Annotated in this window: 53 protein-coding genes and 1 tRNA gene (2 of these 54 cut by a window edge); 28 read left to right on the top strand and 26 right to left on the bottom strand. The window is 54.6% G+C overall.

Annotation, left to right across the window (positions count from 1 at the left end):
* From TH468_RS17280 to TH468_RS17295, 4 genes are all read right to left on the bottom strand, one after another.
* A tRNA-Ile gene (locus TH468_RS17280) sits at positions 1–20 on the bottom strand (it extends 57 nt beyond the left edge of the window).
* Between the two features lie 96 nt (positions 21–116).
* A complete protein-coding gene (gene rpoD, locus TH468_RS17285) occupies positions 117–2,192 on the bottom strand; it encodes an RNA polymerase sigma factor RpoD (protein ID WP_085645826.1) in 2,076 nt (691 codons plus the stop codon).
* Between the two features lie 117 nt (positions 2,193–2,309).
* Complete coding sequence (gene dnaG / locus TH468_RS17290; RefSeq protein ID WP_085645827.1) at positions 2,310–4,202, bottom strand: DNA primase; 1,893 nt, start codon at positions 4,200–4,202, stop codon at positions 2,310–2,312.
* A gap of 144 nt (positions 4,203–4,346) precedes the next feature.
* Positions 4,347–4,802: a GatB/YqeY domain-containing protein gene (locus TH468_RS17295; RefSeq protein ID WP_085645928.1), complete on the bottom strand. Its 456-nt coding sequence runs from the start codon at positions 4,800–4,802 to the stop codon at positions 4,347–4,349.
* 365 nt (positions 4,803–5,167) lie between these two features.
* Between TH468_RS17295 and carA the strand changes: the two genes are divergently transcribed.
* The 4 genes from carA to TH468_RS17320 all read left to right on the top strand — a co-directional run bounded on the left by carA (position 5,168) and on the right by TH468_RS17320 (position 10,809).
* On the top strand, positions 5,168–6,334 hold the full coding sequence (gene carA / locus TH468_RS17305) for a glutamine-hydrolyzing carbamoyl-phosphate synthase small subunit (RefSeq protein WP_085645829.1): 1,167 nt from the start codon (positions 5,168–5,170) through the stop codon (positions 6,332–6,334).
* A 90-nt stretch (positions 6,335–6,424) separates the two neighbouring features.
* Positions 6,425–9,667 carry a carbamoyl-phosphate synthase large subunit gene (gene carB / locus TH468_RS17310; RefSeq protein ID WP_085645830.1) on the top strand — a complete coding sequence of 1,081 codons (3,243 nt, stop codon included), beginning with the start codon at positions 6,425–6,427 and terminating at the stop codon, positions 9,665–9,667.
* Between the two features lie 104 nt (positions 9,668–9,771).
* Complete coding sequence (gene greA / locus TH468_RS17315) at positions 9,772–10,245, top strand: transcription elongation factor GreA (protein WP_062947978.1); 474 nt, start codon at positions 9,772–9,774, stop codon at positions 10,243–10,245.
* A gap of 87 nt (positions 10,246–10,332) precedes the next feature.
* On the top strand, positions 10,333–10,809 hold the full coding sequence (locus TH468_RS17320; RefSeq protein ID WP_085645831.1) for a GNAT family N-acetyltransferase: 477 nt from the start codon (positions 10,333–10,335) through the stop codon (positions 10,807–10,809).
* Between the two features lie 260 nt (positions 10,810–11,069).
* Here the strand turns inward: TH468_RS17320 and TH468_RS17325 are convergent, their stop codons facing one another.
* Positions 11,070–11,555 carry an Lrp/AsnC family transcriptional regulator gene (locus TH468_RS17325; RefSeq protein WP_007089852.1) on the bottom strand — a complete coding sequence of 162 codons (486 nt, stop codon included), beginning with the start codon at positions 11,553–11,555 and terminating at the stop codon, positions 11,070–11,072.
* 309 nt (positions 11,556–11,864) lie between these two features.
* On the opposite strand from TH468_RS17325, the gene trxB reads away from it, so the two are divergent.
* The 5 genes from trxB (at position 11,865) to TH468_RS17355 (ending at position 19,977) form a co-directional block, all read left to right on the top strand.
* The gene (gene trxB, locus TH468_RS17335) at positions 11,865–12,815 is read left to right on the top strand and encodes a thioredoxin-disulfide reductase (RefSeq protein WP_085645832.1); all 951 of its coding nucleotides are present in this window, start codon (positions 11,865–11,867) and stop codon (positions 12,813–12,815) included.
* A 340-nt stretch (positions 12,816–13,155) separates the two neighbouring features.
* A complete protein-coding gene (locus TH468_RS17340; RefSeq protein ID WP_062947986.1) occupies positions 13,156–14,073 on the top strand; it encodes a LysR family transcriptional regulator in 918 nt (305 codons plus the stop codon).
* A gap of 997 nt (positions 14,074–15,070) precedes the next feature.
* On the top strand, positions 15,071–16,384 hold the full coding sequence (locus tag TH468_RS17345) for an adenylate/guanylate cyclase domain-containing protein (protein WP_085645929.1): 1,314 nt from the start codon (positions 15,071–15,073) through the stop codon (positions 16,382–16,384).
* A 912-nt stretch (positions 16,385–17,296) separates the two neighbouring features.
* Positions 17,297–19,384: an elongation factor G gene (locus tag TH468_RS17350; RefSeq protein ID WP_085645833.1), complete on the top strand. Its 2,088-nt coding sequence runs from the start codon at positions 17,297–17,299 to the stop codon at positions 19,382–19,384.
* Between the two features lie 122 nt (positions 19,385–19,506).
* On the top strand, positions 19,507–19,977 hold the full coding sequence (locus TH468_RS17355; protein WP_007089859.1) for a Dps family protein: 471 nt from the start codon (positions 19,507–19,509) through the stop codon (positions 19,975–19,977).
* 78 nt (positions 19,978–20,055) lie between these two features.
* Here TH468_RS17355 and TH468_RS17360 read toward each other — a convergent pair whose 3' ends face one another.
* From TH468_RS17360 to TH468_RS17390, 7 genes are all read right to left on the bottom strand, one after another.
* Positions 20,056–21,336 carry an amidase gene (locus tag TH468_RS17360; protein WP_085645834.1) on the bottom strand — a complete coding sequence of 427 codons (1,281 nt, stop codon included), beginning with the start codon at positions 21,334–21,336 and terminating at the stop codon, positions 20,056–20,058.
* Between the two features lie 52 nt (positions 21,337–21,388).
* Positions 21,389–22,072 (bottom strand): DUF2848 domain-containing protein, encoded by a 684-nt coding sequence (locus TH468_RS17365; protein WP_168177174.1) that lies wholly within the window; start codon positions 22,070–22,072, stop codon positions 21,389–21,391.
* A 134-nt stretch (positions 22,073–22,206) separates the two neighbouring features.
* Complete coding sequence (locus tag TH468_RS17370) at positions 22,207–23,487, bottom strand: TRAP transporter large permease (RefSeq protein WP_085645836.1); 1,281 nt, start codon at positions 23,485–23,487, stop codon at positions 22,207–22,209.
* Positions 23,484–24,032, bottom strand: coding sequence for a TRAP transporter small permease subunit (locus TH468_RS17375; protein ID WP_114109680.1), 549 nt, complete (start codon positions 24,030–24,032; stop codon positions 23,484–23,486). Before TH468_RS17375 ends, TH468_RS17370 begins: the two co-directional genes overlap by 4 nt.
* 30 nt (positions 24,033–24,062) lie before the next feature.
* Entirely contained in the window at positions 24,063–25,115 is a 1,053-nt protein-coding gene (locus TH468_RS17380) for a TRAP transporter substrate-binding protein (RefSeq protein WP_007090061.1), read from the bottom strand.
* A gap of 39 nt (positions 25,116–25,154) precedes the next feature.
* Positions 25,155–26,006: a putative hydro-lyase gene (locus tag TH468_RS17385; protein ID WP_085645837.1), complete on the bottom strand. Its 852-nt coding sequence runs from the start codon at positions 26,004–26,006 to the stop codon at positions 25,155–25,157.
* Positions 26,007–26,095: 89 nt separating this feature from the next.
* Positions 26,096–26,989: a LysR family transcriptional regulator gene (locus tag TH468_RS17390; protein WP_085645838.1), complete on the bottom strand. Its 894-nt coding sequence runs from the start codon at positions 26,987–26,989 to the stop codon at positions 26,096–26,098.
* Between the two features lie 250 nt (positions 26,990–27,239).
* Here TH468_RS17390 and msrP point away from each other — a divergent pair, with 250 nt between their 5' ends.
* Positions 27,240–28,208, top strand: a complete 969-nt coding sequence (gene msrP, locus TH468_RS17395; protein ID WP_085645839.1) for a protein-methionine-sulfoxide reductase catalytic subunit MsrP — start codon at positions 27,240–27,242, stop codon at positions 28,206–28,208.
* Positions 28,209–28,298: 90 nt separating this feature from the next.
* Here msrP and uvrB read toward each other — a convergent pair whose 3' ends face one another.
* Complete coding sequence (gene uvrB, locus TH468_RS17400) at positions 28,299–30,434, bottom strand: excinuclease ABC subunit UvrB (protein WP_085645930.1); 2,136 nt, start codon at positions 30,432–30,434, stop codon at positions 28,299–28,301.
* 318 nt (positions 30,435–30,752) lie between these two features.
* Between uvrB and TH468_RS17405 the strand changes: the two genes are divergently transcribed.
* Entirely contained in the window at positions 30,753–31,955 is a 1,203-nt protein-coding gene (locus tag TH468_RS17405) for an aspartate transaminase (protein ID WP_085645840.1), read from the top strand.
* 116 nt (positions 31,956–32,071) lie between these two features.
* Entirely contained in the window at positions 32,072–32,878 is an 807-nt protein-coding gene (locus TH468_RS17410) for an alpha/beta fold hydrolase (RefSeq protein ID WP_085645841.1), read from the top strand.
* A gap of 74 nt (positions 32,879–32,952) precedes the next feature.
* Here TH468_RS17410 and TH468_RS17415 read toward each other — a convergent pair whose 3' ends face one another.
* Both TH468_RS17415 and TH468_RS17420 read right to left on the bottom strand, forming a co-directional pair.
* Positions 32,953–33,489, bottom strand: coding sequence for a carboxymuconolactone decarboxylase family protein (locus TH468_RS17415; RefSeq protein ID WP_085645931.1), 537 nt, complete (start codon positions 33,487–33,489; stop codon positions 32,953–32,955).
* Positions 33,490–33,647: 158 nt separating this feature from the next.
* A complete protein-coding gene (locus tag TH468_RS17420; protein WP_007090070.1) occupies positions 33,648–34,175 on the bottom strand; it encodes a peroxiredoxin in 528 nt (175 codons plus the stop codon).
* A 166-nt stretch (positions 34,176–34,341) separates the two neighbouring features.
* Here TH468_RS17420 and TH468_RS17425 point away from each other — a divergent pair, with 166 nt between their 5' ends.
* From TH468_RS17425 to TH468_RS17470, 10 genes are all read left to right on the top strand, one after another.
* Positions 34,342–35,265, top strand: coding sequence for a LysR substrate-binding domain-containing protein (locus tag TH468_RS17425; RefSeq protein ID WP_007090071.1), 924 nt, complete (start codon positions 34,342–34,344; stop codon positions 35,263–35,265).
* 54 nt (positions 35,266–35,319) lie between these two features.
* Positions 35,320–36,282 carry a rhomboid family intramembrane serine protease gene (locus tag TH468_RS17430; protein WP_085645842.1) on the top strand — a complete coding sequence of 321 codons (963 nt, stop codon included), beginning with the start codon at positions 35,320–35,322 and terminating at the stop codon, positions 36,280–36,282.
* A gap of 33 nt (positions 36,283–36,315) precedes the next feature.
* On the top strand, positions 36,316–37,356 hold the full coding sequence (locus tag TH468_RS17435; RefSeq protein WP_085645843.1) for a zinc-dependent alcohol dehydrogenase family protein: 1,041 nt from the start codon (positions 36,316–36,318) through the stop codon (positions 37,354–37,356).
* Between the two features lie 222 nt (positions 37,357–37,578).
* A complete protein-coding gene (napE, locus tag TH468_RS17440) occupies positions 37,579–37,752 on the top strand; it encodes a periplasmic nitrate reductase, NapE protein (RefSeq protein WP_062948015.1) in 174 nt (57 codons plus the stop codon).
* A 17-nt stretch (positions 37,753–37,769) separates the two neighbouring features.
* A complete protein-coding gene (gene napF / locus TH468_RS17445) occupies positions 37,770–38,297 on the top strand; it encodes a ferredoxin-type protein NapF (protein WP_085645844.1) in 528 nt (175 codons plus the stop codon).
* The gene (locus TH468_RS17450) at positions 38,290–38,541 is read left to right on the top strand and encodes a chaperone NapD (RefSeq protein ID WP_085645845.1); all 252 of its coding nucleotides are present in this window, start codon (positions 38,290–38,292) and stop codon (positions 38,539–38,541) included. The genes napF and TH468_RS17450 overlap by 8 nt, the downstream gene beginning before the upstream one ends.
* A 42-nt stretch (positions 38,542–38,583) precedes the next feature.
* A complete protein-coding gene (gene napA / locus TH468_RS17455) occupies positions 38,584–41,088 on the top strand; it encodes a periplasmic nitrate reductase subunit alpha (protein WP_085645846.1) in 2,505 nt (834 codons plus the stop codon).
* Positions 41,089–41,099: 11 nt separating this feature from the next.
* Positions 41,100–41,564: a nitrate reductase cytochrome c-type subunit gene (locus TH468_RS17460; RefSeq protein ID WP_085645847.1), complete on the top strand. Its 465-nt coding sequence runs from the start codon at positions 41,100–41,102 to the stop codon at positions 41,562–41,564.
* Positions 41,565–41,575: 11 nt separating this feature from the next.
* Entirely contained in the window at positions 41,576–42,166 is a 591-nt protein-coding gene (locus TH468_RS17465) for a cytochrome c3 family protein (protein WP_085645848.1), read from the top strand.
* 125 nt (positions 42,167–42,291) lie between these two features.
* Positions 42,292–42,810 carry a DUF2478 domain-containing protein gene (locus TH468_RS17470; RefSeq protein ID WP_085645932.1) on the top strand — a complete coding sequence of 173 codons (519 nt, stop codon included), beginning with the start codon at positions 42,292–42,294 and terminating at the stop codon, positions 42,808–42,810.
* A 20-nt stretch (positions 42,811–42,830) separates the two neighbouring features.
* Here the strand turns inward: TH468_RS17470 and TH468_RS17475 are convergent, their stop codons facing one another.
* The 10 genes from TH468_RS17475 to rfaD all read right to left on the bottom strand — a co-directional run bounded on the left by TH468_RS17475 (position 42,831) and on the right by rfaD (position 52,694).
* Positions 42,831–43,577, bottom strand: a complete 747-nt coding sequence (locus TH468_RS17475; RefSeq protein WP_085645849.1) for a GMP synthase — start codon at positions 43,575–43,577, stop codon at positions 42,831–42,833.
* Positions 43,578–43,735: 158 nt separating this feature from the next.
* Positions 43,736–44,839, bottom strand: a complete 1,104-nt coding sequence (gene ychF / locus TH468_RS17480) for a redox-regulated ATPase YchF (protein WP_085645850.1) — start codon at positions 44,837–44,839, stop codon at positions 43,736–43,738.
* 64 nt (positions 44,840–44,903) lie between these two features.
* A complete protein-coding gene (pth, locus tag TH468_RS17485; RefSeq protein WP_085645851.1) occupies positions 44,904–45,677 on the bottom strand; it encodes an aminoacyl-tRNA hydrolase in 774 nt (257 codons plus the stop codon).
* Between the two features lie 14 nt (positions 45,678–45,691).
* On the bottom strand, positions 45,692–46,312 hold the full coding sequence (locus tag TH468_RS17490; protein WP_007090084.1) for a 50S ribosomal protein L25/general stress protein Ctc: 621 nt from the start codon (positions 46,310–46,312) through the stop codon (positions 45,692–45,694).
* A 122-nt stretch (positions 46,313–46,434) separates the two neighbouring features.
* The gene (locus TH468_RS17495; protein WP_007090085.1) at positions 46,435–47,367 is read right to left on the bottom strand and encodes a ribose-phosphate pyrophosphokinase; all 933 of its coding nucleotides are present in this window, start codon (positions 47,365–47,367) and stop codon (positions 46,435–46,437) included.
* Positions 47,368–47,684: 317 nt separating this feature from the next.
* Positions 47,685–48,698, bottom strand: coding sequence for a hypothetical protein (locus TH468_RS17500; protein WP_085645852.1), 1,014 nt, complete (start codon positions 48,696–48,698; stop codon positions 47,685–47,687).
* Between the two features lie 112 nt (positions 48,699–48,810).
* A complete protein-coding gene (pgeF, locus tag TH468_RS17505; RefSeq protein ID WP_246832375.1) occupies positions 48,811–49,632 on the bottom strand; it encodes a peptidoglycan editing factor PgeF in 822 nt (273 codons plus the stop codon).
* Between the two features lie 11 nt (positions 49,633–49,643).
* Complete coding sequence (locus tag TH468_RS17510; RefSeq protein ID WP_085645854.1) at positions 49,644–50,771, bottom strand: class I SAM-dependent methyltransferase; 1,128 nt, start codon at positions 50,769–50,771, stop codon at positions 49,644–49,646.
* On the bottom strand, positions 50,768–51,619 hold the full coding sequence (gene lgt / locus TH468_RS17515; protein WP_210402265.1) for a prolipoprotein diacylglyceryl transferase: 852 nt from the start codon (positions 51,617–51,619) through the stop codon (positions 50,768–50,770). The genes TH468_RS17510 and lgt overlap by 4 nt, the downstream gene beginning before the upstream one ends.
* A gap of 91 nt (positions 51,620–51,710) precedes the next feature.
* Positions 51,711–52,694 carry an ADP-glyceromanno-heptose 6-epimerase gene (rfaD, locus tag TH468_RS17520; RefSeq protein ID WP_085645856.1) on the bottom strand — a complete coding sequence of 328 codons (984 nt, stop codon included), beginning with the start codon at positions 52,692–52,694 and terminating at the stop codon, positions 51,711–51,713.
* A gap of 255 nt (positions 52,695–52,949) precedes the next feature.
* Here rfaD and TH468_RS17525 point away from each other — a divergent pair, with 255 nt between their 5' ends.
* The 6 genes from TH468_RS17525 (at position 52,950) to TH468_RS17550 (ending at position 57,012) form a co-directional block, all read left to right on the top strand.
* The gene (locus TH468_RS17525; RefSeq protein WP_007090091.1) at positions 52,950–53,255 is read left to right on the top strand and encodes an accessory factor UbiK family protein; all 306 of its coding nucleotides are present in this window, start codon (positions 52,950–52,952) and stop codon (positions 53,253–53,255) included.
* Positions 53,256–53,445: 190 nt separating this feature from the next.
* Complete coding sequence (locus TH468_RS17530; RefSeq protein WP_007090092.1) at positions 53,446–53,952, top strand: YbjN domain-containing protein; 507 nt, start codon at positions 53,446–53,448, stop codon at positions 53,950–53,952.
* Positions 53,953–54,304: 352 nt separating this feature from the next.
* The gene (gene proC / locus TH468_RS17535; protein WP_085645857.1) at positions 54,305–55,120 is read left to right on the top strand and encodes a pyrroline-5-carboxylate reductase; all 816 of its coding nucleotides are present in this window, start codon (positions 54,305–54,307) and stop codon (positions 55,118–55,120) included.
* Between the two features lie 25 nt (positions 55,121–55,145).
* Positions 55,146–55,850, top strand: coding sequence for a TetR/AcrR family transcriptional regulator (locus tag TH468_RS17540; protein ID WP_085645858.1), 705 nt, complete (start codon positions 55,146–55,148; stop codon positions 55,848–55,850).
* A 199-nt stretch (positions 55,851–56,049) separates the two neighbouring features.
* On the top strand, positions 56,050–56,502 hold the full coding sequence (locus tag TH468_RS17545) for a phasin family protein (RefSeq protein ID WP_085645859.1): 453 nt from the start codon (positions 56,050–56,052) through the stop codon (positions 56,500–56,502).
* Between the two features lie 165 nt (positions 56,503–56,667).
* Entirely contained in the window at positions 56,668–57,012 is a 345-nt protein-coding gene (locus TH468_RS17550; RefSeq protein ID WP_085645860.1) for a tRNA-binding protein, read from the top strand.
* 91 nt (positions 57,013–57,103) lie between these two features.
* Here the strand turns inward: TH468_RS17550 and TH468_RS17555 are convergent, their stop codons facing one another.
* Positions 57,104–57,671: the 3' portion of a PAS domain-containing methyl-accepting chemotaxis protein gene (locus TH468_RS17555; protein WP_085645861.1), read on the bottom strand. 914 nt of this gene lie beyond the right edge of the window; the window shows 568 of its 1,482 coding nt (coding positions 915–1,482); its start codon lies beyond the right edge, outside the window; the stop codon is at positions 57,104–57,106.

Consider the following 57,671-nt stretch of genomic DNA (forward strand, 5'->3'; position numbering starts at 1 on the left):
ACCAATTGAGCTACGGGCCCCCAAAGGGGAATAGAAAAGACCGCGCCAATTGTCTGGCGCGGTCCGAAAACTAGCGATTTTCGGGCCAAGGTCAAGCCCGAACGTCGCAAGATTTTTTAATAATCGAGGAACGAACGCAATTTGCGCGAGCGCGACGGATGCTTGAGCTTGCGCAGCGCCTTTGCCTCGATCTGACGGATACGTTCGCGGGTCACGGAGAACTGCTGACCAACCTCTTCGAGGGTATGGTCGGTGTTCATCCCGATCCCGAAACGCATACGCAGAACACGTTCTTCACGCGGTGTAAGCGATGCCAGAACGCGCGTGGTGGTTTCACGCAGGTTGGCCTGGATCGCCGCATCAAGCGGCTGAACGGCGTTCTTGTCTTCGATGAAATCGCCAAGATGGCTGTCTTCCTCGTCCCCGATCGGGGTTTCGAGCGAGATCGGCTCCTTGGCGATTTTCAGAACCTTGCGAACCTTTTCAAGCGGCATCTGCAGCTTTTCTGCCAGCTCTTCCGGGGTCGGCTCGCGACCAATTTCATGCAACATCTGGCGCGAGGTACGGACCAGTTTGTTGATGGTTTCGATCATGTGAACCGGAATACGGATCGTACGGGCCTGATCGGCGATGGAACGCGTGATCGCCTGACGGATCCACCAGGTCGCATAGGTCGAGAATTTGTAACCACGGCGGTATTCAAACTTGTCCACCGCCTTCATCAGGCCGATATTGCCTTCCTGAATAAGGTCGAGGAACTGAAGACCGCGGTTGGTATATTTTTTGGCAATCGAAATCACGAGACGCAGGTTGGCCTCGATCATTTCCTTTTTCGCACGTGCCGCTTCGCGTTCGCCCTTGTTGACGACGCCGTAAACACGGCGGAATTCACCGATCGGCAAACCGACTTCGGCCGAAACACCGCCAACCTGTTCACGCAACTGCGCGATTTCATCCGGGTAACGTTCGATGAAAGCCTTCCAGCCCTTGCCCGGCAATTCGCTGACGCGTTCCATCCAGTTCGGGTCGAGTTCATGGCCCTGATACTGTTTGACGAAATCGGGACGCTTGATCTTGCAACGGTCTGCAAAACGCAGAAGCTTGCCTTCAAGGCCGAGCAAACGGTTGTTCAGGCCGGTCAGGTGATCAAGCAGCTCCTCGATCCGGAAGTTGTTCAGATGAACATCTTCCATCAGATCAACCATCTCGCCCTTCAGCTTGGCATACCGCTTTTCGGTCGCAGCCGGAACGGTTTCACCCTTGTTCATCGCGACAAGGCGCTGTTCCTGTGCCTTGTGCAATTTCTCATAGGTTTTGGCGATCAGTTCGAACTTCTCAAGAACCTGCTCGGTCAGTTCCTCTTCCATTTTGGAAAGTGAAACGTTGACCTGTTCGTTCTCGTCATCGTCCTCATCGTCACCATCACCTTCGCCTTCAGAACCCTCGGAATCTTCGTCCGACTCTTCTTCGTCGTCGTCCTCTTCTTCCTCGTCGCTGGCGGGCGCACCGGTCGGTTCTGGCGTTTCGGTTTCGGCTTCTTCGTCTTCGTCGGCATCGGTTTCGACGGCGGCTGCCTCGAAATCATCGCCTTCGGTTTCTTCGGCTTCGTCACCTTCTGCGGCTGCAATTTCCGCATCCGGACCACCACCATAGGTGGTTTCCAGATCGATCACATCGCGAAGCAGAAGATTGCCAGCCTGAAGCTGATCATGCCAATTGACGATCGCGCGAATGGTCAGCGGGGATTCGCAAATCCCGCCAATCATCATGTCACGGCCAGCCTCGATACGTTTGGCAATGGCAATTTCGCCCTCGCGCGACAGCAGCTCGACGCTGCCCATTTCACGCAGATACATACGGACCGGATCATCGGTACGGCCAACATCATCTTCAGAGATATTGCCGCTCGGATCCGAGTCTTTCTCGTCATCGTCGTCCGAGTCGTCCCCATCTTCACCATCGATAACGTTGATGCCCATCTCGTTGAGATTGCTCATCACGTCTTCGATCTGTTCGGAGGAAAAATGCTCCGACGGCAAGGCGGCGTTCAATTCATCGACCGAGATGTGGCCTTTCTCTTTGCCCTTGGCAATGAGCTTCTTGATGGCCGCTTTATATGTATCGAGAAGAGGTCCGTCTGCGGTTTCAGAAGAGTTCTTTTTCTCTTCAGCGTTCGAAGTCTTAGACGACATCTATTCCCCGTTTCCCGCTGGGTACAGTTCGTACCGTTGTTGTCCCAAGCACTGTTTTGCTCAGCGCAAATCACAAATAGCCCGAACGCCGATCCCGCACACAAACGCATGCATCGATCAGTCGTCGAGCTTAAACACTTTTTCCCGGCGCCGGGCCAGATCGTCGCGTCTATGCGAAAATCTTTCCCATTCTTCCTCGCTGATATCTGCTGCCAACTGTCGGACGGCGTATTTTGCCTCTTCGTCCTCCAGGGAGCTTACAGCCATAGAAAAAACCTGTTCCCAACCCGCGCGAGCCCGTTCGAGCGGCGTTTCGGGCCTAGCGAAAGCGGCGTGCGCCAAAATATCCGCACCTACCACCCGCAAAACTGTCTCTGACAGCCCGTCGCGCTCCAAATGGGCCTTGATTGCGTCGGAATCAAGTCCGGGATCACCGTCAAGGAGCTTTAAGACGGCACGACGAAGATTGTCAAGTTCGGAGTCAGCACAAGAGTAGATTCCGAGCCGTTCGCCAACATCATCATGCAAATGCGGATGATTGATCAGCGTCACCAGCAAAATGCAATCCTGTACGCTCCGTCGCTTATGCATGGGCGGACGCAACATCCCCGGAACAGCTTTGCCCGCAGGTTCCCAGAAATAGTCTTTTTTTCCGCCTTTGCCACCCCTTGCAAATTTTTTGTTCTGGTATGTCCCACTACTGCGCGCGGTGCGCCCTGCTCCGCCTGTGGTACGATCCCCCTTAAACAACTGCCAGATACGATCACGAAACATCGACTGGTATTGCGATCTGACGGCATCATCACCGATTGCCGAAATGCGTTTCTGAATATCGGCCTCAAGGGCGGCACGACGTTCCGGTGTATCGGTTACCCGCCCGGCAACCTCCATACGCCAGACCAGTTCGGCCAGCGGCACCGCCATATCGAGGATCTTGCGGAAATTGGCAAAACCGTTTGCCCCGGCCATCAGACTATCGGGATCCTCGCCCTCTGGCAGGATGGAAAACAACAATGATTTGCCCGGACGCAGGATCGGAAGCGCACGTTCCGCGGCACGCACCGCCGCGCGCTTACCCGCGGCATCACCATCAAGGCACAGGATCGGCTCGTTGGTCATTTTCCAAAGCTCGCCGATCTGCTCCTCTGTGACCGCTGTTCCCAACGGAGCCACTGCCCCGCGGAACCCGGCCCGATGCAGTGCGATCACATCCATGTAACCCTCGGTCACAATGATCGGCGCATCCTGCTGGCTGGCTTCACGTGCCTGTGGCAAACCATAAAGCAGCTGCCCCTTATGAAACAAAGGTGTATCAGGGCTATTCAGATACTTTGGTTTGGTGTCCCCCATGACACGCCCGCCAAAAGCGACGACCCTGCCACGCCGATCAAGGATCGGAAACATCACGCGCCCACGGAATCGGTCATAGGTCTGGCGTCCCTGGTCTTCGGGCTCGATCAGAAGCCCCGCCTCGATCATCAGGGACTCGTCAAACTCTTCGCGCTTGAGGGCAGCCTTGAGCGCGCCGCGATTATCGGGGGCAAAGCCCAGTCGAAAATCGGCAATCGTTTTGTCATCAAGCCCGCGACGGCGAAAATATTCAAGTCCTTCGCGGCCTTCGGGCATATGAAGCACGCGTTCGTAAAACACACAAGCTGCTTCCATCACTTCGTAAAGTGTCTTCGCCTTTTTTTCACGTTCCTGGGCTTCACGGGATGGTTTGGGAACATCCATGCCGACCTGATTGGCCAGCACTTCGACTGCCTCGACAAAGGTCAGGCCACGCGTATTCATTACGAAACTGATCACGTCGCCATGCGCGCCACAGCCAAAGCAGTGATAAAAACCCTTTTGTTCGTTGACCGTGAAAGACGGGGATTTTTCGGAATGGAACGGACACAGACCAGAATATTCCCGGCCGCGTTTGATCAGCTTCACCGACGTCCCGACAATATCCGCCAGTCCGACGCGCGCCCGCAGATCGTCAAGAAACGACTGGGGAAAGCTCATGATTGTCCCGATCCCGTGATCATGTTGATACCAAATCCCATCCTACCCTTTTATTGTTCCAATGTCTGGAATCCGGGCTTAGGGACGACGAAAGCCGGACGATTTTACACGCCCGGCTTCCATAAAAAATAGCTATTCTCGAAATCAACCGAGAAGTTTTTTCGCAACACCACCGGCTTTGCCGAAATCCATGCAACTGGCATATTTTTCGCGAAGCGCCGCCATCGTCCGGCCCATATCCTTCAGGCAGGTTGCGCCAAGGTCAGTCACAACCCCCTTAACAGCTGCCTCGATTTCTTCATCGGACATCTGTTTGGGCAGGAACCGTTCAATCACGCCGATCTCGGCGGCTTCCTGTGCCGCAAGTTCGGGACGATTGCCCTTGGTGTACATTTCAATACTTTCGCGACGCTGTTTAACCATCGCCTGCAGCAGGGTCAGGATTTCCTCGTCGGAAATGCCATCGGTGTTCCCCTCGCCGCGTGCCGCAATATCGCGTTCCTTGAGTGCAGCCAGGATCAGGCGCACGGTAGTTACGGATACGGCATCCTTCGCAAGGACGGCCTTTTTCAAAGCGTCTGTAAGCTGCGATCGCAGCATGGCTTGTCTCTGATTCTGTGGAAGAAAGGAGCGAACATACCCCAAAAGCGCCATCTAGGCAAAGAAAACCTCATCAAATAAGTTATTGATTTTAAAAGATAAATAAAAGTTTGGATGTATCCTTGACAGGGCGTTACGACTCCCGTAGACATCCGCCAATTTGCCTGCCGGGATGAGGTTTTTACCCGCTTTCAGCATATTGTACCGACGTCTTTTGGCGTTCTGGTAGATGCGACTGGGGATACCTTGCCATGTCCGCATGCCCGATATGCAGGGGAATTGGGCCGTTTTTCTCGGCCTGCTCGTAATTATTATATATAAAGACTCCGTGTCTCACCGTGGAAAGATCGAAAGGACATTCGCCAATGTCAGCGCCCACGCACACCCCGCCTCCTGGTGCTTCTGCCGTTCTGGTACTTGCCGATGGTTCTGTTTTCTGGGGACGAGGCGTCGGCGCCCGAGGAGAGGTGGTTGGTGAAGTCTGCTTCAACACCTCGATCACGGGCTATCAGGAAATCATGACCGACCCGTCCTATGCCGGGCAGATGATCACTTTTACTTTCCCCCATATCGGCAATGTCGGCACCAATGACGAGGATATCGAAAACACCACCCCCGTCGCCCTTGGCTGCATCCTGCGCCAGGACATTACCGAGCCGTCAAACTATCGCGCACAGGGTCATTTCAATGACTGGCTGGCAAAGCATGGCCGGATCGGCATTGCCGGTATTGATACCCGCCGCCTGACCAAACGCATCCGTAGCGAAGGCGCTCCGAACGGCGTGATCTGCCACAACCCGGATGGCAAGTTCGATATCGATGCCCTGATCGCCAAGGCCAATGAATGGCCGGGCCTGGAGGGCATGGACCTTGCCAAGGACAATAGCTGCACCGAGGGTTATGACTGGGATCAGACCCTTTGGACCCGCGAAGGCGGTTATGGCGAACTTGGCAATGCCAAACACCATGTTGTTGCCATCGATTACGGTGTGAAACGCAACATTCTGCGTAATCTTGCCGCGCTTGAATGCAAAGTATCGGTTGTTCCGGCAACGACGTCCGCCGAAGAAATCCTTGCGATGAACCCGGATGGGGTCTTCCTTTCGAACGGCCCTGGCGATCCGGCTGCGACCGGCGAATATGCGGTTCCGACCATTAAAAAACTGATCGCCAGCGGCAAACCGGTTTTCGGTATCTGCCTTGGTCATCAGATGATGGCGCTCGCCCTTGGTGCGAAAACCAAAAAGATGGATGTCGGTCATCGCGGTGCGAACCACCCGGTAAAGGACACCACAACCGGTGTCGTGGAAATCACCAGCCAGAACCACGGCTTTGTCGTCGACAAGGACAGCCTGCCCGACAATGTCGAAGCAACGCACTTCTCGCTGTTTGACGGATCCCTTGCCGGGCTTCGCCTGAAAGACAAACCGGTCTTTGCGGTTCAGTACCATCCCGAAGCATCCCCGGGGCCGCACGATAGCCATTACCTGTTCAAACGTTTCGTTGGCCTGATCGAAGACGCGAAAGCCTGATAGCGCGACGACATCAGCGACAAGCGATTAACGGACTTAATTTCGGGCGGTGCAGCAATCGCGCCCGCCACGCCAAAAGCGGAAAAAGACATGCCGAAACGTACAGATATCAAATCCATCCTTATCATCGGTGCCGGCCCGATTGTCATTGGTCAGGCCTGCGAGTTCGACTATTCCGGTGCACAGGCCTGCAAGGCCCTGAAGGAAGAAGGCTATCGCGTCATTCTGGTCAACTCGAACCCGGCGACGATCATGACCGATCCGAACCTGGCCGATGCGACCTATATCGAGCCGATCACACCTGAAATGGTCGCCAAGATCATCGAAAAGGAACGCCCGGATGCCCTGCTGCCGACCATGGGTGGTCAGACAGCACTGAATACCGCACTGGCACTTTATGACGATGGCACGCTGGATAAATATGGCGTTGAAATGATCGGTGCGAAAAAGCACGTAATCGAAAAAGCCGAAGACCGTCAGCTTTTCCGCGAAGCGATGGACAAGATCGGTCTTGAAAGCGCGCGTTCCGCAATGGTCCGTACCTTTGAAGAAGCCGTTGTCGCGCTTGAAACAACCGGCCTTCCGGCCATCATCCGGCCAAGCTTCACCCTTGGCGGTGAAGGCGGCGGCATTGCCTATAACCGCGAAGAATTCGAACAGATCGTTCGTAATGGTCTGGCGATTTCGCCGACCCATACGGTTCTGGTCGAAGAATCCATTCTTGGCTGGAAAGAATACGAGATGGAAGTCGTCCGTGATCACGCGGATAACTGCATCATCATCTGCTCAATCGAAAACGTCGACCCGATGGGCATTCATACCGGGGATTCGATCACCGTTGCCCCGGCCCTGACCCTGACGGACAAGGAATACCAGATCATGCGCGACGCCTCCCTGGCGGTCCTGCGCGAGATCGGTGTGGATACCGGCGGCTCGAACGTTCAGTTCGCGGTCAATCCTGATGATGGTCGCCTGATCGTTATTGAAATGAACCCGCGCGTGTCGCGTTCGTCTGCGCTGGCATCCAAGGCGACCGGCTTCCCGATTGCCAAAATCGCGGCCAAGCTGGCGGTTGGTTACACACTTGACGAACTTGATAACGACATTACCGGCGTGACCCCGGCTTCGTTCGAGCCGACCATCGATTATGTCGTCACCAAAATCCCACGCTTCACCTTTGAAAAGTTCCCGGGTGCCCAGGCACTTCTGGGAACTGCAATGAAATCGGTTGGCGAAGCCATGTCGATTGGTGGCTCGTTTGCCGAAAGCCTTCAGAAAGGCCTGCGGTCGATGGAAACCGGCCTGACGGGCCTGAACGAAGTCAAAATCGAAGGCGCGCCGGACAAGGCCGCGATCCGTGCGAAACTGACGCAGCCGATGCCGTTCCGCATTCTTTACGCGGCACAGGCATTCCGTCACGGCCTGACCCTGTCGGAAATCCAGCAAGCCACCAAATTTGACCCCTGGTATCTGCGCCAGATCGAAATGCTGGTAGCCGAAGAAGAGCAGGTCCGCGCAAACGGCATCCCGAAAGACAAGCAGGAATTGCTGCGCCTCAAGAAACTCGGTTTCTCGGATGCGCGTCTGGCGGAACTGGCCGGTATCGAAGAAGACGCCGTGCGCGAAACCCGCCAGGCTATGAACCTTCGCCCGGTTTACAAACGTATTGATACCTGTGCGGCCGAATTCCCGTCGCGCACGTCCTACATGTATTCGCTTTACGAAGGCGACGGTTTCTTTGAACCGGAAAACGAAGCCGAAGTCACCGATCGCAAGAAAGTCATTATTCTTGGCGGCGGACCGAACCGGATCGGTCAGGGTATCGAATTTGATTACTGCTGTGTGCACGCGGCTTACGCGCTTCGCGAAGTCGGCATCGAAGCCATCATGGTCAACTGCAACCCGGAAACGGTTTCAACGGACTATGACACTTCGGACCGCCTGTATTTCGAACCACTGACCGCCGAAGACGTCATCGAACTTTGCCAGCTTGAACAAAGCAAGGGCGAACTTCTTGGCGTGATCGTTCAGTATGGCGGCCAGACCCCGCTTAAACTGTCCGCTGCCCTTGAAAAAGCAGGCATTCCGATCCTTGGCACCAGCCCGGACAGTATCGACCTTGCCGAAGACCGCGACCGGTTCCAGGAACTGATCCACAAGCTGGGCCTGAAACAGCCGGCCAACGGTATTGCGCGTTCGGTCGACGAAGCCGTTAAAATCGCCGAAAGCATCGGTTACCCGATCGTAATCCGCCCAAGCTACGTACTGGGCGGCCGTGCAATGGAAATCGTTCACACCACCGAAGACCTGCTGCGCTACATGACCGAAGCCGTTCAGGTTTCGGGCAAAAGCCCGGTTCTGATCGACAGCTTCCTGCAGGATGCGATCGAAATTGATGCCGACGCGGTTTCGGACGGCGAAAATGTCTTTGTCGCGGGCATCATGCAGCATATCGAGGAAGCCGGTATCCATTCCGGGGATAGTGCATGCTCGCTACCGCCCTACTCGCTCGGTCAGGACATGATTGATCGCCTGAAGGCTCAGACCGTGCAACTGGCCAAGGCACTTGATGTTGTTGGCCTGATGAACGTGCAGTTCGCGATCAAGGGGGATGTGATCTATCTGATCGAAGTCAACCCGCGTGCCTCGCGTACTGTTCCGTTTGTTGCCAAGGCCACCGGCAACCCGATTGCAAAAATCGGCGCGCGCATCATGGCAGGCGAAAAGCTTTCGGACTTTAAAATCAACGAAGGTCCGTTCAAGCATATTGCGGTCAAGGAAGCGGTACTTCCGTTCAACCGCTTCCCGGGTGTCGACACCCTGCTTGGCCCGGAAATGCGCTCAACCGGCGAAGTCATGGGCCTTGATACCGATTTCGGTCGCGCCTTTGCCAAGGCTCAGATGGCGGCGGGTCACGATCTGCCGCAATCTGGCAAGATCTTCATGTCAGTCAAAAACTATGACAAACCGGCTGCTGTTCAACTCGCACGCGACGCGATCGAGCTTGGCTTTGTGATTGTTGCGACGCATGGCACTGCCGAAGCTCTTGAAAAAGAAGGGCTGGACGTTACCCCGGTCAATAAGGTACAGGAAGGACGTCCCCATATCGTGGACATGATGAAGAACGGCGATATCAACCTGGTATTCAATACCACCGAGAGCAAACAGGCCGTGGTCGACAGTTTCTCGATCCGGCGGACGGCACTCAGCAACGATATTCCGTACTACACCACGATTGCCGGTGCCCGCGCCACACTGCGTGCCATCGACAACCTGAAACGCGGAGCACTTGCAGTGCGGCCCGTTCAGGAATATCTTGGGGATGAATACTGAGGTTCCTTTTCGAACCCGTTCAACGAGTTTAGACCGCCCGGCGGTATCTGCCGGGCGGTTGATTTTGTAGTATCGATCGCTAATAAGAATAGGCTGTGAGCGCGATGGAAAAAGTACCTATGACCCCGCAAGGGCATCAGCGCCTCGAAGAAGAGCTGAAGCACCGCAAATCCGTCGAACGCCTTGAAATTATCAAGGCGATCTCGGAAGCGCGCGAGCATGGCGATCTCTCGGAAAACGCCGAATACCATGCTGCGCGTGAACGACAGAGCTTCTGCGAAGGTCGAATTGCCGAACTGGAAGATGTTCTTAGCCGCTCCGAAGTCATCGATGTCAAATCGCTGGCCGGATCGGTCGTCAAATTCGGTGCGACCGTGCATCTTGTTGACGAAGACACCGACGAGGAAACCACCTATCAGGTTGTCGGTCCGATCGAGGCTGATATCAATTCCGGCCGCATTTCGACCACGTCTCCGATTGGCCGGGCGCTGATCGGCAAGGCTGTTGGTGAATCCGTAGAAGTCACCGTTCCCGGTGGTACAAAGAGCTACGAGATCCTTACGGTCAAGTTCGCCTGATACTCGATACACTATCTTGCGAAAGTACGGCCCGATAAATATCGGGCCGTTTTTTTTTGATCCAAATACTCTGCACAAATATCTGCCATGACATCTGATATCATCATTTCAAAGGCCCGTCCGGAAGACAGCATCCATGTCGCCGACATGTCGAATGCCCTGCATGTCGAACTTGATTACGACAATCCGCCCCACACGACCGAAAGCATCCATAAAATGATGTTCGGGCCAAAAGCACTGATCAAAAGCCTGATCGCATGGAACGGAGATCGCGCTGTCGGACAGACGATCTTTCAACCGTTCTATAACCCGGATTACTCGAAGATCGGGTTATGGATGACCGAACTTTACGTTGCACCCGATATGCGTTCGGAAAAGATCGGAAACAAACTGATGAAGGCACTTGGCAAACTCGCCATCGATGAGGGCTATATTTCGATGTGGTGGTCCGTCCTGCATCGCAACGAGGCCGCCTGCCGGTTTTACGAACGGCTGGGTGCGCGCAATTCCGGCGCCCTGCAGTACGAAATTGATGGTGATGAGCTAAAGGACCTTGCCCGATAGGGAAATAAATCATCAGGCAGATGACAAAGCATTGAATTCAGAATACTTTCCGGCATAATTCTGAAATGATCGTTCCGGAAGTATCGGGAACATCAACAGGGTGCGACGCCCGGCCGGGGGGATAACGGGCGTCTCGAAGCGGGACCGGTTGAATTGACCGGTCCCGCTTCGATTATCGGATCAGCAATTGGTACATTCAAAAAACAAAAAACCGGCGACCAAAGGGTGCCGGTTTTCAAAGTTTGGCGTGGCAACGCACGTCAGTCTTCAGCTTCAATATCGATGGGAACGCCGGGCTGATTTTTAGCGGTACGAATCGAAAGTGCCGATTTCACATGATTGACGTTTTCCGCAACGGTCAGCTCGGTCGTCAGAAACTTCTGATATTCGTCCCAGCTATGCGAAACGATTTTCAAAAGGAAATCCATTTCACCGGCAACCATATGACATTCACGCACTTCCGGCCATGCCGCAGCACGGCCCTCGAAGGCGCGCAGATCATGTTCGGCCTGACTTGCAAGACCGACCAGCGCAAACACGGTTACATTGTAACCCAGCGCCTGGGCATCAACGTCGGCATGATAGCCCTGAATGAAACCGGCTTCTTCAAGCGCACGGACACGACGCAGACAGGGTGGCGCAGAAATACCTGCACGGCGTGCAAGTTCCACATTGGTCATGCGGCCATCTTCCTGGAGATCGCGCAGAATTCTGCGGTCGATCTTGTCGAGTTTGACCCGTTGCATTTATCCCTCGATTCTGTGCGCTGAACTTACCCCGGACGAAACAATATTACAGGGGGCCAGTACGCTGGCAATAATATATTCGGCGGCAGAATGCAATCTGCCCTTTTGTAATGCGCACAAATGCATTGCACAATTTTGTATCAAAACGTTGCAAACCGCCATTTTCCGCCAGTCGCGATGGCGGAGTAAAATACCCGATCAGGAACTGTTCCGAAAACCTTGCAAAACATCGTGCGAGGCGGTTGCGCAATGCCATATCACCCCATATGTTCGGAACCTGTTTTTCACTGACCACAATATGCAAAGCACATGGCCCAGGAACATAACACCAAAGTCCTCATCATCGGATCCGGCCCGGCCGGTTACACAGCGGCGATTTATGCTGCACGCGCCAATCTGGAACCCATGATGGTTATGGGCCTGCAGCCGGGTGGGCAGTTGACGATCACGACAGATGTCGAAAACTATCCCGGCTTTGCCAACGTCATCCAGGGCCCGTGGCTGATGGATCAGATGAAGGCACAGGCCGAGCATGTCGGAACCAGAATGGTTCATGACCTGATCACCGAAGTCGACTTTTCCAAACGCCCCTTTGTCTGCAAAGGCGATTCGGGTGATATCTATGTCGCAGAAAGCGTGATCATTTCAACCGGTGCACAGGCCCGGTGGCTTGGCCTTCCGGGCGAAGAAAAATTCAACGGTCGTGGTGTCTCTGCATGTGCCACCTGCGACGGTTTCTTCTATCGCAACAAACCGGTCGTGGTTGTTGGTGGCGGCAATACCGCTGTTGAAGAAGCCCTTTATCTTGCCGGGATCTGCTCGAAGGTGACACTCGTGCATCGTCGCGACGAACTGCGCGCGGAAAAAATGCTGCAGGATCGCCTGCTGAAGCACGAAAAGATCGACGTCGTCTGGGACAGCGTCATTGACGATATCCTTGGCGGTAACGGCCCGATGGATGGTGTTGAAGCCGTTCGCGTGCGCAATGTCAAAACCGGCGATCTTTCCGACATCACCGCCGATGGCTTCTTTGTCGCGATCGGTCATGATCCGGCAACCGCCGTGTTCAAGGGGCAAATCGACATGGATGATGAAAATTACATCCTCGTCAAACCGGGAAGCACCACAACCAACGTTCACGGTGTCTTTGCCGCTGGTGATGTGACCGACAAGATTTACCGTCAGGCAGTTACTGCGGCGGGCATGGGCTGCATGGCGGCACTCGAAGCTGAAAAGTTCATTGCCGAGCACAACGAATAAGCACGGTTGTTCTTACCGGATATGACAAAGGGGCGCCAATGGTGCCCCTTTTTTGTGCCTACGGCCTGGAAATATGACTGCATTCAGAAACGGCGAACGTGCCAATTTTCGGCAATCCCCTGAGTTCATTTATGAATCCGGCGTGAACGAAATCACCACTTTCGTAATTGGTTGCTTGCAGATCGCGCCAAAGGCCTCATATTGATTTAATGATATCAGTTTGGAAGCAATTTCACATGCGGCTTAATAGTGTGGAAACCAAATGCTTCTAAGAAGAAGATAAAGAAGTATCAGGGGACTGGCGCGGCAATGGCGCGACAGTGACATTAGGAGCAGGTCTATGGACTGGGACAAGCTGCGTGTTTTTCACGCTGTTGCGGAAGCTGGAAGCTTCACACACGCGGGGGAAAATCTCAATCTGAGCCAGTCGGCGGTCAGCCGACAGATCAGCGCACTTGAAGAAAGCGTCAAGGTGCCGCTATTCCACCGCCATGCACGCGGCCTGATCCTGACCGAGCAAGGCGAACTTCTGTATCGCACGGCCCATGATGTGTTTGCCAAACTTTCCATGGCCGAAGCCCGCATTCGCGAATCCAAGGAACGCCCCAGCGGTCCGTTAAAAGTCACCACCACGGTTGCCTTCGGATCAACCTGGCTGACACCGCGTATCAACGAATTCCTTGAACGCTATCCGGAAATTGAACTGTCGCTGGTACTCAATGACGAGGAACTCGATCTTGCCATGCGCGAGGCCGATGTTGCTATCCGCATGCAGCCCCCGCGTCAGGCCGATCTCGTTCAGCGCCAATTGATGACATTGCGCTATCATGTCTTTGCGTCGCCCGAGTATATCAAGCAGTTCGGCATTCCGAAAAAGCCTGAAGACCTCAAAGATCATCGTCTGATCATTTACGGTGCGGATGCGCGCCCACCGGTCTCGAACGTCAACTGGATGATGGCCGTCGCCCAACAGTTCAAACCGGATATGCGGCCGATCCTGAAACTGAACAATATCTATGGCATCTTCCGTGCGACCGAGTCCGGGCTTGGTATTTCAGCCCTGCCCGATTACCTGCTGCCGACTGACAGCAATCTGGTCCGCATTCTGCCGGAACTCGAAGGGCCAAGCTTCGATGCCTATTTCGTTTATCCTGAAGAACTGCGTCATTCCAAACGCATTGCCGTCTTCCGCGATTTCCTGATCGAAGAAATCAGTAAGGTCAAAGCCAAGATGAATGCCGCCGCCGCGACCGATTAACGCAAACGACAAGCGATAGAATCCGAAAGCCCCGCACCGAAATCGGCTGCGGGGCTTTTTTTGGTGTACCAGCACGCAAAAAGACAACCCCTAGTTCATACGAGAAACTGCAATAGCAGGTCTTCAACACAAAACCCTGACGCGAACTGTCACCGATAATGACCTTTTGAACCAGTTCATCAGCACGCAAAATCAGCTTCTCCAGGAAAACGCAGTCATAATAGCTTCAAATTACTGACATTTTTTCGCCATGCACTCAGCGCATACTTGGATTGTTGTTATTCTATTTTTAAGCGTAAGATCATATGCGTATATTCACATCAGAAGTTGTTAGCGACCGCGAAAGCGAAGAGCGCTTTCATCTTTCCCTGATCTCCGCATGATCCGTCTGCCGAAACGTTATTCGGCATGGAATCTTCCCTGGATTCCACGTCTCCCAGACGTTAAAGCCTCCCTGTTGATCTTGCCGGTAGCTCCCCCTAGCTACCGGCATTTTTTTTTCGCATTCGCACAATTAAGTAGCAGCGAATTGATCAAAAGATTGGGAACAGGCGCATTAGAACCCATAAATATTGTAGTTATTTCAGATATTTAATGTCTGAATTTTCGCAGCCCAAGATTTATGCAATTTACGCATGGCTGAATGAGCAATTTGACAGTGGTGTTTCCCGTCAAAAACGCTATCTTCCTCTTCGAACCGCAGCGGTGAATAACTGCATCGCGGTACAGAGTTTTCTCCCTGACCGAATTTTCGGTCTTTGTCGGGCGCCCTGCCCGGCATACCCAGGGCCCTGAGAAGGGTCCTACGTCTCCCAGACGTGAAGCCTCCCTGATAAACTTGCCGGGCACATTTGTTGCCCGGCTTTTTTTTGCCTTGGCGCCCTCCCCTCCTCTAGCAGGCACAACTGTGATCGGTCGCTCCCGGCTTGGCAGTCACAGATAAACCGCGCAGTATGGCATCTGCGTGCAATGGCGTCTGACGATCAGGGTTGAAATCATGAAAAGCAATATTGGCCAATTCCTGTTTGGCAAACCGGCACAGGATCGTCTGCCGGACCGTGTTCACGATGCGATTGCCCGTCAGCAGCAGGACAGCGAAAAACTGATCGGCTGGGTGCAGCTGCTGCTGGTGACGATCTTTGCGACCCTTTACACCGTGTCGCCCAAAACATTCATGAATACCGGAATTCATCCGGTGCCTTGGGCTTTGGGGCTGTATTTCCTGTTTACCTTTATCCGGCTGGCGCTGTCCTACCGCGGCAGCCTGTCGAACTGGTTCCTGACGCTGTCAGTCATTGCCGATATTGGTTTGCTGATGGTCCTGATCTGGAGCTTCCATATCCAGTATATGCAACCGGCAAGCTTCTATCTCAAAGCGCCGACCATGATCTATGTGTTCATCTTCATCTCGTTGCGCACCCTGCGGTTTGATCCGCGTTATATTTTGCTGGCCGGGGCAACGGCGGCGATTGGCTGGCTGATACTGGTCTTTTATGTGATCTGGAGCGAACGGGGCGAAAGCATGGTCACACGGGATTATGTGACCTATCTGACATCCAATTCGATCCTGATCGGTGCCGAGATCGACAAGATCATTGCCATTGTTCTGGTATCAGCCGTGCTGGCGATTGCGGTTTCACGCGCACAACGTTCCTTTACCCGCGCCGTCACCGATGAAATCGCGGCAAGCGAGCTGTCGCGCTTTATCTCGCCCGAGGTCGCGGCCCGCATTACCCACGCAAACCAGCAAATCAAACCCGGCGACGGCGAAGCCGCCAAAGCCACCATCATGTTCACCGATATCGAAGGTTTTTCCGGCATTTCCGAAAAGCTGAGCCCGCAGGAACTTGCCGCAATGCTCAATGAATATTTCGCAGCAACCAGCAATGTGATCAAAAAACACGGCGGCGTCATCACCCAGTTTCAGGGGGATGCCATGCTGATTACCTTCAACGCCGTCAAACCTGATCCCGATCACGCGTTAAACGCCGTCCGCACGGCAATTGATATCACACGGCTCTGTGCCGACACCACGTTCTGTCATGGTGGAAAGCTTAAAACCCGATGCGGCATCAATACCGGGGATATCGTGATTGGTGCGATTGGCTCGGAAAGCCGGCTGACCTTCACCGTCCATGGCGACAACGTCAATATCGCCGCCCGACTTGAACAGCTTAACAAACAATATGGAAGCTACATCCTTGCAACCGAGGATACGGTGAAGTCCTGCCAGGAAGAGTTCGCATGGCAGGCGCGCGGCGAGGTCACCGTGCGCGGGCGTGAAACGCCAACGCCGATCTTCAGCCTCTAGGCAGATGCGCTTATCGCCTTTTCCATCCCCACAAAGAAAAAGCGCGCGGCGGGCGATTTGCCCGCCCCACGCTTTTTGGGGACAGATGGTCTTGGGGAGACCGGTCAGATACGGTGCCTTGACCTTGGGGTGCAGATCACTGCGGGGGACAGTGATTTTAAAGGTCCCGGTGATTAGCGAGGGAGGGGCGCTTCACCGGCGTTTCCGCATCTGACAATTGTGAATATGCCTTTGAATTGGGGCGTAAAAACCGGCCGGTAATGACCATTCAGGGGCAAATTGGGGCGAAATAAAGTTTGGAACTGTAACCGCGAAAAGCCGTTCCCGATTTGGGAAAAAAGAAGGGGCGGGATTTACCCGCCCCATTTTCGGGGTCTTCATGGTCTTGGGGAGACCGATCAGCCGGGGCCTAGAATTGTTCTTTCTTCGGGGGAAGATGAAAGAACGGGCCAGAAGACGTTTGAGGGGGGGACAGAAGGTTCTGGCCGTTGCCTCGACTGACCGTGACTAATCTGCCTTGTGAATAGGGCAGGAAAACAGGCCTCATAGGGCCATTTGAGGGCGAATTATGGTCAAAAAGAGGCGCGCGATACTCCAAACCCGTGATAGCGAAATGAACAATAATGATCTATCCTGAAGATTGTCCGGTTTCAAATTGGCCCGAATGTGCCAATCAGAAATACCGCATGAACCTGCATTAACTCCCGGCACCGGCTCCCTTGCCCCGCATGCCAACGCAGACCGGACATCACGCACTAAACAGACCCGGCACAAACCGGGCCCGCGAAACGTCCTGACCGGTCGCCACCTTGGCAGCAGCACATGGAACCGCCAAACATTACTGGGCGATAACAGAACCAACCTCCGCGCGGACCGGTCCCATGCGTCCCATGATGCGTCAAGGAGATGTCCATGCCCCCGTCCAAAAACACAAAAGACAAAGATGACGCCACAAATTCCCCCTCAGGCCCCCGACACGTTCCGCGATGCGCAGCATTGATCGGCCACTATTCCAGCGGCAAGACCAGCCTGTTTGAAAGCCTCCTTGCCGCAACCGGCCGCGTCCACCGCAAGGGAAACGTTCGCGAAGGCACAACAATCGGTGATGCAACCGCCGAAGCACGCGAACGGCACATGAGCACCGAAATGACAGTTGCCCAAACCCGTTATCTTGACGAGGAATGGCACTTCATCGACTGCCCCGGCTCTGTCGACTTTGCACAGGATGCCCGCGAAGCCGCGATGATATGCGATGTTGCAATCGTCGTGGTCGAACCCGATCCGACACGCGCCATGATCGCCGCACCGACCCTGAAATTTCTTGATCGCAACCGCATTCCGCACCTGATTTTCATCAACAAAACCGACCATGGCGGCATCCGCCTGCGCGACAGTCTTTATGCGTTGCAATCAATTTCGGAACGCCCACTTGTTCTTCGTGAAATTCCAATCCGCGATGGCAAGGGGCCTGACGATACGATAACCGGTTTCGTCGATGTCGTTTCCGAACGGGCCTATCAATATCTGGAAGGGCAACCGTCGAAACTGATCACGCTGCCCGCCAATGCCAAGGATCGCGAAACAGAAGTCCGCGACGGGTTGCTCGAAGCTTTGGCAGATTTTGACGACAACCTGCTTGAACAGATTCTAGAAGATCAAAAACCGGCAACAGAAACGATCTATGACAATCTTGAACGAGATCTGGCCCAGGATTTGATTGTTCCAGTCTTTTTCGGGTCTGCCGAACACAATCACGGGATCATCCGGTTGTTAAAGGCGTTGCGCCACGAGGCCCCGAATGCAGATGTCTGCGCCCATCGCCTGGGCATTGAGCCGGAAGATAACGTCGCCACCGTCCAGATTTTCAAAACTGTTCATCTGCCCCATGCGGGGCGGTTTTGTTATGGGCGGGTTCTGTCGGGGCAGGTAAAGAACGGCGATACACTTGGTCGCGACAAGATCGCAGGCATGTGTCAGGTATTTGGCGACAAGCACGAAAAGCTCGATATCGGTACATTTGGCAGCATCGTCGGCCTGCCGCGAATTGATCATCTGCGCACCGGTTCGCTGTGCACCACCGATGGCGAGATGGATAGTCTTTGGCCCGATCCTCTGCCCCCGCTTTATGAAACCGGACTGGAAGTTACCAAGCCTGGTGATGACGTCAAACTGACCGAAGCATTGCGCCATCTGTGCGAACAGGACAGATCGCTGTCGTTCGTTCATAGTGACGATACCGGGCAACTTGTATTGCGGGGCCATGGCGATATTCACCTTCAGGTCGCACTGGCCCAGCTTCGCACCCACTATCACCTTGAAATCGAAACCAGACCGGTTGAAACCGCCTATCAGGAAACCGTGCGCAAGCCGGCACAGGCGCGGGGTCGCTATAAAAAGCAGACTGGCGGACATGGGCAATTTGGCGATGCCCAGATCGAACTGAAACCTCTTGGACGCGGCGAAGGTTTTTCATTCAATGAACGGATCGTCGGCGGTGCCATTCCCCGGCAATATATCCCCGCTGTCGAAAAGGGGGTGCGCGATGCCATGCGTTCCGGACCGCTTGGTTTTCCAGTGGTTGATATCGCGGTCGAACTGGTTGACGGATCCTATCACGCGGTCGACAGTTCCGATCAGGCATTTCAGATGGCCGGGCGCATTGCCATCGCCGAAGCGCTTAAAGAAGGGCAGTCTGTCCTGCTCGAACCCATCGAAAGATATGCGATTTCAATTCCGTCCGAATTCACGTCAAAAGCCCAACGACTGGTCAGCACCCGGCGCGGACAAATCCTTGGTTTCAGCGCCAAGGATGACTGGCAGGGATGGGACGAGATCGACGTGCAGATGCCTGCATCCGAAACCGGCGACATGGTGATGGAATTACGATCACTCACACAGGGCACTGGCTTTTTCACGCGACGTTTCTCGCACATGCAGGAACTTGCAGGCAAGCAGGCCGACATGATCGTAACTGCGCGACAAAAACCGCATAGAAAGTAATAGAATTGATCTATCGCTAATCATTAAACTATTGATTGGCGTAAAGTTTTCCAATGATTGATACTCTTTGCAGACAAAGAGAAAACCTTCGGGCATGTGCCCCATTTAACCGGAGTGACAACATGCAGATCGATATCGGAATCAATGAAACCAACCGCACTGCAATCGCCGACGGCCTTGGCCGCGTTCTGGCAGATTCTTATGCGCTGTATCTCAAAACCCATAACTTCCATTGGAACGTGACCGGCCCGATGTTCCAGACCCTGCACACCATGTTCGAAGAACAATATACTGAACTGGCCATGGCGATTGACGAAGTTGCCGAACGTATTCGTTCGCTGGGCGCATTTGCCCCGGGCAGTTTTTCGGCTTATGCCAAACTCTCGTCGATCCCGGAAGAAACCGGTGTGCCTGCCGCCAAGGACATGATCACACAACTGGTCGAAGGCCATGAAACCGTGATCAAGACCGCGCGTTCGCTTTATCCGATCTGTGACTCGTCAGACGATGATGCCACCGCCGACCTCCTGACCGCACGCATTCAGGTCCACGAAAAAACCGCATGGATGTTGCGCTCCCTGCTGGAAAGCTAAGACGAGAACGTCGTGTTCAAAACAAAGGCCCGGAAATCCATCCGGGCCTTTTTCATATCCGGTGAAGCCAACCGAACACTATCCACGCAGCAAAGGATCAATCCGGCGCGCCGCATGCAGGACGGCAAAGTCGTGCCCGTGCGTTGCCGCAATCATCAATGCCCCCGGCGCAACGCCGTCACCAGCCGGAACCGGGATTGAAATGGCGCAGGCATCCGAAAGGTTCAGATAGGAAGTATTGCGCAACATCATCGCATTCAAACGGTCAAAGTCGGCCTCAACTTCAGCAATCTTGGGTGCCATCATTGGCAATGTCGGTGAAATCATCACATCGACATCCGCCATGGCCGAACTGAACATCGCAATCACGTCGGTTCGCTTGGCATAGGCATCAATTAGGTCTGCCGCACTTAGCGTATCGGCAAAACGCATCCGGTTCAAAACACGCGGATCGCCACAAGTTTCAAGCGCCTTGAAATCCCGCGAATAGATTTTGTGCGCCTCGGCCGCGACAAGAATTTTGTTGATCACCGCATTCTCGGCCAAAAAGCCCAGATCAATTTCGGTCAACTGATGGCCAGCGTCATTCAGCTTTTTGCAAACCGCATCAAAATCCGCCCGCACCCGGTCATCAAGGTCATTCACAAAGGCATGAGCCGGAACACCGATTTTGATCGGGGCGGGTTTGCCATCCTGTGCGGGCAAGGTTTTGCCCGCCATGACTTCAAACGCGGTAATCGCGGTTTGCAGATCACCGGCAAGCGGTCCTGCCGTGTCAAAACTTTTGGCCAACGGATGAATGCCTTCCCCCGACATCCACAGACGGCTGGGCTTATAGCCATAAAGCCCGTTGATCGCCGACGGAATGCGAACCGATCCGCCGGTATCGGTGCCAAGTGCGATATCGGCCAGACCAAGCGCAACCGTCAATGCACCGCCCGATGTCGACCCGCCCGGAATGCCTTCAGGGTCAAACACATTGCCCGGCGTTCCGTAATGCGGGTTAAGCCCGACACCGGAATAGGCAAATTCGCTAAGTGCTGTACGACCAAACGGCACCGCACCGGCGGCCTTGATGCGCGCGATGACTTCGCAATCCCGCGTTGCTGCCGGACGCCCCTGCAACAATTTTGATGCGGCCGTGGTGGTAACACCGGCCTCGTCATAAAGGTCCTTTACCGAAACCAGCATACCGGCCAACGGCAGGGCCGTTGCCGATTGCGCCACGCGTTCCTCGGCCGCGTCGGCATCACGCAAAATGCGGTCGCGGTCAAACTCGGTGAAAATCTTGGCTGCCAAATCACCCAGTTGATCTACCTTATCAATCGCTGCCTTAGCCTTGTCGATGATCGCGCCCATCGGGCTGCCTCCGTCACGTTCTGATTTTTATGGAAATTTTCTGAAACCGAGCCTAGGCGATTTCAGGCAGTTCAACAATGTCATAGCTGTGTGTAATGCTCAGCCCCCGCACCGGATCATGGATTGTCATTTTAAACGAACGTGCCGGGCGCACCCCGCCCTTCGCACCAAAAGTTCCGCACAGCATCGCAGCCGCCTTACCATTGGCACCTGCCGCCGTTAGCCCCGCCCCTTCGATCAGATCGGAAAGCGGACGGATTGATGCAATCGTGCCTTCCTGATAGGGAACCCATTCATCACTGTCGCCTTCACGGATCCAGGATTTCAGTTCGATCTGTTCCAGATGGTCCGCAACATCGTCAAATTTCCAAATCGCATCAGCAACCGGCTTGGCACAAATCTGCTTTGACAGTGCAACCGAATGGGCTTCAAGTTCCCGGTCGGTATGATCCGATGCCAGTCCAAGATACAAAACACCATCCTTTGCAATCACCAGCGGCTCTACCTCGCCCGATGTGCCTTTGCCAACCACCTCGATCACCGGTGCCTGGGTCAGCATGCCAAACGATGTGCGGTAATAAAGCGGCACGGTCGAAGGCGGTTTGACCCCGATGGCGGCCAGTTCGTCAATGTGATGCTGGATCGCCTTGGCATCGCGGCCGGTCCATCCGGCAACCGTGCAATGATCGATTTCAAAGCTGACTTCATTGCCATCAAGGGTAAAATTCATCTGCATTTGCTCTATCCCAATTCTGATTTTTACGAATTTTGCGCGCATTGGGCGGTTGCGGACCGGTTTCCCGGTCCGCCCCGAAGGCACAAAAGATCAAGACATGATGCGTGTTGTCGCGCGTGTTTATCCCGACCGGATCAAAGGATGTCGGGCAGGAACAGGGCGACGGATGGCATCGCGACAAGCAGGGCGATCATGGCAAGCATCACCAGAACAAACGGGATGGTGCCCAGCATCACTTCGGACAATCGGCCCGATTTGCGTGCGCCCTGCACGACGTAAAGGTTAAGTCCGACAGGCGGAGTGATCAGGGCCATCTCGATAAGAACAATCAAAAGAATGCCAAACCATACCTTGTCAAACCCCATGCCGGTCATGATCGGCACAATGATCGGAATGGTTGCCACCATCAGCGACAGGGTTTCAATGAAGAAACCAAGCACGATGTAAAGCAGGATCACGACCATCAATGTGCCCATCGGTGACAGGTTCAAACCGGTCAGAAGGTCTTTAAGTTCCCGTCCCATGCCTGCGGCGGTCAGGGTAAAGTTCAGGAAATAGGCACCGATAATCACCAGCATGATCATCGCGGTGATCCGAACCGTGCCATACAGGCATCTTTCCATCATTTCGCGCGAAACACCGCGATTGAATGCCGCAATCAGCATCGCAATTGCCACCCCGACAGCAGCCGATTCTGTCGGGGTCGCCCAACCGGCATAGATCGCCCCGATCACTACCAGGAACAGAACCAAAATCGGCAAAAGATGCTGCAAACTTCCGATGCGTTCCGACCATGTGAACGAACGGCTCGTCCCGCCAAGGGTTGGCTTGATCTTGCACAGGATCGCCGTGACCATCATAAAGGCCACCGCCATCAGAAGCCCCGGGATCAATCCGGCAAGGAAAAGACGCGGGATCGATGTTTCGGTCAGGAAGCCATAGACGATCAGGTTGATCGATGGCGGGATCATAATGCCAAGCGTCCCGCCCGCGGCAATCGCGCCGGAAAACAGTTTCGGATCATAGCCAAGCTTTTCGGCCTGCGGCATGGCAACGGTTGCAACCGTTGCCGCCGTCGCAACAGACGACCCCGACGTTGCCGAAAACATCGTTGCCGTGCCGATATTGGCGTGGATCAAGCCACCGGGAAGCCACGAAAACCATTTATCAAGGGCTTCATAGGTGCGTTCGGCAATGCCACCGCGCACCAGAATTTCCCCCAGCAGCACAAAGAACGGAATGGCGATCAGGGTCGATGAATTCGACGATGACCAGACCACCTGCCCCAGCCCGCGCAACAGCGGGAACGGCGAAAACAGCTGATCAACCCCGAACCCCAAAAGGAACAGAACAATCCCGACCGGAATGGACAGGGCGAGAAGCCCCAGAAGCGATGCGGTAACGGTAAAGATCATGCTTCCAACTCCAGTTCGGAGCGGGCACCCACCAGCGCATCGGCCTGCTCAAGGTTACGCTTGACCAGAAGCGACAATGTCAGGATGACCAGAACACTTGAGCACACGGCAAACCATATCCAGCCGGAAAGCCAGATCGATTGCGGTATCCATAATGGTGTTTCAAGTGGAGTATTGGCGCGTGATCCGCGTTCAATCGTCTTTTGCAGAACCGGCCAGCTTTGGACGGCAATAACAATCGACGTTCCGGCAAGGGCAATGATCGCAAGAAGATCAAGCATTGCCTTGCCACGCTGGCGCAGACGCAAACGGATAAGGTCAATACGGACATGCGCCAGTTCCGTCAGGGCATAGGACATGCCCCAACTGGCAACGCCGGCCATCACATAACCCGATATTTCGTCCGCCCCCCCAAAGGAAATGCCGACTTCACGTAAAAGAATATCTGCGATGATCAGGATCACGCAGCCTGTCAGAACAAGTCCGACAAGCAGCGCGATCATGCGGTTAATGCGGCGGATGGCCGCAATCAATGAGGTAGTCACGGTTGCGGCCTCCTCCGGCTGGTTTTCTGCTTAGCTCAGAGGTACGGCAACACCGACGGTTTTGCCAACTGTATCGTTCCAGCGTTTAACCCAGTCCGCACCGGCGCGTTCAGCCCATTCCGGCAAGACAACGGTCGTCAGAATTTCCTTGGCCTTGGCTAGATCGGCATCGGATGCCTCAACCAGGGTCATACTGGCCGGATCACCCGCTGGGCAGGTTCCATTACCGGTCAGACACGCGATGTCGGCTTCAAGCGCACCTGCGGCCGCGGCCCATGCCGGAGCTTCGAACTTGGAATTGACTTCATCAGTGATCAGTTTCTGCATTTCCGGCGACAGGCTGTTCCACTTGTCGAAATTCATCGCTGTTACGACCGGGTCCCAGCCGCCAAGCGGAATGGTCATCAGGTGGTCGGAAACTTCCCACCAACCGGCACTGTATCCCGAACCGGCACCGGTAACGGCACAGTCAATTACACCACGTTCAAGCGCGCCCGGCACTTCGGAAAACGCAACATTGACGCCGTTGGCACCCAGCGCCTCAAGGAACTTGGTGGTCATGCGACCCGAACCACGAACCTTTTTGCCTTTAAGGTCTTCAAGCGAGGTCACATCACCTTTGCAGAAAACGACCTGCGGCGGGTATGGCGCAATTGCAAGAACCTTGGAATTGAAGCGTTCCTTGAAGATATCCTCGACCATCGGACGGGCGGCCTCAACCATTGCCTGCGCTTCTTCGGCGGTATTGGCAACCAGCGGCACATCTAGGCCTTCAAGTTCAGGGGCATCGCCAACCGCATAATCGGCAACCGTCATGCCAACATCGAAAACACCGTCATTCAGAATACGGAAAACGTCACCGCCGCCGATGCCCATCTGATCATGGGTGGTCATCTGAACATTGATTTCGCCGTTCGATGCTGCTGGCAGTTCTTCGGTCCAGAATGGTGTTTCAAACTGCTTGTTCAGTGGCAGGCTGCTCCAGCTGCCGACAACGGCAAGGTCCTCGGCAAAGGCCGGGGTTGCGATCATGCCTGCACCAAGGGCCGATACGGCAAGTAACGATGATACTGTCTTTTTCATGAGATGGTCCTCTCTGATAGCTAGGTTTTATTTGTGATTTCAGGCGGTCTTTGTCTGCAGTGAAAATTCCGCGGCTTCTGCCAGGACATCCGTCACCAGCATCAGACCGGGTTCATGCGTGATGGCAAGGTCCGGCAAAACATTGCGGATCGCCATTTGCGGCGTAACACCACAGGCCCAGAAAACCGGGATATCCCCCTCGTCCACGACAGGTTCGTCGCCGAAGTCCGGCTTCATGAGATCGGAAATGCCAATGCTGGCCGGATCGCCAATATGAACCGGCGCACCATGCGCCAGGCGATAACGATCGGAATAAAGGATGGCACGGATGGCATCGGATGGTTTGAAGGACCGCATCGAAACCACCAGCGGGCCATGGAAACGCCCGGCCGGGGTGGTGGCAATATTGGTCACATACATCGGAACGTTCCGATTGGCGTCCATATGACGCAGTGGCACACCACTGCGCGTAATCGCCGCCTCGAACGAAAATGAACAACCGAGAACAAAGGTCACCAGATCATCGCGCCAGACTGCACTCAGATCGGAAACACTGTCAAAATCAGTCGTGCCACGAAACACACGATAGCCCGGCAGATCGGTGCGGATGTCAAGATCGGCGCCAAGTTCCGGAATATACGGTGAACCCGGTTCGGACATGCCGATCAACGGACATGATTTCGGATTTTTGGCACAAAATTTAAGGAACTCGTCGGCATAGCTTGCCGGCAGGATCGCAAGATTGCCCTGCAGATACCCGGATGCATAGCCGGTGGTGGTGCCCCGATGTTTTCCGGAACGGATTGCGCGGCGCAAAGCCAGCGGCGATATCGTCGATGCAGATTCCGAAACGGTCGTCGGGGAACAAGATGCGCTTTTTGTCGCGTTCATTTATTCGGTCCTGTTCTCAGCCTCGCAACAAGCTTGAGAAACTCAACCGATCTTGTCAAGAAATCATTTTAGTCAATTTGCGATCTAATTTAACGATCAGTTTGATCGAACAATCTGGCCGCCTCGATCACGGCCTCGCCAATTTCACGATTGCGTTCCGGGTAATAACTGATCACAAAATGAAGGTCGGTCAGCCGGGCTTCGTCCTGCACCGGGATTGCCTTAATATGTTCATCCCAAACGGAATTTGTGACCATCAGGGACGGCAGAACCCCGATCCCGAAACCTCCACCAACAAGATGTTTTACGGTCGAAAGTGATGCCGATCCATGTAATGCCGGCGGCGAAATATCGGGCGCGGAAAAGATGCTTTCGACCTCGCGAAACGGGGGTGTTCCCTTCGGGAAGGTGACAATAGCATGCTCGGCAAGCTCCGCCAGCGACATCGGATGGTCGGGTAATTCCATCGATCCGGTGCAATACCAGCCCAGTTGAACCGGCTTCAGGGCCGCGGCAACCGCCCCCTGTGGCACCGATTCCCGCAGCATGATTGCGACGTCAAGTGCATCGTCGGCCATGGTCATTGCCAACTGGCCGGATGTATCAACCGATAGTTCGAAACGGACTTTCGGGTAATCGTCTTTCAGCTTGTTCAACATGTCGGTCAGGATCGTATGAACGATGGTTTCGGCAACACCGATACGAACCGTGCCGCTCAGTTCCCCCGGATGGGTCAATTCCTGCCAGATACGATCGCGTGCGCGCGATAAACGCTGCGCTTCTTCAAGAAACCGAAGACCAGCCGCCGTCAAACGCACCTGCCGGTTGGACCGGTCAAACAGCATGATACCCAGCTTCTTCTCAAGCGCGGAAACCCGCGACGAAATCGCCGACTGGGACAGATCGTATTTCTGGGCTGCGGCCCGAAAGCCGCCTGCCTTTACGATGTCCTGCAGAATCTCGATATCCTTGAATTCAAACACGCTTTCGTTCCCCAAATAGCAACTGCATCGTCGATCCTGTCAGCCGGATCGTTTGATTTATGATCACAATACCCTGCAACCGATCATCTGGCACGATCAATCCGTTGCGATTTTTCTATCGTATGCACAACAAAGCGCACCAATGGCCGTTTCGAACACATTTCCGGCTTCACCGCCCCCTCACCGAGGCGTTACTTGCCCGAAGCACCTTTTCCTTCGACAGTAAGGATATGCCAGATTGGAGGGTTAGATGCTGATACGCCGCAAGAAGGGTTGGGAAATCGCCGAACGCGATGCAACCCCGCAATCCATTTACAAGAACCGTCGCCAGTTCCTGAAAGGCATTGTCGCAGGATCCATCGGCGCGGCGGCAACCAGCCTGCCGATCGGTCGCGCCCTTGCACAAGGATCCGATCCAACCGCCGATCTTTATCCGGCGATGCGCAATCCGGCCTATGTCGTTGATCGCGCCATTACCGATAAATCCAAGGCGCTGACCTATAACAACTTCTATGAATTCGGATCGCACAAATTCATTTCCGATGCTGCCCAGGCGATGAAAATCCGCCCATGGACGGTCAAGATTGACGGAATGGTTGAAAAACCGATTGAAATCGATTTTGAGGATCTGGTGCGCAAAATGCCGCTGGAAGAACGCGTTTATCGCTTCCGCTGCGTCGAAGCCTGGGCGATGACCGTGCCCTGGACCGGTTTCCCGATGAAGGCACTGGTCGATTATGCCAAACCGCTTTCAGGCGCAAAATACATTGAAATGCAAACTGCGGAACAAAAGGACACCATGCCGGGCCTGCGGCAGTTCTGGTATCCGTGGCCCTATATCGAAGGCCTGACAATCAGCGAAGCCACCAACGAACTTGCAATGATCGCGACCGGCATTTACGGCGAACCGCTTCCAAAACAGAACGGCGCACCGTTGCGTTTGGTTACCCCTTGGAAATACGGCTTCAAGAACGTCAAATCGATTGTCCGCTTTACCTTTACCGACAAACGCCCGGTCAGTTTCTGGGAACAGCTTAACGACGGCGAATATGGCTTCTGGGCCAACGTGAACCCAAAGGTTCCCCACCCGCGCTGGAGCCAGGCACAGGAACGCCTACTTACGACCGGGGATGAAGTCCCGACACAGATTTACAATGGCTACGAGGAATATGTCGCAGATCTTTACAAGGGCATGGAAGACGAAAAACTGTTCATGTAATTGTCCTTCCCACCCACTCGGAAAAACCAACAAGGCCCGAAATCTGCGAGTGTTCCGAGCCTTGTTTTCGTTAATCAATATTACAGCAAATCAGGGGCCGCTACGCCGACGCCCCTTGTATTTCGACTTATTGGCCGATTTTGACCCCGGTCCGACGGTTCCGATACTGCGTGCCATCGGCCCGGCATCGGCAAGACCAAGTTCCTGATCCTCAAGGCGCTTAATCTCGTCACGCAGGCGGGCTGCTTCCTCGAATTCAAGGTTTCCAGCGGCTTCACGCATGCGTTTTTCAAGGTCTTCGATATGCGCACGCAGATTGTGCCCGATCAGGACATCACCCGAAACGCCGGTATCGACCGTGACGTAATCATGCTCGGCAACGCTTTCCAGAACATCGCGGATTTTGCTGCGTACCGATTCCGGTGTGATGCCATTGGCCTCGTTATAGGCAATCTGTTTTTCGCGGCGGCGGTTGGTTTCGCCAATCGCATATTCCAGACTGTCGGTCATCTTGTCGGCATAAAGCAAGACGCGGCCATCAATGTTACGCGCTGCGCGCCCGATGGTCTGCACCAGCGATGTTTTCGACCGAAGGAAACCTTCCTTGTCCGCATCCAGAATGGCAACAAGCGCACATTCCGGAATATCCAGACCTTCGCGCAAAAGGTTGATGCCGACCAGAACATCAAACACGCCAAGCCGCAGATCACGAATGATTTCGATCCGCTCCAGCGTGTCGATATCCGAATGCAGGTAACGGACCCGCACCCCATGCTCATGCAGATACTCGGTCAAATCCTCGGCCATGCGCTTGGTCAGCGTCGTGACCAGAACACGCTGCCCCTTCGCCGCACATTCCTTTGCCTCCGCCAACAGGTCATCGACCTGCGTTTCAACCGGGCGGATAATACAAACCGGGTCAATCAGGCCGGTCGGGCGGATGACCTGTTCGGCAAACACACCGCCGGTGCGTTCCATTTCCCAGTTGCCCGGCGTTGCCGAGACAAACACGCTTTGCGGGCGCATGGCTTCCCATTCCTCGAATTTCAGTGGACGGTTATCCACGCAACTCGGCAGGCGGAAGCCATGTTCGGCCAAGGTGAATTTGCGATTATAGTCGCCTCTGAACATGCCACCGATCTGCGGCACGGCAACGTGACTTTCATCGACAAACAGCAACGCATTTTCCGGCAGATATTCAAACAATGTCGGTGGCGGTTCGCCCGGATTACGGCCCGAAAGCCAACGGGAATAGTTTTCAATCCCCTTGCAGTGGCCCACGGTTTCCATCATTTCCAGATCGAACATCGTGCGCTGTTCGATCCGCTCGGCTGCCAGAAGTTTGCCTTCCTGCTGGAACTGCGCAAGCCGGTCTTTCAGTTCCTGTTTGATGCCAGCCATCGCCTGTACCAGTGTCGGACGTGGCGTGACGTGGTGCGAATTGGCATAGACGGTGACCGAGTCCATGGTGGCAAACTTATGCCCGGTCAGCGGATCAAATTCCGCCAGTTCCTCGACCTCGTCACCAAACATTGAAACACGCCATGCGCGATCCTCGGCGTGGGCCGGGAAGATTTCCAGAACATCCCCGCGCACCCTGAATGTCCCGCGCGAGAATGCGGCGTCGTTGCGGGTATATTGCAACTCGACCAGCCGCTTCATGATCAGGTTGCGATCAACCTCATCGCCAACTGCAATCCGCTGCGTCATTTCAAGGTAGGTTTCAACCGCACCGATACCGTAAATGCAGGAGACCGAGGCTACGATGATACAGTCGTTGCGTTCAAGGATCGCACGCGTCGCCGCATGGCGCATCCGGTCGATCTGTTCGTTGATCGAACTGTCTTTTTCGATATAGGTGTCCGAGCGTGGGATATAGGCTTCGGGCTGGTAATAGTCGTAATAGGATACGAAATACTCGACCGCGTTTTCCGGGAAGAACGCCTTCATCTCCGAATAAAGCTGTGCTGCCAGCGTCTTGTTCGGCGCAAGAACAAGGGCGGGTCGCTGCGTTTTTGCGATGATGTTGGCCATGGTAAAGGTCTTACCCGACCCGGTCACGCCCAGCAGAACCTGATCGCGTTCTTCGCTATTGATCCCATCCATCAGTTCGGCAATCGCCTTTGGCTGATCGCCTGCGGGCTGATAATCGGTCACCAGTTTGAATTCGTGCGATCCCGCAACCGGCGGACGACGTTTCAGCAAGAATTCAGGTAAGCCATACATCGGCGCATTCATCGGACTGATTCCTTTTTGGACATGACCATAGTTATAGGCCACCGCAACAACATCGCAACCCCCGGCCCTGACAAATGCTGTCAGTAGTTGTCAGGAGACGTCAGGACAAAAAACGCCGGAACAGACATCGAACCATCGCGTTAAAACGTCATGACTTTCGGATCGGATGCCATGACGGGCCGTTTTCATCCCAAAGAACCCGCAAAAGGCGCGAAACTGCCTTGAATTGCTTTAAACACGGGCGTAGGGTCCGAACCGAAAGAAAGCGATTCTTTCTATTTCATTTCATTCCAGGGAAACAGACCAATGGCGTTTATTGCCGACCGTTTGAGCCGTATCAAACCCTCTCCTACCATTGCTGTCACCACCAAGGCTGCAGAACTCAAGGCTGCTGGCGTTGATGTGATCGGCCTTGGCGCAGGCGAGCCGGATTTCGATACCCCCGACAACATCAAAGACGCCGCCAAAGCAGCCCTTGATGCTGGCAAGACCAAATATACTCCGGTCGCTGGTACTCCGGAACTGCGCAAGGCGATTGTCGCGAAGTTCAAACGTGAAAATGACCTGGAATACACTATCGACGAAATCACCGTCGGTTGCGGTGGCAAACAGACGCTTTTCAACGCGCTGTTCGCAACGCTGAACCCGGGTGACGAAGTTATCATTCCGGCACCGTACTGGGTGTCCTATCCGGATATGACCCTGATGGCCGAAGGCGTTCCGGTTGTTGTTGAATGCCAGGAAGAAAACGACTTCAAAATCACCGCTGCCGAACTCGAAGCCGCGATTACGCCGAAAACCAAATGGGTTGTTCTGAACTCGCCGTCCAACCCGACCGGTGCGGCTTACTCGCGCGCCGAACTGCGCGCAATTGCCGATGTTCTGCTCAAACATGAAAATGTCTGGGTCATGTCCGACGACATGTACGAACATCTCGTCTATGACGGTTTCGAATTCACCACCATCGCACAGGTCGAACCGAAACTGAAATCGCGTACGCTCACCTGTAACGGCGTGTCAAAATCCTATGCCATGACCGGCTGGCGTCTTGGTTATGCCGCAGGCCCGGTTGAACTGATCAAGGCGATCAACAAGGTTCAGTCGCAGTCCAGCACGCATACTTCCTCGATCAGTCAGGCCGCATCGGTCGAAGCCCTTAACGGCCCGCAGGACTTCCTGAAAGAACGCGCCGAAGTGTTCAAGGAACGCCGCGATCTGGTCGTCAAGGCCATGAATGAATGCGAAGGTCTAACCTGCAAAAAGCCGGAAGGCGCGTTTTACGTCTATCCGTCCTGTGCCGGTACGATTGGCAAGAAAACCCCGGATGGCAAAGTCATCGAAACCGATACCGATTTCGTGACCTACCTTCTTGAGTCCGAAGGCGTTGCCGCGGTTCAGGGCTCGGCATTCGGTCTTGCGCCGTATTTCCGCATTTCCTATGCCACCTCGACCGAGGCACTGACCGAAGCCTGCGCACGCATCAAACGTGCCTGTGCTGCGCTGAAATAAGCCGGTTTTTCGATCATGGAAAATTCGTTGGGGTCCGGCACTTGCCGGGCCCTGTTTTTTTGTCCATTATCTAATTCAACATTTGCGCACTGAATTACCGATAAATCGGACATATCATGCAAAACGAGAATTTCTACGTTACCGTGGACGGCATCAGCCTGTCCTGTCAGCGGATCATCCCGACAAATGTCAGGCCGGATGCGCCAACGATCCTGTTTCTGCACGAGGCACTCGGGACCATCCGCATGTGGCGCGATTTCCCGGCAAAGCTCGCCACCGCAACCGGCCATCCGGTGATTGTTTACGAACGGCGCGGTCACGGAAAATCCGATCCGCACGGTCCGGACGATATCCCGCGGCCCATCGATTTCCACAACACAGAAACCGATATCTATCTTCGTGGCCTGATCAGGGAACTTGGCCTTGATCGCCCGATCCTGTTTGGCCACAGTGACGGAGCCACCATCGCGCTTAAATATGCCGCCCGCTTCCCGAACAATGTTCGTGCCGTCATTAGCGAAGCCGCACATGTTTTTGTCGAGGACGTCACGATTGCCGGGATCAATGAAGCGGCATCGATCTATGCCAGTACAGATTGGAAATCAAAACTCGAACGCCATCATTTCTTCCAGACCGATGACGTATTCCGTGCCTGGGTCGATACGTGGCGCCAACCGGCATTTCGCGACTGGCAGATGATTGACGAACTGCCCAACATCATCTGCCCTATACTGGTCATTCAGGGAAATGATGACCAGTTCGGCAGCGACGAGCAGGTCCACATTATTTGCGACAAAGTCAGCGGCACTGCAACGAAGATGATTCTTGCCGATTGCGGCCATATCCCGCATTTCGATCAGCCCGATCAGATCATTGATGCCAGCCAAAAGCTGCTTCGCCAGATCGAACCGGTTACGGCCTGATCAGACAAAAAAGCCCCGCACTGCATGATGCAGTGGGGCTTTTCGGATGATAGACTGAGTCAGGTGCGCCCGGCTTATTCAGCCAACGCATCCTCGGCATCCAGCACGACCGCAACCGCATGAATCACCGATGCAATGCGCACAGCATTCTGAACGGTTTCTTTTTTTATACCCGCGTTTTTCAGAACTTTCTCGTGGCTGTCGATGCACATCCCGCAACCATTGATCGCCGAAACCGCAAGCGAAAACAGTTCGAAATCGGCTTTGTCGATACCCGGCTTGCCGATGATGTTCATGCGCAGGCGCGCGGGCATGGTGGCGTATTCCGGTTCGGACACAAGGTGTGTGAACCGATAATAGATATTGTTCATCCCCATAATCGCCGCCGCACCCTTGGCAGCCTGAAACGCTTCTTCGCTCAGTTTGGTTTTGGCTTCGGCGGCAACGGCTTTCAAAAGCTTTGCGTTCCGAGACGCATAGGCGCACGCAAGCGCGGTGCCATAGACCTGCTGACCGGTCATGCCAGGATTGTTCGCAAAACTGCTGAGGTTCAGCTTCAGATCCTTGGCATAGTCCGGCATGACGTCTTTGATTTCGGAAATGGAAGACATTGAAGCATCCCCTTTTGACTGAAGAATAAAATTCAAAACTGAAAAAGGCCCGCAGCCATCGCGCACACCGCAAGTTTTGCGGGTACATGGATTAATTTCACCGATGGACTGAAAGCGGATCCGGGCCAAAGCCCGGATCCAAATCGGTCTGGAAAACCTTAAAGGGTTGCTTCACCCTGGTTCCAGTTGCACGGGCAGAGCTCGTCGGTCTGCAGCGCGTCAAGAATACGCAGGGCTTCCTGCGGGTTACGCCCAACCGAAAGGTCGTTAACCTGAACGTGACGGATGATGTTGTCCGGATCGATGATGAAGGTCGCGCGCAAAGCAACGCCTTCGCCTTTGGCCAGAACACCAAGCGCGTTTGAAAGTTCTTTTTTCTCGTCAGCCAGCCATACGAACGGGCTGTCGCCCAGATCTTCATGGTGGGTACGCCATGCAGCGTGGACGAAATCGGTGTCGGTCGAGCAACCAAGCAGAACCGCATCGCGGTCTTCGAAGTCACCGTTCAGTTCACCGTAACCAACGATTTCGGTCGGGCAAACAAAGGTGAAGTCTTTCGGCCAGAAGAACAGGATCTTCCATTTGCCTTCATAGGACTTGTCGGTAACCGGTGCGAAGCTGTCCGGACCTTTGCCCGAAACGCCGGTAAGATTGAATTCTGGAAGCGTATCGCCAACTGTAAGCATATTGGTTACTCCTAACCTTGGTTTGAATTTATCCCAACGACGGCCCCCGACAGGCCGTACAAATTTTGTTCGCAAGTGCAATAATGCACTCCTTGCTGGCGATTTGTAGTTAAATGAACTAACTAAGACCAATAGAATTAATTTCGATGTTCGATAGGAAAAATTTATGGCTGCCCAACCAAGCATAAAGCAGCTCAAATATCTGGTCGCATTGTCGGAAACCGGCCATTTTGGCCGGGCTGCCGAAGCGTGCTTTATCACGCAACCAAGCCTGTCGGCTGCCATCAGCGAGCTTGAAAACCTGCTTGGCGCCCAGTTGGTGGAACGCAACAAGCGTCAGGTCCTGATCACGCCGCTTGGACGTGAAGTTGTCTCGCGGGCGCGAAATATTCTTCAGGAAGTTGATGAACTGACCATGATGGCACAGTCAGCGACCGAGCCCCTTTCAGGTCCGATCAATTTTGGCGTTATCCCGACAATCGGCCCCTACCTTTTGCCTGATGTCATCAACCGCCTCAGGGCCGGTTTCCCGAAATTGCAGCCCTTCCTGCGCGAAGACCAGACAGCCAAGCTTATAGAACTTCTGGCCGCCGGAAAACTTGATATCGCGTTGATTGCCCTGCCGATCGAGGAAAACTGGCTCGAAGAAATGGACCTGTTCGAAGACAGATTCGTTTTTGCCTGTAGCCCGGACAATCCGCTGACGCGCAAAAAGAAAATCGACATCACCGACATCAAGGATGAAAAGCTGCTGCTGCTTGAGGATGGTCACTGCCTGCGCGATCAGGCATTGGAAGTCTGCCAGAAAGCCGGCTGGAGCAAATCTGCCGATTTCCAGGCTAACAGCCTGTCGACACTGGTTCAGATGGTATCGGCCGGGATCGGCTCCACCCTGCTTCCGGAAATGTCGCTGGAAGTGGAGGCGCGCCGCCCCGACTCTCTGGCCATCCTTCCTTTCCAGAATCCGGTTCCGGTTCGACGTATAGGACTGGTCTGGCGGCGCAGTTCCGCCCGTAAAAAGGAGTTCCGCCAGTTGGGGACATATTTGCGCAATACACTTGAAACCTGTGAACGATCACATGTCGCCTGATTGTGCAGTACCACCCAGCCCATTTGGATAAGCCACGGGACCGGACGATAGCCGATGCTGCCAATCAAGGATAACAACCCGACGACAATCACTCCATGGGTGACCTATGGCCTGATCGCCGTTAATGTCATCGTGTTCCTGTTAACCGTGTCCCTTGCACCGCAAAGCCAGTTTCAGGTCAATTTGCAATATGGTGCCATTCCCGCGGTTCTGTTCGGGAATGCCCAATTACCCCCGCAGCTTGCCGTTTTTCCGCCGGGCTTTGAATTCCTGTCGATCTTTAGCGCCATGTTCATGCATGGCGGCTGGATGCATATCGGCGGCAACATGCTGTATCTTTGGGTATTCGGCAACAATGTCGAAGACGCCATGGGGCATTTCAGATTTCTGGTGTTTTACCTTGTTTGCGGTATTGCCGCCGCACTCGGCCATGGCTTGCTTGATACCACATCGCAAATCCCGATGATCGGCGCATCCGGGGCGCTGGCCGGGGTATTGGGGGCCTATTTTCTTCTGTTTCCCAAGGCACGGGTTCTGGTGTGGTTCTTCTGGGTCTTTATCTTTTACGTTCCGGCGGTTGCCGTCCTTGGTCTCTGGATCGGCATGCAGTTCGTCAATCTGTCGAGTGGCGCCGAACAGGGGGTGGCCATTCTGGCCCATATTGCCGGTTTCTTTGCCGGTCTGGCGCTGATCCCGTTCTTTAAATATCGCTATATCCCGCTTTGGCAGGGCGGCCCCAAACAGGTCCCGGTTTTCGGTGTTTACCGGCCAGGTCGCAAAAGCAATGCAACCAATGCCTCACCACCGCCGTGGGCCGCGGCATACGAGGCCGAACGCGCGGCACGCCGTGAACGGATGAAACGTGCGGGCCGTGGACCATGGGGACGCGCGGGTGAAACTAATATGGATAAATCCCCGTGGGGCCGGTATCAGCCGCCAAAGCCACAACCAAAATCAGGTGTAGGCGTACCAAAAGTTACGCGCTTGCATCGCGGGGATGAACCCGACAATACTTGATCAAAGTCTTTCCAACCGAACCGGGGAACGATCATGCGCGCTGCCTTTTTCACCGAATATCAGGGCCCAATTGAAGTCAGGAAATTGGACGACCCGACACCGGAAAATGGCGGCGTTGTCATCAAGGTTGGGGCGACCGGGCTTTGCCGAAGCGACTGGCACGGCTGGATGGGCCATGATTCCGATGTGAAACTGCCCCACGTTCCCGGCCATGAATTTGCTGGCACCATCGAAGCGGTTGGCAAGGATATCAAACGCTGGAAAGTCGGCGACCGGGTCACGGTCCCGTTCGTTTCGGGCTGCGGCCATTGTCTGGAATGCCACAGCGGCAATCATCAGGTTTGTGATCATCAGTTCCAGCCGGGCTTTACCCATTGGGGAAGCTTTGCCGAATATGTCGCGATTGACTATGCCGATACCAATCTGGTGCGCCTGCCCGATGAAATGGATTTCGCCACCGCCGCCAGCCTTGGCTGTCGTTTCGCCACCAGTTTCCGTGGCGTGATTGACCAGGGCAAAGTCAGTGCCGGTCAAATCGTAGCCGTTCACGGCTGTGGCGGTGTAGGGCTTTCAGCCATCATGATCGCAGCAGCAGCTGGTGCGCGCGTGATCGCGGTTGATATCGACGATGCCAAGCTTGACCTTGCCCGTGAACTGGGCGCGATCGATATCCTTAACGCCAAAACCTGTGATGACATTCCGTCCGCGATCAAGAGCCTGTCAGGCGGCGGGGCACATGTATCCGTCGATGCCCTTGGCAGTGCGATCACCAGTTTCAATTCGGTGTCATGTTTGCGCAAACGCGGCAAGCATATCCAGATCGGCCTTATGACCGGCGACCATGCACATGCTCGCGTTCCGATGAACCGCGTGGTTGCCCACGAACTTGAAATCCTTGGTAGCCACGGCATGCAGGCATTTCGCTATGACGCGATGATCGACATGATCATGACCGGCAAACTCGCGCCACAAAAACTGATCAGGGATCGAGTCACCCTGGCCGAGGGCGCAACGGCCTTGATGAATATGGATAATTTCGTCAGCACCGGCGTTACTGTGATCGACCGCTTCTAACACCAACAATTAATATGCCAAGCATCCTGCACCCTCACCGCCCTCTTTAGAATACTTATAATTTAAGAATTCCAAACTTTAAATCATTCATGGTTGAATGCCCTGTGCATAGCCCCTACGTTGCTTGTGGGTACTCAAAGTAATTCACAAGAGAACACCGGCTTTCGCAGGGGATACAAAGTGCGAAAGAAACGGTTTCCAGCCTGCAAAGAGAGGGAACCGATGACAGATATTCAAACAATGGATTCCGGCACGCGGCGCAAAACCGAATTGCGCTGTTTTATTCTGCTGGCCGTTGTCTTGGCCCCGGTGCTGGCGGTTGCGCTGGTCGGTGGGCTTGGATTTTCAATCTGGATTTATCAGATGTTTGCCGGACCTCCTGGACCACCGATGTAACATCGGGGAACGTCGCCATGTCATCCGCACCGAAAGTTGCCAGTCGGCGTGCTTTCTTTTCCGGTCTGCGCGGCTTGAATGCAGACACGGGCGGAACGCAAACGCCAATGGTTATCCGACCTCCCTGGGCCTGGCAGTTTGATGAAAACTGCACTGCCTGCGGGGACTGTATTCCTGCATGCCCGGAAAACATCATCGCCATCGGCAAGGGTGGCCTGCCGGAAATTGATTTTGGAAAGGGCGAATGCACTTTTTGTGATGCCTGTGCCGATGCCTGTTCCGAACCGGTCTTTGATCGTTCGGTTACTGTCCCTTGGCATCTTGACGTTTCTGTCAGCAGCAAATGCTTCGCCGAAAATGGTGTCTATTGCCGTTCCTGCGGTGATGTCTGCCCGGAAAGTGCCATCCGTATCATTCCGCAATTGGGCGGTCGCGCCCGCGTATTGATCGACGACGATCTTTGTACCGGCTGTGGTGCCTGTTTTAGCGCCTGTCCAGTTGATGCCATTTCAATCAAACCCGCAACGGAGATAGCCCATGGATGACAAAGTCGGCGTGATCTCCAGCATGATCATTCAGTCTCGCCCTGAAAATATGACAGCAATCAAGGCAGCTCTTTTGAAAATGCCCGACACTGAAATCAGTGCCGATGATCCGTCCGGAAAAATCGTTGTCGTGATGGAAGCCGAAAGCGACCGAAAGCTCGCAGACGGCATGAAAGAGATCGGCGACATCCCCGGTGTTCTGGGGGTTAACCTGGTCTTTCACCACAGTGAAAATGCCCAATAACAACCAATAATCCGTCTGACCTTTGGCTCGAGGAAATTAACAATGTTCAAGGCAAAGATATCCCGTCGCGATGCCCTGAAAGCAAAAGCCGCCGCAGTTGCCGCCGCGGCCGCCGGCATCAGCCTGCCCGCAGCGGCGCAAAATCTGGTCACCGATGCGGAACACACACAACTGAAATGGTCGAAGGCCCCCTGCCGGTTCTGCGGCACGGGCTGTTCGGTCATGGTCGCGACCAAGGACAACCATGTGGTTGCCACCCATGGCGATGTCCTGTCCCCGGTTAACCGTGGTCTTAACTGCGTCAAAGGTTACTTCCTGTCAAAGATCATGTATGGCGAAGACCGCCTGACACAGCCGTTGCTGCGTAAAAAGAACGGCGTCTATGACAAGAACGGCGACTTTACCCCCGTCTCATGGGACGAGGCCTTTGATGTGATGGCCGAAAAATGGAAGACCGCACTCAAGGCAAAAGGCCCGACTTCCGTAGGGATGTTCGGGTCCGGCCAATGGACGGTCTGGGAAGGATATGCCGCCTCCAAACTGATGAAGGCCGGCTTCCGGTCCAACAACCTTGATCCCAACGCACGTCATTGCATGGCGTCCGCCGTCGTCGGTTTCATGCGCACATTTGGCATGGACGAACCGATGGGGTGCTATGACGACATGGAAGCCGCCGATGCCTTTGTGCTTTGGGGATCAAACATGGCGGAAATGCACCCGATCCTCTGGACGCGTGTTACCGATCGCCGCCTGTCAGCCCCTCATGTCAAAGTCGCGGTCCTGTCGACCTATGAGCATCGCTGCTTTGATCTTGCCGACATCCCGATGGTATTCAAACCGCAGACCGATCTTGCGATCCTGAACTATATCGCCAATCACATTATCCAGACTGACCGGGTCAATACCGACTTTGTCAACAAACACACGATCTTCCGCCGCGGCAACATCGATATCGGTTATGGCCTGCGGCCCGAAGACCCGCGCGAACAGTCGGCCCAAAATGCATCCGATGCCGGTGGCTCGACCGACATGACATTTGACGAGTTCGCCGAATTCGTCTCGGAATACACCCTTGATAAGGTCCATGAAATGACCGGCGTTCCCAAGGAGCGCCTCGAAGCCCTGGCCGAACTTTATGCCGATCCGAAAATCAAGGTCACATCCTTCTGGACCATGGGCTTTAACCAGCATACCCGTGGGGTTTGGGCCAACAATCTGTGTTACAACATCCATCTTTTGACCGGTAAAATCGCCGAACCGGGCAATTCGCCCTTCTCGCTGACGGGGCAACCGTCGGCCTGTGGCACCGCACGCGAAGTCGGCACGTTTTCCCATCGCCTGCCCGCCGATCTGGTGGTGACCAATCCCGAACACCGCAAACACGCCGAAGAAATCTGGAAACTGCCCGAAGGCACAATTCCCGACAAAGTCGGCTACCATGCGGTACTGCAAAACCGCATGCTCAAGGACGGCAAGCTCAACGCCTACTGGGTCCAGTGCAATAACAACATGCAGGCTGGCGCCAACATGAACGAGGAGGGCTGGCCCGGTTACCGCAACCCGGAAAACTTCATTGCCGTTTCCGACGTCTATCCGACCGTCACCTGCGAGGCCGCCGACCTGATCCTGCCGACTGCGATGTGGGTCGAAAAAGAAGGCTGTTATGGCAATGCCGAACGCCGCACGCATATGTGGCATCAGCTGGTCGACGCGCCGGGCGAAGCCAAATCCGATCTGTGGCAATTAATGGAATTCTCCAAACGCTTCAAGATCGAGGAAGTCTGGCCCGAGGAACTTCGGGTCAAGGCACCGGAACTGCGTGGCAAAACCATGTTTGACGTGCTGTTCCAGAATGGACAGGTCAATAAATTCCCGCTCGAGGATACCGCACCGGACTATAACAACGTCGAAGCCAAGCATTTTGGTTTCTACGTCCAGAAGGGCCTGTTCGAGGAATACGCGACCTTTGGCCGCGGCCATGGTCACGACCTTGCCCCGTTCGACAGATACCACGAAGTACGCGGCCTGCGCTGGCCCGTTGTGGACGGCAAGGAAACCCTGTGGCGTTACCGTGAAGGTTACGATCCCTATGTCACGCCGGGGGCCGGGGTCGAATTTTACGGCCACAAGGATGGCAAGGCACGCATCTTTGCCCTGCCGTATGAGCCGCCTGCCGAAAGCCCGGATGAAGAATATCCCTATTGGCTGTGTACCGGGCGTGTGCTGGAACACTGGCATTCCGGTTCGATGACCGAACGGGTACCCGAACTTTACCGGGCGTTCCCGGACGCACTTTGCTTCATCCATCCCGACGATGCCGCCGAAATGGGCATGCGACGCGGCGACGAGGTCCGGGTGATTTCAAGACGCGGTGAAATGCGTACCCGCGTTGAAACACGCGGCCGTAACAAACCGCCGCGTGGCCTGATCTTTGTGCCGTGGTTCGATGCAAGCCAGCTGATCAACAAGGTCACGCTGGATGCCACCGACCCGATGTCCAAACAGACGGACTTCAAAAAATGCGCCGTCCGTCTGGAAAAGGTGTGAGGGAGGAAACCATGAAAATGACCCCGAAATGGCTCATGGCGCTGGCGATTATTGCAATTGCTGGCGCGGCATATGCCGCCGAACCGATCACCACCCTGCGCAGCACCGCCCCCGATCAGGAAAGCCCTGCCCCGCGGATTAGCAACTTCGAGGATACGGACCAGAAACGCCCGCGCAATTATCCCGAACAGCCGCCAACCATCCCGCACGATATCGAAGGATATCAGATCGATAAAAACGCCAATAAATGCCTGTCATGTCATGCGCGTTCGCGCACCGGCGAAAGCGGCGCACCAATGGTTTCGATCACCCATTTCATGGATCGGGACGGTCAGTTTTTGGCCGCGGTCAGCCCACGGCGCTATTTCTGCACGCAGTGCCATGTGTCCCAACGTCAGGTCGAGCCGCTGGTCGGCAACAGCTTTGTCGATATTGATGCATTGCTGCCCAACAATAGCACGCGGATCGCGGAATAGGGAGATTGCCAATGTTCGATCTTCTGAAACGCTATTGGAAGGTCCTGAATTCACCAAGTGTGCATTTCAGCCTCGCCTTTTTGACGCTAGGCGGCTTCGTTGCCGGTGTTATCTTCTGGGGCGGGTTTAACACTGCACTTGAAGCAACAAATACCGAAAAGTTCTGCATTTCATGTCATGAAATGCGGGACAACGTTTTTGCCGAACTTAAATCAACCATCCACTACTCCAACCGGTCCGGTGTGCGCGCCACCTGTCCGGATTGTCATGTTCCGCATGAATGGACTGACAAGATTGCCCGTAAAATGCAGGCATCCAAGGAAGTCTGGGGCAAGATTTTCGGCACCATCCGCACACGCGACAAGTTTGTTGAAAAACGTCTTGAACTGGCCCAGCACGAATGGGCCCGGCTGAAAGCCAACAATTCGCTGGAATGCCGTAACTGCCATTCTGCTGAATCGATGGACATCACCCGCCAAAGCCCCCGTGCCGTCGAAGCGCACGAGAAATTTTTGTTCACCGGCGAAAAGACATGTATCGACTGTCACAAAGGGATCGCGCATCATCTGCCTGACATGTCGGGTGTTCCCGAGTGGCAGTAACCGATTTTCCGGCGTGATCGTACTCCTGTGGCGATCACGCCGAAACCCGCGCGAAGGACGAACGATGACATTGACGATACTTGGTGGTACCGAAATTTCGCAAAATGGGAACCGGGGATAAATCCATGCTGGCTGGTATCCCCTTTCTTCCCAAAGACGGTATCGATGATCTGCTGGACCGTCTGGCACATTACATCGTTGCCAAGGGGCAACGCGTAGCAGGTTATGTGCAGAAACGCCGTGCTGACCGTGATTGCGGAACGCTGGTTTATGTCCGCAATCTTGGCACCGGACATGAAATGCCGATCACCAAAAACCGCGGTTCAATGGCGCGCGGCTGCAAGCTGGATGGCGATGCATTGGCAACCCTGTCAGAACAGCTTGAAGGCGATCTGGATCATACCCCCGATATCCTGATTATTGGCCGGTTCGGGCGTAGCGAAGCCGACGGACGCGGATTGCGCGACGTGATATCAAAGGCAATCGATTTGGGAATTCCGGTACTGGTCGGGGTTCGCGATGAATATGACGCCGCCTGGCAGGACTTCCACGGTGGCTATGCCCAAACCCTGTCCTTTGACGAGGACTCAATCATCACCTGGTGGCAGGAACAAGTCAGGGAACGCGCTACACAGGAAGCCTGATGTCCTTTCATCAGGCCACACTAAACGCTGCAAACGCCAAGGTTGGCATCAACAATAACCCGCTCGTCGATCAGAACGCGGGTCGCAAAACTTTCAAACCACGCCCCGAATGCCGCGTCATATTTCGCGCGCCCGGCACGTTGCTGATCAGGGGTCTGTCCATTTGGTCGTTCCGTCTTCTCCGCCGATTTCGCAAGCCAGCGTTCATGCGTTTCATCATCAACTTCGGGATGGAACTGGATGCCCCATATGCGGTTATCTATGTGATAGGCCTGATTGGGGAAAATCGAACCGCGGGCCATTAGTTCGGCCCCGTCAGGAAGCTCGAACCCTTCGCTGTGCCAGTGATAAACCATCATTTCATTTGGGAAGAGGTCACGCCCGGCTTCGGTTGCCTCAACCGGGTAATAACCGATCTCGGTCATTCCGTCGGAACGGGGTGAAACTAAAGCCCCCAGATGGCGGGCCATCAATTGCGCACCAAGGCAAATGCCCAGATACATCGCATTGCTGTTCACGACATGGGGCAGCCATTCCATGATTCTGGCAACATTGGCTTCATGATCATCATTGGCACTCATCGGGCCACCAAAGACAATCGCCAGATGGTAACCCGCCATATCGGTTGGTAATGCGTCACCTTCACCCGGACGGCGAATATCAAACTCATACCCGTACCGGCGCAAAACGGCCCCCACCCGACCGGGCTGACCGGTGGCAGAGTTGAAAACCATCAAAACGCGTTTCACGGGACTTAATTCATTCATACCGACCTCGTTGCTGCGACAGCGAAATGTTGGCGGTTTAGAACCGTTTTGACAAGCCCCGAGACCCTAAAAGGCAAAACAACATGACAAAAGGCCACCGCATTTCCGCGATGGCCTTCGGGGTATTTCCCAATCGTCGTATAATGCCGTAAAACGGCTTAGACGTTGAATTTAAAGTGGAAGATGTCACCGTCCTTGACGATGTAGGTCTTGCCTTCCTGACGCAGTTTACCGTTATCACGCGCACCGGCTTCACCGTTAAATGCGATGAAATCGTCATAGGCAATGGTTTCGGCCTTGATGAAACCACGTTCAAAATCGGTATGGATCACGCCAGCCGCGTTCGGGGCGGTTGCGCCAGAATGAACCGTCCATGCGCGTGCCTCTTTCGGGCCAACGGTGAAGAAGGTCAAAAGATTCAGCAGCTTGTAGCCTTCGCGAATAACACGCGCCAAACCGGTTTCTTCAAGACCAAGGCCTTCGAGGAATTCTTTCTTGTCTTCGGCACTATCGAGAAGGGCAACTTCGGACTCAATCGCGGCTGAAATCACGACCGAACGCGCACCCTGAGAAGCGGCCATTTCGGCAACCTTGGCCGAAAGCGCATTGCCATCGGCCGCACTGTCTTCATCCACGTTGCAAGCATAAAGGACCGGCTTGCTGGTCAGAAGCTGCAACATGCGAAACGCCTTGGCTTCGTCTTCGTTGTTGATTTCAACAACACGGGCCGGCTTGCCTTCGCGCAGGGCTTCAAGCGTACGTTCGATCAGTTCCAGCGACAGCTTGGCGTCTTTATCACCACCCTTGGCACGTTTCTGAAGGCCGGTAACGCGCTTTTCAAGGCTGTCCATATCGGCCAGCATCAATTCGGTTTCGATGGTTTCCGCATCGCGTACCGGATCAACCGAACCTTCGACATGGGTGATGTCGCCGTCTTCGAAGCAACGCAGAACATGCACGATCGCATCGGTTTCGCGGATATTGGCCAGAAACTGGTTGCCAAGCCCCTCGCCCTTCGAAGCACCGCGCACCAGACCCGCGATATCAACGAATTCAAGCTGGGTCGGGATGATGGTCGCCGACTTGCCGATGGCTGCAATCTTGTCAAGGCGTTCATCAGGGACGCTGACCCGACCGGTGTTCGGTTCGATGGTACAGAACGGGAAGTTCGCTGCCTCGGCAGCGGCCGTCTGTGTCAGGGCGTTAAACAGGGTCGATTTACCAACGTTGGGCAGACCGACAATACCGCATTTGAATCCCATCTTTTCCGGGCTCCGTCACTTCTAATGTGTCTGAAACAGGATGGGGAAGGCCCCGATCCCGATGCTATTTTTTTTTGTTAAAGGCGCGTGCCAGTGCCTGCGCCATCGCGGTTGCGGCGTTGCTGACCGGGGTGTCGGGCTTGCCTTCGACCTCCGGCGCGTCAGACGCACCTTTATCTTCGATCTTGCCGTCGCCTTCTTTTACAGCGTCGGCCAATTGTTCACCCGCCGCAGCCGGTTTCGGCTTTTTCTCGGCCTTGGGTTTTGGCGGCGAGACAATGTGCGAAACCTTGCTCATAAAGCCGCCGTCGTCCCCCTTGACGAGACGCGGGAATTCAAGTGCGACGCCATCCAGCAGCGCCATAAGCCAACCGTTCTGTTCGGCCTTAGAAAAATCGCCCAGAACATGCCCGTGAACACGTTCCTTTTCCCCAGGATGGCCAATACCAAGCCGCACACGACGATATTCCTTGCCGCAATGGGCGTCGATGGACCGCAATCCGTTATGCCCGCCATGGCCGCCGCCGCGTTTGACGCGCAGCTTGCCCGGTGGAAGATCCAACTCGTCATGCAGTACAATAACGTCTTCGATCGGAATTTTGTAAAAACGCAGGACTTCGCCAACGCTTTGGCCCGAAAGGTTCATGAAAGTTTCGGGCTTTAATACCAGAACTTTTTGGCTGTTCACTTCACCTTCGGACAATTGCCCCTGAAATTTCTTGCGCCAGGGGCCAAAAGAATGACGGCGGACGAGTTCGTCCGCCGCCATAAAGCCGATATTGTGGCGATTGGCGGCATATCCCGAACCCGGGTTCCCCAATCCAATCACCAATAACATCGTAGACCTCGATCTTATTCTTCGGTCGCTTCTTCGTCGTCAGCGCTTTCGGCATTTTCTTCCGATTTAAGCGCAGACGGAGCAGCAACAGTCGCAACCGTGAAGTCACGGTCGGTAATGGTGAGTTCAACACCTTTCGGCAATTTGATCGCCGAAATGTGAATCGAGTCGCCAACTTCGACACCAGTCAGATCGAAGACGAGTTCTTCGGGAATGGCATTCGGTGCACATTCAACTTCGACATCGTGACGAACGATGTTCAGAACGCCGCCTTTTTTCAGCCCCGGGGATTTCTCTTCGTTAACGAAGCGAACCGGGACTTCAACGGTCATGGTCTGACCTTTTGCAAAACGCAGGAAGTCGACATGGATCGGCGCATCCGTCACTTTGTCGAACTGTACGTCGCGTGGCAGGACTTCGTAGGTTTCTTTGCCAATCTTGACATCAAGAATGTGCGAGAAGAAACCCTGCTTGTGCAGAAGCTTGTTGAGCGGACGCGGGTCAATCTGGAACAGAACAGGTTCCTGCTTTGCTCCGTAAATGACACCAGGGACCATACCGGCACGACGCACGGCACGGGCGGCCCCCTTTCCGGCCCGTTCACGGATTTCCGCAGTGATAACAGTGTTTGCCATCGGAAAATCTCCTTGAACTAAAAACATATTGCGACCGTGGGCTGGTGCAAATCACCGGTGAAAACCCACGAAAGCAAACGCGCTGGCCTCCAGGGGTGCCAGCGCAGCAGCGCCTTATACCCTCAATCGAAAAGAACGGAAACAGATTTTTCTTCCGAAATTCGACGAATGGCTTCGGCCATCAAAGGCGCAATCGGAAGCTGACGAATTTTCGAACAGCCACGCACCGCTTCGGATGCCTTGATCGAGTCCGTGGTCACGACTTCGGTCATCGGCGAATTGGCAATACGTTCAACAGCCGGGCCCGACAGAACACCATGCGAAACATAGGCCGCAACCGATGCCGCACCGCGCTCTTTAAGAGCGGTCGCCGCATTGCAAAGGGTCCCTGCCGAATCAACGATGTCATCAACCAGAATGCAGGCCGCATCCTTGACGTCACCAATAACATGCATGACTTCGGACACACCGGCCTGCGGGCGGCGTTTGTCAATGATGGCCAGTTCGGCATCCAGACGTTTTGCAACGGAACGCGCGCGTGCCACACCACCGACGTCCGGGCTGACGATGACCAGTTTCTGGCCTTCGAACTTGTTGCGGATGTCGCTGGTCAAAACCGGGGACGCAAACAGGTTATCGAGCGGAATATCGAAGAAGCCCTGAATCTGACCGGCATGAAGGTCCATGGTTAGAACGCGGTCTGCACCGGCAACCGTGATCAGGTTGGCGACCAGTTTGGCCGAAATCGGGGTACGGGGACCCGATTTACGATCCTGACGCGCATATCCGAAATACGGAAGCACAGCGGTAATGCGGCGGGCCGAACCACGGCGAAGCGCATCAAGAACCACCAGAAGTTCCATAAGATGGTCGTTTGCAGGGAAAGAAGTGCTCTGAATGACAAAAACGTCCTCACCGCGGACGTTTTCCTGTATTTCACACCAGATTTCCTGATCGGAGAATCGCTTGAGATCTGCACGGGTAAGCGGCAGGCTCAAGTGATCAGCAATTGCCTCAGACAGCGGGCGGTTGCTGTTACAAGCGAGGATCTTCATGGCGGGGCCTCGGTTAATGGGTGCCGGGAAAGTGAATAAATCTAATGTCCTGTGCGGTACAGGCCGGATGCAAACTTGCCGGTAACAGATCCCGTCACGTCTTTCCTGTCGTTCACTTGACCGTATAATTCGGCGCTTTCGCCTTCCGGTCCAACGACATATCCACGACACTCAAAGACCAATAATGAGCAAGTCCACATGTCAGTGAACCGCGGCGGTGTTATAACCAGCCGTTAACAGTCTGTAAATGGTCGCGGTGCCGAATATCGACAAGGCAGTCATGCAGATTGGAGCAATATCGGATGATCAGCACGCTATCAGCGTGACGACACCGTCTTTTTATCGGCCTTAAGCATCATGCCCTTTTTGCGCGCCACCTGATTAAGCGCCCCTTCAAGGGCATCGACAGCGGCCTGGGCGGCAATTGATGCCACCGACCCCCAACGTTCATCAAGCCGTCCGTGCGGTACGACATTGTTTTGCGCCATCTGGCCCAATTCGGTGCCATTCGGGTCCATAATCACCCAGTCGATCTGAACCTGATCAAGGGGCATCGTGGTTTTGCGTTCCACCAGTTTAACGGAAATTGTCGCCGATAAAATGATTGATCTATCGTCTATTTCATCGTCAACCTCGATCCCCTTGGCACGCAGCAACGCCCCCGCGGAACGTACCAGTGCTTCATTCCCATCGCCCGGTGCCCCAGCAAAATCGACAAGAGCGATCTTGACCACCGGTGCCTCGGCAAGTTGGGAACGATCCCCCGAAATCAGAAACGCAATCCGCTTGGCTGGCTCGTCCACCAGTTGATCATATGCCTGCTGTGCCGGATCGACCTTTTCGCCCTTAAGGTCGCGAACCTTGTCGGCAAGCTCCTTGGGCACGGCAAGGTTGGTTTCTTCGGGGCCGTTCGGGGTTTGGGCAAACCAGTAACCTGATTGCAATTCCCCCGCCCCGCGGGCGGTATCAATCGCCAGGCCATCCGGATTCATCAAAACCCAGGTGACATTAATATAGGCCGCATCACCGCTCGCCAGACGAGACTCGACATTGGGCCGCAATATAAAGTCACCGCCGATCTGGCTGTCGCTATAAGCCGGGATATCAAGATTACGAAGCGCACGTGCCATCGCGCGCGACAGATGCACCGATGCCCCTTCGGGCAGATCTTCGCCGATCTCGACCCGAACCGTGTTGGTATCGCGCAGTTCCAGCAATGCCGGATCGCCTTCGCGACCGGCCCCTTCAAACGGGCGCGGTAAATCACCGCAGGCCGCAAGTGGCACAACAAGAATCATGACAAGGAACAAAAATCGGATTGCAGAAATCATCTATTCAAATTCACCGCGTCACATCAAAACGCAGCCAACCATGGCTGCAATGATCATAAAGAAGAACAGCATGATCAAATGGGGCATAGCATGTTTCCTCGCAATCCCGGGATCAGGAACCGGTCAGCATGATCGCCGATAACTGCCGTCCGTAATCGGGTTCACCGCGAAGAGTCGTCCGGCGATAGCTGTAAAACAATTCTTCTTCGGCCAGGGTATCGCGTGCCACCAGCTCGACCGAGGCAATACCGGTCGCGATGGTCCGGCGGCGGACATATTCCGGCAGATCGAACATGAAGTGACCATCGCGGACGGATCGATCAAAAAGGTCCTCATCCCCCGATGGGCCCGACAGGATGGTATCGCGGAACCCTGCATCGACTTCGTAGGACGGACGCGAAATGCACGGCCCTATGGCAGCCGATATATTGTCACGCGACGCGCCAAGCTTTTCCAAGGCACATACGGTTGCCTCGGATATCCCAGCAAACGATCCGCGCCATCCTGAATGACACGCACCAATCACGCCCGCCTTTGCATCATGGAACAATACCGGCGTGCAATCCGCCGTCAGAATGCCCAGCATCACATCGGGGCGGTCGGTTACCATCGCATCGGCCTTCGGAGCTTCTTCGCGCTCCAGCGGGCGTTTCAGCACCGCAACATCAATGCCATGCACCTGATAAACCGTGGTCAGACGGTCGGCCTTCGTACCAAACGCCTTTGCCGCACGTGCGCGATTTTCCGTAACACGGTCCCGGCTGTCATCCGACCCGAACCCGACATTCAGTCCGCTATGGATGCCATCACTCACCCCGCCCTTGCGGGTCAGAAAACCATGACGCAGACCATCTTGATGTTGCAGGCTTTCGGCCTCGAACCACATCAGGCCATTGGCATTGCGTTCAATTCCGCGGGTTATCTGGCTGGTCATCGAAAGCTCCGTCATCCTTCGGCACCGCTGACACAGGGTGGCGGCGCCGTTTCGCGACCATATCCGATCAGCACTTTAAAAAGGGTTCCCATCTGATCGGCATCGATCAGGCGTGCCAAGGCCGCATCAATCGATTTTGCCTGCACATCATCGGCATCTTCTTTCAAAAGTTCGGCACGCTGTTCAATACCCAGCATCCGAAGGAACGTGCCCTGCGTCAGGACCGCACCGATCCGCGCATCTGCTTCAAGCATTGCGCGACCGATGGCGGCAAAATCAACATGCGCGGTCAGATCCGCATCGCCGGGCTGTTCCAGAACCGGATGATATTTGTGATCTTTAAGCGCCTGCAAGGTATCACCAAACGCGCTGTGCGGATGGCCGTAATCGATAAACAACGCCGCCCCGCCAACCTCGTTCAGGCGGCGCGCGACCTGATCGGCAATCGCAATCGCCGCCGGGCAGCTTTCAAAAATATCGCCGGGCTTTGCCGTGCCACGCAATGTGGCTGGCACCAGCGCATCCATCACCGGCGTTTCTGCCCCGCGCACGAATCCAAGTTCACCAGTATTGGCATCCACCCCGACCAACCGTTCGGACCAGCCATGGCTTGCGCGTTCAAACTGGCGGATCGGCAAGGCATCGAAAAACTCGTTGCCGATCACGATCATCGGCGCATTGCCACTAACCGGAATATCGTCAAATGCCTCGTGCCAGGTTGCCGGAATGCCATAGGGCATGATCGCGGTTTGCTGATGGGTTCTAAGGACCGGACTGGTTTCAACAAACCGCACCGTCAGCGCATCGGAAAGCCCCGGCACATTGCGCACCGCACGCAGGGCATCGGCCATCAGTGTCCCGCGCCCTGGTCCCAGCTCCACCAAATTGATCTTGCGCGGGCTCCCCATCTGCTGCCATGTCACCGCCGCCCAAAGCCCGATCAATTCGCCAAACATCTGGCTGATTTCAGGCGCGGTGATGAAATCACCCTTGCGCCCGAACGGGTCCTGTTTGCGGTAATAGCCATACTCGGGATGGGCGAGCGCGTCACTCATGAAATCGGCAATCGTAATCGGCCCGCCAAGGGCGATGCGCCGTTTCAGATGATCAAGCAGCGGGTTTTCGGAAGTCTCGGTCACGCCTTCTGTCCGTCTTTTGGCTGGTCTTCTTTTGGAAGCTTGCGCGTTTCAATCGGATCGGATTTCATCGCAAAGACAATGCAGCCAATACCGGCCAGAACCATCGGGATCGAAAGCAACTGCCCCATAGTTGCCCCGAATGTCAGGAAGCCAAGCTGCGCATCGGGCTGGCGGAAAAACTCCACGATGATGCGCGAAATGCCATAACCGGCAACGAATGTTCCGCCAAGAATACCCGGCCGATGGCGGACATAGGCACTGCGCGACAGGACAAACAGCACGATAAACAGGATCAGACCTTCAAGCGCTGCTTCGTAAAGCTGGCTTGGGTGGCGCGGTTCCGGCCCGCCATGTGGAAACACCATGCCAAGCGGGGAATCGGTCACACGGCCAAACAGCTCGCCATTGATGAAATTGGCGATCCGCCCGAAAAACAGCCCGATCGGCGTTGCCACCGCCGCCGCATCCAGTACCGCCAGAATCGAAATGCCGCGTTTGCGCGCAAACAGGATGATTGCCAAAATCACGCCCATGAACCCGCCATGGAACGCCATGCCACCCTGCCATACTTTCAGGATATTGGCCGGGTTCGCCATGTAATATTCCAGATTGTAAAACAGGATATATCCCGTCCGCCCCCCCAGAATGACGCCAAGCGTCGCCCAGAACAGCAAATCATCAATGTCGCGTTTGCTCATGATGTTGGGCGTTTTGGAGCAGTAATAAACCACATACCGCCAGCCAAGCAGCAACCCGGCAATATAGGCAAGGGCATACCAGCGGATTGCAATCGGACCGATAGAGATCGCGATCGGATCAATCGCCGGAAAGGCTAGGCTTAGCATCAGGGGAAACTCCGTGACGTATGTTTGTTAATTTACCGACTGGTCGCAAACGATCAGGGCAGGAACATGGCAAGACGCCCTGCCCGGCATCGGATCAACGGAACGGGTCCTCGGTCGCAAGGTAATCCTGAATATATTGCCGCACGCCTTCCTCAAGCGGTGTCATGTTCGCACCGTATCCGCACGCACGCAGCTTGGCCATATTGGCCTCGGTGAAATACTGGTATTTGTCGCGAATGCTTTCAGGTGTTGGCACATACTGAATATCGGGTTCCTTGCCAATCGCACTGAATACCGAAAGCGCCAGATCCTTGAAACTGCGCGCCCTGCCGGTGCCGACGTTAAACAGGTCGCTAACCTGCGGGTTGTCGTAAAGCCACATGATAATATCGACAACATCCCCGACCCAGACAAAATCGCGAAGCTGCCCGCCATCCTCGTAGTCGGGATGATGCGATTTGAACAGGGTTGCGGTTTCACCCGCCGAAAGCTTGTCAAACATCTGCGACACGACCGATCGCATGCCGCCCTTGTGATATTCGTTCGGGCCATAGACGTTAAAGAATTTAAGCCCGGCCCACTGTTTCGGACGGAAACCGTTCTGGTCAAGGATGGTTCTGAACCGGCGGTCGGTTGCATGTTTTGACCAGCCATAAGCATTCAGCGGTGCCAGTTTTGCCAGATCACCCTGATCAAAGTTATCGTCAAAACCCTGCTTGCCATCGCCATAGGTCGCCGCCGACGATGCATAGATCAACCGCGATGAATGGCGCGCGCACCATTCCCAAAGCCAGGTGGTCAGTTTGAAATTGTTCTGCACGATCTTGTCGGCATCGCGTTCGGTGGTGGCTGAAATCGCGCCCATGTGAAAAATCGCCTTGATATCGTTATGCGCGTCCAGAAACGCTGGCAGATCATCGGGATGAACGATATCGCGCAGGTTACGTTTTGCGATGTTTTTCCATTTGATCCCGTCGCGCAGACGGTCAACGACCACAATGTCGGTTTCACCACGTTCTTCAAGGGCGGCCACGATATTAGACCCGATAAATCCGGCACCACCGGTAACGATCAGCATTGCATTCTCCTCGCGGCACGTTGGCCTTGTGCGCCAGCCCTTCTGCGACCCTGTCGGGCCTTTGGGGCAATCAATTATAAAAACTGACAACTTTATAGGCCCCGCCCCGATCCGGGGCAAGGAAAGCCGTTTGTTTTTCCTTTACAGGTGCCTGATTGACGATCAACTTGCCTTGCGCTGTGCAAAGCCCATATTATGCGCATGTTTTGCGGATATGCCGTAACACACAGATACCGCCAAAAGCCGGAGACAAAGATGCAGATCAATAACCGTATTCTTGACGACCTGACCCGTGTCACCAATTCCGCCCTCGGAACCATGACCGGTGTAAAGGGCGAGATCGATGCACTTGTCCGCCAGCAGTTTGAAAAAATCCTGGCGGGGATGGACATGGTCACGCGTGAAGAATTCGATGTCATTCACGATGTCGCCATCCGCGCGGCTGAACGCATCGACGGCCTCGAAGCCAGGATTGCAGAACTCGAAGATCGTCTGGCAAAAGCTGAAAAACCGGCCACCAAACGCACCAGCAGCAAACCGGCAGCAAAAAAAGACGCATAATCGGGAAATCATCCCCACATACAGGCAAGGAACGCCGTTCATCGCAGGGCCGCGGAAAGGTCGGCCAGGGACAGCGGATTGCCGATCATTTGAAATTCATTTCCGTCACGCGTCGCGGGGCGGTTGAAACGCGGCGGGCACCGGCATATAGTGCGCGCCCTTTCGCATATGCAGAGACTGGCAAATTTATATGAACGACCACCTGGAAGATATCGGCGACCTCGGTGACGAAAATCCGTTGCTGCTTGTTGAAGATATCGCCCGCACCAATGACTGGCACGTGGAACGTCGCAGCGACGATGAAGTCGTTGTCGAAATCCCGGCGCACTGGTGCACGTATCTGGTCTATTTCACCTGGCGCGAAGATGCCGAAGCGCTTCACATTGCCTGCTGCTATGACCTGTTCGTTCCCGAACCACTGCGCCCGCGCATCTATGAATTGCTGGCAAAATGCAATGAACAGCTTTGGCTCGGCCATTTCGGATTGTGGCTCGACGAAAACATGCCGCTGTTCCGTCATACGCTTCTGTTCGGCGGCGATGTCCCGCCGATGGTCGAACAGTTCGAAGAACTGATCGATATCGCCATCTCCGAGTGCGAACGCTTTTTCCCGGCTTTCAACTTTGTGCTGGGTCAGGGCAAAACCCCGGACGAGGCATTGACCCATTCGATGCTGGAACCTGTCGGCCAGGCATAGGCGGCGCGTTACCGCCAGACGCATTTTCAAAGGGGTCGGACCATGTGCCGACCCTTTCTGTTTGCGGGCGCTGAAAAATTTTTGCCACCATCCACGAATGGTCATCGCGATATAAATCCCGGCCGACAGGCTTGAACAATACCCCGGACGATACAAAATCCCGCGCGGATTGGTGTTGTCAGAAAAACACCCCGCAGCGTGATATCTGAGGGCAAACTGTTGTGAATTTCCTCACGCCCCTTGCCCATGTCACCGACTTGACCCACCTTCAGAACATCGCTACGGCATTGCATTGCGATTGCTGATCCACACATATTCGGCAGTCAGGGATGGAAAAATCGGAGCAGATTTCATGAATACGCGTCTATTGCTGGTCGGCTGTGGCAAAATGGGCAGTGCCATGCTGGAAGGCTGGCTGGCCAAAGGGCTTAAATCGGATAATGTCTATATTATCGAACAGGCCGAAGCCGCCGAGAAACTCTCAACCCGCTATGGCGTGCACGGCATTACCGATATCACCGAAGTCCCGCAGGATTTCATCCCGCAAGTCGTACTGTTTGCCGTCAAGCCACAGGTCCTGCCCGATGTGATCGAAGATTACAAACTGCTGGTCCGGGCTGAAACGGTTTTCCTGTCGGTTGCCGCAGGTAAAACCATCGGCTTCTTTGCAGGACACCTTGGCAAAACCGCACGCATTGTGCGCGCCATGCCCAATACCCCGGCTGCCGTATCGCGTGGCATGACCGTGATGTGCCCGACCGATAATGTCAGTCAGGCGCAGCGCGATATGTGCGAAACACTTTTGACCACTGTCGGCATGGTATCGTGGGTAAGCGATGAAAGCCTGATGGATGCTGTCACCGCCCTTTCGGGCAGTGGACCGGCCTATATCTTCCATCTGGTCGAAGCCATGGCACAGGCAGGCGAATCCGCGGGACTGCCAGCCGATCAGGCAATGATGCTCGCCCGTCAGACGGTTGTCGGCGCCGGTTTCCTGCTTGATGCCAGCGAAGAAACCGCGGCAACCCTGCGCGAAAATGTTACCAGCCCCGGTGGCACGACGGCGGCAGCCCTTTCAGTACTGATGGATACCCAGAACGGCCTGCCCGACCTGATGACCCGCGCGGTTGAAGCCGCCCGGAAACGTTCCGTCGAACTGGCGGGCTAAGCACAAACCGATCAAGGAGACGATCATGCCGGCAAAGAAAGATCCGCAAACCACACTGATCGATGCAGCCATGGAGCTGGCTGCATCGGGGCGCTGGCATGACGTCACCATGATCGATATTGCGCAGGCCGCCAATGTCGACATTGGCATAGCTTTTGATCACTTCAGAAGCAAGGCCGATATCCTGCGCCAGTTCGTGCGCAGGATCGACCGGATTGTTCTTGCCGATCTTGATCCCGCCGATTTCGATGAACCGGGGCATGATCGCCTGATCGCCGTGATGATGGCGCGGTTCGATGCACTGATGCCCTATCGCCCCGCCCTTCGCTCGATCATCGCCAGTGGTGGCGACCTTGGCCCGGCGGATACGCTACGCGCGATCAAAACCCATTTCGGTTCGATGCGCTGGATGCTTGATGCCAGCGGCTTCACCACCGGCGGCCTCCATGGCAGCCTGCGTGTGGCCGGGATGGGCACGATTTATGCCCGATGCTTCAGACGATGGCTTGAGGATGAAACCGCCGACTTCGGTCCGACAATGGCCGCCCTTGATCGCGCACTATCACGCGGCAGCGAATGGGATAAACGGATCGGTACCGGTATTTCCCGCCTCAGCCGGGCTTGCGGAAAAATTCAGAAAAAATGTGACCGTTTTACCCAGAAATATGGCCGGGCCGATCACACCGAACAGACTTCCCCGTCTGCTGAAAACAACAGTACCGCACCCTAACTATCTGATCTGAAACAGAGGCGTCAAAACATAACCCAAGGTTACTCCATTAAACAAAAACCAAACCATGAAGTTTTTGTGCACTGCAAAATAACCCTTGACGAAAACGGTTCATTCCTTCATATTGCAGTTGAATTTGTGCGGCGCACAATAGCGCCTCATTCCACATCTGTTGCAAATTGCTGATGGAGCGCACACCATGACTGCCGCTAAAAAGGCTACCAACCCGTTCTTCGATCTCGACTTCACCAAATACACTGCGGATTTCAAAATGCCGGGTGTCGACGTGAACGAGATGATGGCGTTTCAGCGTAAAAACGTTGAAGCCCTGACCAAAGCCAACAAGGTTGCCTTCGATGGTTTCCAGGCTGTTGCTCAGCGTCAGAGCGAAATTTTCAAAACGCTGCTGGATAAAGTTCAGACCCAGGGCAAAGATTTCGCTGCTACTCCTGCTGACAACCCGATGGCCGCTGCTGCAAAGCAGACCGAAGCTGCGAAAGCCGCATACGAAGAAGCCCTCGCCAATGCCAAGGAGCTGTCCGGTCTGGTAAGCAAGTCTCAGGAAGAAGCTCTTGCTCTTCTGCAAACCCGCTTTACCGAATCTCTGGACGAGTTCAAGTCCGCGATCGAAAAGACCGCCACTGCGAAATAATCTAGCTGATAACTTCCCGTTATCACCTTCCGGCAGAGCCTTCTGGCTCTGCCGTTTTTATTTGTGCTTTTGCCCAAACTCCTGATCTGGTCAAACGCATCGATAAACCCTTAACGGCAAACCGTGCCCCCGCTAATCTGGCTCAAATTCAACGGAGAAAGATTTATGAGCGAGATCAGTTTTGAAGATTTCCTGAAGGTGGATATCCGCGTTGGCACGGTTGTCGATGCACAGGAATTCCCCGAAGCCCGCCGCCCGGCTTTAAAGCTCTGGGTGGATTTCGGCCCTGAAATCGGCACCCGCAAAACATCAGCCCAAATTACCAAATATTACACGCCCGAAAGCCTGGTCGGCCGCCAGGTCGCCGGTGTGGTCAATTTCCCCAAAAAACAGGTTGGTCCTTTCATGTCCGAATTCCTCTGTCTCGGCTTCCCCGATGGCGAGGGCGACAAAGGCATCGTCCTGATCGCACCGGAACGTAACGTTCCCAATGGCGGGCGCCTGTTTTAGGACGCCGTCCTCACCACAAATCCGGCGCAAACAAAAAAGGGCGCGGCCATTATCTGGCCACGCCTTTTCCCCACCCCATATTCCTACTTTCTTAACGCGCCAGAACCATTGCAGCCTGCTTGGTTCTGTTGATGGTATCCGACACCAGATTTGCGGAACTCTGTATCTGACTGATCATGTTGTTAATATCGGCAACGGAAGTCTTCATAACGACAATACTGCTTGAAACCTCGTCAGTCACAGACGTCTGAGCGTCAACAGCTTCCGAAATTGATTCAACATTAACCAAAACACCTTCCGCATCACTGCGAATGGCCGATAAGGCACCAACCACTTCGAACGTAATATTCTGTATTCCAACAATCTCGTTTGAAATATCTTCAGTCGCACGTGCCGCTTGATTGGCGAGGTTCTTGACCTCATTTGCAACAACTGCAAAACCTTTGCCTGCATCGCCAGCACGTGCAGCTTCGATCGTTGCATTTAATGCCAACAAGTTAATCTGGCTTGCTATTTCCTGAATTACCTCAACGATTCCCCCCATAGCATCAACAACATCCGACATCTTTGCAGTAGACTCGCCAGCGTCAATCGTGCGTCGGAACATGTTGTCAGCTTTTCCTTTTGCATCGACCATGCTTGTGGAAATCTCGGCAATT

The sequence above is a fragment of the Thalassospira sp. MCCC 1A03138 genome (assembly GCF_002115785.1).
GTDB lineage: Bacteria > Pseudomonadota > Alphaproteobacteria > Rhodospirillales > Thalassospiraceae > Thalassospira.

Excerpts from the sequence above, each read along its gene's own strand:
- TH468_RS17360 (WP_085645834.1), bottom strand. The coding sequence starts at position 21,336 with ATGGGCGCGATCATCGACAAGGCTAAGGCAGCGATTGATAAGGTAGAT.
- TH468_RS17370 (WP_085645836.1), bottom strand. The coding sequence starts at position 23,487 with ATGATCTTTACCGTTACCGCATCGCTTCTGGGGCTTCTCGCCCTGTCC.
- TH468_RS17405 (WP_085645840.1), top strand. The coding sequence starts at position 30,753 with ATGGCGTTTATTGCCGACCGTTTGAGCCGTATCAAACCCTCTCCTACC.
- rfaD (WP_085645856.1), bottom strand. The coding sequence starts at position 52,694 with ATGCTGATCGTTACCGGTGGTGCCGGATTTATCGGGTCTAATATCGTG.
- trxB (WP_085645832.1), top strand. The coding sequence starts at position 11,865 with ATGGCCCAGGAACATAACACCAAAGTCCTCATCATCGGATCCGGCCCG.
- TH468_RS17550 (WP_085645860.1), top strand. The coding sequence starts at position 56,668 with ATGAGCGAGATCAGTTTTGAAGATTTCCTGAAGGTGGATATCCGCGTT.
- TH468_RS17325 (WP_007089852.1), bottom strand. The coding sequence starts at position 11,555 with ATGCAACGGGTCAAACTCGACAAGATCGACCGCAGAATTCTGCGCGAT.
- TH468_RS17540 (WP_085645858.1), top strand. The coding sequence starts at position 55,146 with ATGCCGGCAAAGAAAGATCCGCAAACCACACTGATCGATGCAGCCATG.
- TH468_RS17385 (WP_085645837.1), bottom strand. The coding sequence starts at position 26,006 with ATGAACGCGACAAAAAGCGCATCTTGTTCCCCGACGACCGTTTCGGAA.
- TH468_RS17495 (WP_007090085.1), bottom strand. The coding sequence starts at position 47,367 with ATGAAGATCCTCGCTTGTAACAGCAACCGCCCGCTGTCTGAGGCAATT.
- msrP (WP_085645839.1), top strand. The coding sequence starts at position 27,240 with ATGCTGATACGCCGCAAGAAGGGTTGGGAAATCGCCGAACGCGATGCA.
- TH468_RS17365 (WP_168177174.1), bottom strand. The coding sequence starts at position 22,072 with ATGCAGATGAATTTTACCCTTGATGGCAATGAAGTCAGCTTTGAAATC.
- TH468_RS17475 (WP_085645849.1), bottom strand. The coding sequence starts at position 43,577 with ATGAATGAATTAAGTCCCGTGAAACGCGTTTTGATGGTTTTCAACTCT.
- TH468_RS17525 (WP_007090091.1), top strand. The coding sequence starts at position 52,950 with ATGCAGATCAATAACCGTATTCTTGACGACCTGACCCGTGTCACCAAT.
- TH468_RS17295 (WP_085645928.1), bottom strand. The coding sequence starts at position 4,802 with ATGCTGCGATCGCAGCTTACAGACGCTTTGAAAAAGGCCGTCCTTGCG.
- TH468_RS17345 (WP_085645929.1), top strand. The coding sequence starts at position 15,071 with ATGAAAAGCAATATTGGCCAATTCCTGTTTGGCAAACCGGCACAGGAT.
- TH468_RS17420 (WP_007090070.1), bottom strand. The coding sequence starts at position 34,175 with ATGCTTACAGTTGGCGATACGCTTCCAGAATTCAATCTTACCGGCGTT.
- TH468_RS17435 (WP_085645843.1), top strand. The coding sequence starts at position 36,316 with ATGCGCGCTGCCTTTTTCACCGAATATCAGGGCCCAATTGAAGTCAGG.
- dnaG (WP_085645827.1), bottom strand. The coding sequence starts at position 4,202 with ATGAGCTTTCCCCAGTCGTTTCTTGACGATCTGCGGGCGCGCGTCGGA.
- greA (WP_062947978.1), top strand. The coding sequence starts at position 9,772 with ATGGAAAAAGTACCTATGACCCCGCAAGGGCATCAGCGCCTCGAAGAA.
- TH468_RS17415 (WP_085645931.1), bottom strand. The coding sequence starts at position 33,489 with ATGTCTTCCATTTCCGAAATCAAAGACGTCATGCCGGACTATGCCAAG.
- TH468_RS17500 (WP_085645852.1), bottom strand. The coding sequence starts at position 48,698 with ATGATTTCTGCAATCCGATTTTTGTTCCTTGTCATGATTCTTGTTGTG.
- TH468_RS17425 (WP_007090071.1), top strand. The coding sequence starts at position 34,342 with ATGGCTGCCCAACCAAGCATAAAGCAGCTCAAATATCTGGTCGCATTG.
- carB (WP_085645830.1), top strand. The coding sequence starts at position 6,425 with ATGCCGAAACGTACAGATATCAAATCCATCCTTATCATCGGTGCCGGC.
- TH468_RS17430 (WP_085645842.1), top strand. The coding sequence starts at position 35,320 with ATGCTGCCAATCAAGGATAACAACCCGACGACAATCACTCCATGGGTG.
- TH468_RS17530 (WP_007090092.1), top strand. The coding sequence starts at position 53,446 with ATGAACGACCACCTGGAAGATATCGGCGACCTCGGTGACGAAAATCCG.
- rpoD (WP_085645826.1), bottom strand. The coding sequence starts at position 2,192 with ATGTCGTCTAAGACTTCGAACGCTGAAGAGAAAAAGAACTCTTCTGAA.
- TH468_RS17465 (WP_085645848.1), top strand. The coding sequence starts at position 41,576 with ATGTTCGATCTTCTGAAACGCTATTGGAAGGTCCTGAATTCACCAAGT.
- napA (WP_085645846.1), top strand. The coding sequence starts at position 38,584 with ATGTTCAAGGCAAAGATATCCCGTCGCGATGCCCTGAAAGCAAAAGCC.
- TH468_RS17470 (WP_085645932.1), top strand. The coding sequence starts at position 42,292 with ATGCTGGCTGGTATCCCCTTTCTTCCCAAAGACGGTATCGATGATCTG.
- napF (WP_085645844.1), top strand. The coding sequence starts at position 37,770 with ATGTCATCCGCACCGAAAGTTGCCAGTCGGCGTGCTTTCTTTTCCGGT.
- ychF (WP_085645850.1), bottom strand. The coding sequence starts at position 44,839 with ATGGGATTCAAATGCGGTATTGTCGGTCTGCCCAACGTTGGTAAATCG.
- pth (WP_085645851.1), bottom strand. The coding sequence starts at position 45,677 with ATGTTATTGGTGATTGGATTGGGGAACCCGGGTTCGGGATATGCCGCC.
- TH468_RS17545 (WP_085645859.1), top strand. The coding sequence starts at position 56,050 with ATGACTGCCGCTAAAAAGGCTACCAACCCGTTCTTCGATCTCGACTTC.
- carA (WP_085645829.1), top strand. The coding sequence starts at position 5,168 with ATGTCAGCGCCCACGCACACCCCGCCTCCTGGTGCTTCTGCCGTTCTG.
- pgeF (WP_246832375.1), bottom strand. The coding sequence starts at position 49,632 with ATGACCAGCCAGATAACCCGCGGAATTGAACGCAATGCCAATGGCCTG.
- TH468_RS17490 (WP_007090084.1), bottom strand. The coding sequence starts at position 46,312 with ATGGCAAACACTGTTATCACTGCGGAAATCCGTGAACGGGCCGGAAAG.
- TH468_RS17450 (WP_085645845.1), top strand. The coding sequence starts at position 38,290 with ATGGATGACAAAGTCGGCGTGATCTCCAGCATGATCATTCAGTCTCGC.
- napE (WP_062948015.1), top strand. The coding sequence starts at position 37,579 with ATGACAGATATTCAAACAATGGATTCCGGCACGCGGCGCAAAACCGAA.
- TH468_RS17350 (WP_085645833.1), top strand. The coding sequence starts at position 17,297 with ATGCCCCCGTCCAAAAACACAAAAGACAAAGATGACGCCACAAATTCC.
- TH468_RS17355 (WP_007089859.1), top strand. The coding sequence starts at position 19,507 with ATGCAGATCGATATCGGAATCAATGAAACCAACCGCACTGCAATCGCC.
- TH468_RS17340 (WP_062947986.1), top strand. The coding sequence starts at position 13,156 with ATGGACTGGGACAAGCTGCGTGTTTTTCACGCTGTTGCGGAAGCTGGA.
- TH468_RS17380 (WP_007090061.1), bottom strand. The coding sequence starts at position 25,115 with ATGAAAAAGACAGTATCATCGTTACTTGCCGTATCGGCCCTTGGTGCA.
- TH468_RS17410 (WP_085645841.1), top strand. The coding sequence starts at position 32,072 with ATGCAAAACGAGAATTTCTACGTTACCGTGGACGGCATCAGCCTGTCC.
- TH468_RS17460 (WP_085645847.1), top strand. The coding sequence starts at position 41,100 with ATGAAAATGACCCCGAAATGGCTCATGGCGCTGGCGATTATTGCAATT.
- TH468_RS17320 (WP_085645831.1), top strand. The coding sequence starts at position 10,333 with ATGACATCTGATATCATCATTTCAAAGGCCCGTCCGGAAGACAGCATC.
- uvrB (WP_085645930.1), bottom strand. The coding sequence starts at position 30,434 with ATGTATGGCTTACCTGAATTCTTGCTGAAACGTCGTCCGCCGGTTGCG.
- proC (WP_085645857.1), top strand. The coding sequence starts at position 54,305 with ATGAATACGCGTCTATTGCTGGTCGGCTGTGGCAAAATGGGCAGTGCC.